This window comes from Actinomadura rugatobispora (genome assembly GCF_042656285.1).
Lineage (GTDB): Bacteria > Actinomycetota > Actinomycetes > Streptosporangiales > Streptosporangiaceae > Spirillospora > Spirillospora rugatobispora.
Genome location: NZ_JBHSON010000030.1, coordinates 57672 through 106986 on the forward strand (window position 1 = coordinate 57672; position 49315 = coordinate 106986).

Here is a 49315-nt window from a genome sequence, read left to right on the forward strand (position 1 = left end):
TCAGCTCCTCAGCGGACGAGTGCCGGATCCCCGGGCTCGTGCCCTGCCCTTCCAGCGTCTCCGTCCGCACGGTGGCGCTCTAGGGGCCAAGGTCCTTGGACGTGGCCTTTGGTCGCTCCACGTGCCGGGGCCGTGACCGCTGCCCGGCTCGGACTCGGAGGAAGCAGGCGAACGCGGGGTCGCTGGAGTCGCGGTGGCGTCCGAGCTCTCGCCGCCACCTTGTCCGTCGTCATGCCGCATCACAGGCCGTGCTCCGCGCCGGAGGAGATCCGACGGCATACTTGCAAGGCCACCATGCCAAACCGTCGAACTGTCCTGACCATGTCACGCTGAGCGAGTTCCTTGGGCGCATGGACCACCGCGGCCGGGCATTACGCATGGTGGAGCAGCGCGTAGCTCACCGATCCGAGCAGCAGCCCGCGGACGCCGCCGAGCCCGTGCAAGCCCGCCACCAGCAGGCGGACACCGGACGACGCCGCTCCCCGCGGTGCGGGTAGCACTCACGCCAGCGGGCCAAGAGCCGCTCCAGCCGTGCCTGCGCCGCCTCGCCGACGCCGTCCGGAGCGAACCGGCGGCGGCAGATCACCGTGGCGTGCCGATTCCCAGGAGACGGCCGCCACTCACGGGGCGCCGTGGGCGTCCGCCTCGGTGAAGGCGGTCTCGAGGGCGGCTCGAGAGGCCAGGGAGCCGTCCACGCCGCCAACCACGCGGCCCGGCTCCCGTTCGGGCGCGGGTTCGCTGCCGCCCCGTACGATCAACACGGAAACGGGGCGTGGCCGACCCCGCCCGGTGAATCCGCCCCAACCTCGCGAGGCTACGACGAGGAGGCCGACGGCGACCGCCGCTCCGATGAGCCTGGCTGCCACCGGCCCCCGTTCGAGCAGAGGGCTCATCCTCACGTCAAAAGCGGTCTCGTGGACGCGCGCGTCCACGAACCCCGGGACCGCCGCGCGCAGGTCCACAGCGGACACGGCAACCGATCCCCCGAAATACGGATCCCATACGCATACATGGACCACGGTGAGCAGCACTCTGCGAACGTCAGCATCGACGACGGCCGGGTCCAGGATCGCCTCGGCCGGGAGGGCCGAAGGTCCCGCTGGCCAAGGACGGACGGCCTCCACCTGGGCCGCGCCCGACCGCGCTGCAGCAAGCCCCGTGCCCGGTCGTCGTGGTTCCCGTGTGAGAGGGCGGGAAGCAATGAGCCCAGCGGGAACCGTCAGGACCTCCGGGGTGCCGGGGCGTCCCCCGGCCGGGGTCCGGCGGCTTCCAGGCGGTCGGCCAGTGCGATCCGCCGAATGTCGCCTATCACCTCATCGAGACGGCAGGTCATGCCGATGATCCGCTCGTTGGTCCAGTCACACTGGCCGGTCCGGAGCACCGCGTGCAATTCCAGACTCACCTCGAATAGGTGACGCACCACGGAGTCCAGGACATCTCCGATGGCCTGCGGTACCTCGCTCTGCGCAACCACGCGCCCACCGTCGGCGGGCGCTGCCGACTCATCGGACCACGGTGCCGCACTCAGCGCTTCTCACCTCATCCGGCCTCACTGGCGGCGAACCAGTACCGACAACCTCCGGGCAGGCGAAACAAAGACACGCATCCCTCCTGCATTGTTACTCGCAAGTACATATCTTGCATAAGGAACAATGCGACCTTTTCCTAAAACTTCGCAAAAGGGGTGGCGTATCGCCCGGGCCGGGACCGCCCCCGGGATGACCGCTCCCCTGACGAGACCTTCATCCGGCACTCCAGGACCTCCGCCCTCTGGTCCTACCGCCGCGGTTCGACGAACCTCGGTTACGAACGGCGGGCCGACGCCTGGAAGGGAGTGTCCGGATGAAGCGACCGACGGTCAGGACGGTCATGACATCGGATGTCGTGACGGTATCGCCCGAGGCCTCGTTCAAGGACGTGATCACGACCCTCGCAGAGCGTGAGATCAGCGGCGTGCCCGTCGTGGACGGCACGGGGCGTGTCCTCGGCGTGGTAACCGAGGCGGACCTGCTCCGCAAGGAGGCGGCCGCCGCCACGGCCGCGGAGCCGAGCCGAAAGCCGCGCACCAAGCGTGAACGGCTGGATCGGGCCAGGTCCGAGGCCGCGACGGCCGGGGACGCCATGAGCTCGCCCGCGGTCACGACCACCGCCGACGCCACCGTTGCCGAAGCGGCGCGGTCGCTGTGCCGCCACGGCTTCAAGCGGCTGCCGGTCGTGGACTCCGCCGGCCGGCCGGTCGGCGTCGTCAGCAGGACCGACCTGCTGCGCGTCTTCCTGAAACCGGACGCGCAGATCCACGACGAGGTGATCCACGAGATCGTCATCGGGAGTCTCTGGCTCGACCCCGCCGAGGTGGAGGCCGACGTGCGCGACGGCGTGGTCACCCTGCGCGGGCGGGTGCCGCTGGCCAGCCTCGTTCCGATCGCCGAACGCCTGACGGCCTCCGTCGACGGCGTCATCAGGGTGATCAACATGCTCGACTACGACGAGGACGACAGCGCACACACGCGCCGGCGCCACGCGGGCCGGCGGACGTCGCACTCCTGAAAGTGCCGTCAGACAGGTCCGCGATGGATCGGACCGGCCTCATGCCCATAGTGGACGATCCGGGCGTCCGGGCCGGGGAAGATCAGGCTTTCCCAGCCGGTGTCGAACCATCTGACCAGGTAGGGAGGTTTCCCATCCGGACTCGTCACCCGGATCGGTTCGTGCGGCCCGGCCCGGACGATGATGATGCGATCGCCGGCGCTCGCCCTCATGACGCCGCTTCATGCGCCACTCGCGCTCATCGCGGACGGCGGCGCCCGGCGAACCGTCGACCCCGCCCACGACCTCGCCGAACCGTGTGCCGGTGGGGGCGATGGCGCTCCAGCTCGCCGCTCGCCGCGCGGCCCGGTGGTCGTGGTGCGGCAGCTCATCGCGTTCGGGCGAACCGCGCACGATCATCTCGGCGTCCCCTGCCTCGGCCATCAGCGCCGCGTGCGCCGGGCCGTCCATCAGCCTCTTGCACCGGGCCGACGCGGATCCTTGATCGGCAGGCCCAGGATCCCTGCCGCTGCCCCTCCTCGCTGATCACGCGCAGCGCCCCGGGGGGCGGCCTCCGATGTTCCTCACGACTTCGTCCGGTCGGGCGTGGGCGGCGCCCTCCTCCGAGGACGACATCCAGATCGTCGGCGAGGCCGACACCGCCCAGCAGACCCTGGGCCCGCATGCCGGGCGCCCGCTCCCACGTCACCGTGCGCCGCGAAATCCGCTCCGCCATGCCCGGGATCGCCTGCCTCATGCTGACCTCCTTAAAGGATCACGGTCGCGTCGACCGGGATCCTTTCCCCGGGCCTGATCACGATCCGGTCTCCTACGGTCACGTCCTCGACCGGGATTCCGGCAGGTGGCCGGCGGCGGCATGTGGGGACTCGGGGACGGCCCTATCCGGTACTTGGCGGGTGCTCTCGAGTCCATCGTTCGTACGCCTGGACGGCGGTGGGCAGCGTGGGGAAGAGCCGGTCCGCGCCGATCCGGTCGGCGATCCCGAAGGCGCGCAGGTCGTCCATGAGGTCCTGTTTGACGCGGGCCAACGCGAACACGATGCCGCGCCGCTCCAGTTCCTCGCGGAGCGCTTCCATGGCGTCCAGGCCGGTGATGTCCACCTCGACGTTCGCCTCGACGTTCAGGACGAACCAGCGCGCCTCCCCGTCGGCGGCGTCGAGCGATGCAAGGGCCCGGCGCTTGAAGTCGACGGCGTTGGCGAAGAACAGCGGCGAGTCGTAGCGGTAGATCACCAGGCCGGGGATCACGGTCGCTTCTGGATAGTCGTCGATATCGTGCATCCCCGCCAGGCCGGGCACCCGTCCCAGGATCGCGTCGTGCGGCCGGGCCACCCGCGCCAGCAGGTCCAGCACCGACAAGCCGATCGCGACGAGCACGCCGTAAAGGATGCCGAAGGCGAGGACGCCGACCAGCGATGCCAGGGCCAGCAGCAGTTCGCTGCGGCGGAACGCCGCGAGCCTGCGGAACCCCGCCACGTCGACGAGGCGGGTCGCCGCGTAGATGACGATCGCCCCCAGCGTGGCCATCGGGAAGAGCGCCAGCAGCGGACCGAGGAACAGCAGGACGCACAGCACGGCCACCAGCGTGACCAGCGAATACACCTGGGTACGGGCCCCAGAGGCGACCGCGATGGCCGTGCGGCTCCCGCTGCTGCTCACGGGGAGGCCGTGCACGAGCCCCGCCCCGATGTTGGCCGGGCCCAGCGCCAGGAGCTCCCGGTTGCCGTCGACCTCCTCCCCCGGGGCGGCGAAGGCGCGTGCGGTCAGCACGTTGTCGGTGAACCCCACCAGCAGGACGCCGACGGCGGGCAGGAGCAGGTCGGGCAGCGCGTCCAGGGGAGGTACGACCGGTCGCGGCAGCCCGGCGGGAACCTCGCCCACGACCTTGATCCCGGCCTGGTCCAGGCCGAAGACGGCCACCGTGACGGTCGCCAGCAGGACGGCCAGCAGCGGCCCTGGAGCCCGCGGGAAGCGCCATTGGACGCCGAAGAGGAACAGCAGGCTCGCCAGCGAGAGGGCCAGCGTCCCCATCTGGACGTCGCCGAGGCCCCGTGCGAAGGACATCACCTCGTCGAGGAAGGTGTTCCCCTGCGTGGGGACGCCGCTGATCTTCTCCAGCTGTCCGGCCACCATGACCACGGCGACCCCGGCCATGTAGCCGACGAGGATCGGGCGGGAGAGCATGTCCGACGCGAATCCCAGGCGCAGGCACCACGCCCCCAGCGCCAGCAGCCCCACCATCACCGCGAGCCCCGCGGCCAAACCCGCGTACACGGCGGTGTCTCCCCCGGCCAGCGGAGCGACGACGGTGGCCGTCATGAGAGCGGTCGTGGACTCCGGCCCGACCGAGAGCCGGCGCGAGGAGCCCAGCGCCGCGTAGGCCACCAGCGCGGGGACCATCGCCCACAGGCCGGCCACCGGGGGCAGTCCCGCCAGCCCCGCGTACGCCATGACCTGCGGTACCAGATAGGCCGCGACCGTGATCCCGGCGAGCACGTCGCCGCGCCACCACGATCGCGGATAGTCGGGCCACCGCGGGCGTCCCGCGTGCCGGACCTTCCGCAAGAGTCCGATCATCGTCCCGGCGCGCCGGCCTTCGGACTCCCGCGTCACCTGGTTCGGGCCACGACGACCGGGCAGCGGGCGTGGTGGATCACGCCGTGGCTGACCGATCCGAGCCGGGGGAGGTCGAGCCGGCCGTGGCCATGGGCGCCGACGACCAGCAGATCGGCCTGGCGCGAGGCGTCCGACAGCGCGGCGACGGGATGCTCGCGCACGACCTCCTCCAGCACCTCGATGCCGGGGTGGGCCTTGCGCCAGGGAGCGTGCGCTTCAACGATCTCCCAGCGCAGCCTCTCTTTCACTTCCCGTTCATCGATCAGGTCGGCCTCGATCTCTCCCAGGCGCCAGGCATGCAGCACACGGACTCGGGCCCCGCGCGTCGCGGCGGCCTCGAAGGCGTATCCCAGCGCAGGGGCCGGGTCGGTGGCAAGGTCGATGCCGACGAGGATCTCGCCGTGGCCGGGTCCGGCGTCGCCGCGTACGATCACGACCGGGCCGGCGGCGTGCGTCGCCAGCCGCAGGCCGGTGGACCCGAGCATGAGGCCGGCGAATCCGCCCAGGCCGCGGTTCCCCACCACCACCTCGAAGGCCCGCCGGGACTGGTCCCGCAGTGCCGTGGCGGTGTTGTCGGTGACCAGTTCCGTGGTCACCTCGATTCCGGGACGCCCCTCGCGTGCCAGGTGCTCGGCCGCCTCGAGGATCCTCCTCCCGGCCGCGGTAACGCTGTCGGCCACGCGACTGGGCGCGAACAGCGGCAACTCGTACAGCCCCTTGTCGATCGAGTGCACGATGTGCAGTGGGCGCCCGCGCGACGCCGCCTCGTCGGCGGCCCACTCGACGGCGCGGTCGGCCCCGGCGGAGGCGTCGGTGCCCACGACGATGGGATCGGACATCTTCCTCAGCTCCTCCGGGGCTTCAGGCCACTTGCTCCGCCGCTCCGATGTCGATCTCGACTTGGGGCGGACTGAGCAGGGTGTTGTGGAGGGTGCACCGTTCGACGGCGGCCCGGAAGCGTCCTTCGTGCGCCTCCGGCAGGCGGACCGGTGGCCGAAGCGACAGGTCGATGCGCGCGATGCGGGCCGGGGAGGCCGCGTTCATGGTGAAGCGGGCACTGACCGCCAGCCCCTGCGCGGGCAGGCCGTGCGAGGCGAGGTAGCGGCGACCGTAGTGTGCCGCGCAGGCGGCCAGTCCCGCCACGAACACTTCGACGGGCGTCGGCCCGGCGTCCATGCCGCCCGCCGAGAACGGCTGATCGATGTGGATCACGTGGTCGCGGATCAAGATGGCGAACGCGTCATCCTCACGGTGGATCACACTGATGTCGTCCATGGCCGTCCCCTTCCACATCACGGAGTGCCCGATATCGGCGATGCCTGTCGACTACAGCGTCACCGCCGCAGCCGTCTCCGACTCAGGGGCGAAGGTCCCGATCGACGGGGCCGAGCGTCCACTGCGCCGGGACGATGCCCGGCCGACGCCAAGCCCTAACCGCGCTCGGCCGGGTGGGTGTACAGGTCGAGCAGGCGCATCCGGGTGGCCTGCAGCCGGTCGACGATGATCTCGCTGAACCGGCTGGACAGCTCGTAGGCCATCGCGGGGTCGATCGCGCACAGCGCGCGGACCAGGGGGCCGTCGAACTCCAGCGCGCGCACCGGCGCCCGCGCGACCGCTCCGAACCGCCACCGGTACGGGGCGTGCAGCCAGGACCAGCCCAGCACCGCGCCCGGCCCGAAGGTCTCGATGATGACCGAGCCCCGGCCGGGCACGTGCAGATCGAGTGCCACCATGCCCGCCTGCAGGATCCAGAACCGGTCCGCGGGGCCGCCCTCGTCGAAGATGCGCTGCCCGTCCGGGAACTCGACCTGCCGGGCCGTGCTCGCGAGCCGGTCCAGCGCCGCTCTGGGCATGCCGGCGAAGAACGCCTCCCGCGCGAGGGGTGCCTCATCGATCATGGCCATCCCCCGACGGGACGATCGCGACCGCGCAGGGAGCGTGCTGCAGCATGGCGCCGCTGGTCGCGCCCGGCAGCAGCGGGTCGAACCCACCGGTCCCCCGGGTCCCGACCACCACGAGATCGGCGTCGCGGGCCGCTTCGAACAGCGCTTCGCGCGGCGGGGTCAAGATCACGGACGCGGCGGCCCCGACTCCCGGACACCTGACCCGCCAGGGCTCCACGGCCTGCTCCAGCCGCGTCTCGGTCACCTGCCGCAACTTCTCCTCCTCCGAGAACAGCGCGAGATCATGCTCGGGCGCGGCGCTGGGCTCCCAGCAGCCGTGGACGGCGCGCAGCGACCATCCGCGCAGCGCCGCCAACTGGAACGCGAAGGCCAGGGCCGCCTCGCCCCCCGGCGAACCGTCGACGCCGGCGACGACCCGTCCATGATCGGTACCCGTCGAACGCACGACCACAACCGGGCGAGCGGAACGGGCGGGAAGGCGCAGCGCGGTGGATCCCAGCGACAGTTCCCCCTGCTCGTGCGAACCCACGACCGCCAGCTCGGCTCCCCGAGCCTCGCGCGTCAGCTCCGCCGCCCAGCGCAGGGCCTCCTCGCTCTCCTTGGACCCGTCATAACCGACGAGGACATATCTCCCCATGACCGGCCCTCCTCCCCGGTCCCCGACCGGTGCCCGTCGAACCGCACCGGCCTGCCACCATGGGACAACGGTCCAGGTCAGCCCCCCAGAGGCGAACGTCCCGAACCGGCGGGACCTGCGCCCACCGCAAGCCTGGGCCCAAAGATTTCTATGCCCCGGGCCCCTCGCCTCTGCAGCGGGTGACGCTCCGGTGGAGGGGCAGAGGTCGACGAAGGAGGTCTCCATGCGGTTGGCACCTGTTCAACGACGCATGAATCCCTGGCTGCCGCTCACTCAAGCCGAGCGACGCCTGGAAACGCCCCTGATCGACGGCCGACCAGCCGCCTGACGAACGCCTCCTGGTCCTAGGACCTTCGCCCCTCCTTCCCCGCCTCCCCACTGCCTAGCGTCGAAACCGGGACAAGGGAGGAATTCCATGCAACGCCGAACGGTCGAGCAGGTCATGACCACGCCGGTCATCGCGGTGGTCGAGGAGACCCCCTTCAGGGAGATCGCCGAGGCCCTGGCCGAGCACTCCATCAAGGCCGTACCGGTGATCGACCGGGACCGCCGCGTCGTCGGCATCGTCAGCGACGCCGACCTGCTCCACAAAGAGGAGTTCAAGGAGCCGGGCGGCGTGCAGCGGCGGCTGTTCGAGGGCCGGCGGCGCCGCTCGGCCCGCGCCAAGGCGGCCGCCGGCGACGCCGCCGGGCTGATGAGCACACCGGTGGTCACCCTGACCGACGACATGCCCGTGGCCAAGGCCGCCAGGACCCTGGCCGAGCACGGTTACAAGCAGGCCCCGGTCATCGACCGCGCCGGACGGCTGACCGGCATCGTGACCCGCTCCGACCTGCTCCGCCTCTTCCTGCGCTCGGACGAGGACATCCGCGACGAGATCATCCGTGAGGTCCTCATCCGCGGCCTGTGGCAGGATCCCGCGCGCATCCGCGTCCGCGTGCACGAGGGCGTCGTCGGCCTGTCCGGCCGTTTGGAGACCAGAAGCCTGGTCGCCGTCTGCGTACGGCTCACCGCCGCCACCGAAGGCGTCGTCGACGTGGTGGACGAACTCACCTTCGTCCACGATGACACCGCCATCCCGGCCTCCCCGGAGGTGTGACGCCGATGGGACCCGCGCCCCCGAGCGCCGCCGTCACCGAAAGCCACTGCGGTGTGGTGTTCTTCACCGGTGACCGCGCCTACAAGCTGAAGAAGCCGGTCGACCTGGGCTTCCTGGACTTCCGGGAGCGGCGGGCCCGCGAACGCGCCTGCCGTCGTGAGGTCGAGCTCAACCGCCGCTTCTCTCCGGACGTCTACCTCGGCGTCGCCGACGTCCACGGCCCCGACGGCACCGCCTGCGACCACCTGGTCGTCATGCGGCGGATGCCTGCCGACCGCCGGCTCTCCACCCTGGTGGCCGCGCGTGCCCCGGTCGACGGGGCGTTGCGCGCCACGGCCCGCACGCTGGCCTCCTGGCACGCCCGGGCCCCGCGCGGACCGGGGATCTCCGCGGCCGGGACACAGGACGCGCTGCTGGGCCGCTGGACCGACGGCTTCGACCAGGTCCGCCCCTTCCACGGCCGGGCCATCGACGCCGCCGAGGCCACCGAGATCGAGGCGCGCACACGCGATTTCCTCACCGGACGGGCCCCGCTGTTCGACGCCCGCATCGCCGACGGCCGTGTCGTCGACGGCCATGGGGACCTGCTGGCCGACGACGTGTTCTGTCTGGACGACGGCCCGCGGATCCTGGACTGCCTGGAGTTCGACGACCGGCTCCGCAGCCTGGACGGCCTCGACGACGCCGCCTTCCTGGCCATGGACCTGGAACGCCTCGCCGCCCCCGACCTGGCCGAGCGCTTCACGGACTGGTACTGCGAGTTCGCCGCCGACCCGGCCCCGCCCTCCCTCCGCCACCACTACGTTGCCTACCGCGCGTTCGTCCGCGCCAAGGTGGCCTGCCTCCGCCATGCCCAAGGCGACCCGCGGGCCGCGGCCGAGGCCGGAGCCCTCTCCGAGGTCGCCCTGCGCCACCTGCGCGCCGGCGCCGTCGGGCTCGTCCTCGTCGGCGGCCTTCCCGGCACGGGCAAGACCACCCTCGCCGGCGCGATCGCCGACCGGCTTGGCTGCACGCTGCTCAGCAGCGACCGGATCCGCAAGGAACTGGCCGGGCTCGCCCCCGACGCGCCGGCCGCCGCCGCGTACGGCGCGGGCATCTACACCCCCGAATGGAGCCGCCGCGCCTACGCCGAGCTGACCCGCCGAGCCTGCAGCCTGCTGGGCATGGGCGAGACCGTCGTCCTGGACGCCTCCTGGACCTTCGAGGACCACCGCGATGCCATCATCGCGCTCGCCCACCAGGAGGGCGCCGAACTGCACGCCCTGCGTTGTGAGGCGCCTTCGGCGGTCACCGTCGAACGCCTCCGTACGCGACGGCACCTCGTGTCCGACGCCGACAGGCACGTCGCCGAAGCCATGGCGGAGTCCGCCGCCCCATGGCCTGAGGCCGCCACCATCGACACCAGCGGCCCTGTGGACACATCGCTCGACCAGGCCCTGGCTGTCGTCCGCCCGCACGGTGCCGAAGACGTCTGGCACCGCTGCCCCACGATGGCCCCCGACTGAGCTCGAGGGGAGCCGGGGCCGCGACGGAACTCGGAGTAGAGACAGTGAGGAGAGCGACGATGACCGCGCTTGTGCCGTTGGAGGAGCGAACCGTGGCCGAGGTGATGACGATGGACCTGCTCACCGTCGCCGCCCAGGAGTCGGTGCTGATGGCATGGGAGCTGATGTGCCGGGCGGAGGTCCACCACCTGCCCGTGGTGGACGTCGAGGGCGGTTTCCTGGGTGTCGTGGACGCCGAGACGCTCACCGCCTCCTGGGACGCCATAGGGCCGCGCAGGGCGCGCAAGCCCGTCACCGCGTTGCTCGATGATCGCTCGAAGGCGTCCGTGCGCCCGGCCGCGCCCGTCCCGGAGGCGGCCCGGGCGATGATGGAATCGGGCCGCGACCACGTCGCCGTCACCGACTCCCACGGCGCCCTGGTCGGCCTGGTCACCGCGCATGATCTCATCGGCGAACTGGCGGGCGCGGAACTTCCCAGGAACGCCCAGCGATCGGGCATGCCGTCGCTAGGGTCGAACCCGTGCTGCCGGCCGACACGCCGGCGTCCCCGTCCCGGGCACGGCGACGCGTCCCGGACCCAACTGCGGCGCCGCGCACCGGCACCTCCCACCAGGGCCGGCCGGACGCGCGCGCGAGGCGTTCTGGAGACCTCGCGGCCGGCGATCACGAAGGGGGCGAGGCGGCGGACGACCGAGGCTCCCGCGCGAACCGGCCCGACGGGTGAACGCCCCCGGTCCCAGCGGGACCCCGGTTCCACACCGCTGCCGTCCGCGTCACGTCCCGGCGGCCCGTTCGTGGGCGTGGAAGATCGCCACCGGGCAGAGCGCGTGGTGGACCAAGGCGTGACCGACCGATCCGAGCAGCAGCCCGCGGACGCCGCCCAGGCCGCGCGAGCCCACCACGAGCAGGCGTGCCCCGGAGGACGCGCGCATCAGGACCTCCCGGGGCGCGCCCTCCACGACCTGCGTTCGGACGTCCACGGCAGGGTGGCGCTCGCGCCCGGGGATCAGAAGCTGCTCCAAGCGCGTCTCGGCGGCTTCGCGCAGCCCCTCGGCGTCCACCAGCGGCGGCAGGTCGTCCGGCCGCGCGTCCTCCCAGGCGACCAGAACGGTCAACGGAGCACCGTGCGCGTCGGCCTCGGTGAACGCCAGTGCCAGGGCGGCGCGGGAACCGGGAGAACCGTCCACGCCGACCACCACGCGCGCCGGCCCCTGCTCGGGCGCGGGCTCGGGCTCGGGCTCGCCGCGCACGACCACCACGGGGCACGGGGCGTGCGCGGCCAGGTGGGCGCCGACCGATCCGAGCATGAGCCCGGTGAATCCGCCCCAGCCGCGCGAGCCGACCACGATGAGGTCGGCGTGAGAGCCTGCCTCGATGAGCCTGGCCGCCGGTGTTCCCCGTTCGAGCACGGGCTTCACCTCGAGATCAGGTGCCGTTTCGCGGAGGTGCCCGACGCCGTTCTCCAGGGTCTCCTGGGCCACCGTGCGCAGGTCCACCACGGGCATGCCCATCGATGAGCCGACGTTGAGCTCCCACACGTGGACCACGGTGAGCGGGACCCCGCGGGCACCGGCCTCGGCGGCGGCCCAGTCCAGCGCCCGGACACCGGCGTCGGAACCGTCGTATCCGACGACCACGCCGTTGATCGTGTTCATGCTCCCCTCACTTCCCGGCCTCTGGCCCGAGCAGCGCTTCCTCGATGCGCCTGGCGACACCCGCGGCGGCCTCCTCGACCTGGGGCGTCAGCCCGGGCCCGAGACCGAAGTCGAGGCCCTCGATCGCGTGGACGCGCAGCCGGCGGGGCATGCGGTCGACCGCCCGCCCCAGTTCGACCGCGTGCTCCAGTCCGAGCGCGTGGCTGCTGGCCGCCGGGCCGCCGCCCTCCTGACCGAGCTTTTCTCCGCCCGTCGCTTCCATGTCCATCTCGTGGACGCGGCCAGGACGGGGCGGGTCGGCGCGCACGGCGTCGACGACGATGGCGAGGAGCGCCCCGCTCCATAGTTCGATGAGGCGGGCGGGTTCGCCGTCGGTCACCGCCAGGGTCGCCGGGACCTTGCCGCGCAACGCCTCGACCACCGCCGGGCCGGCGCCGTCGTCGCGGCGGAAGGTGTTGCCCACGCCGATGACGACGACGCCCTCCGCGATCATGTCCGCTCCACGGTCAGGTCGAGGAAGTGGGTGGAGCAGGAGATGCACGGGTCGTAGTTGCGGATGGCCTGTTCGCACTGGCGGGCCAGGCTGTCGTCGTCCAGGTGGAGGCGTCCTGCGACGAAGCGCGCCAGGTCGTCCTCGATCGCGCCCTGGTTCTGCGACGTGGGCGGGACGATGCGGGCCGAGGTGATCAGGCCGTCCCCGTCGAGCGCGTAGCGGTGGAACAGGACGCCGCGCGGCGCCTCGCTCACGCCGTGCCCGGTGCCCTCGCGCGGCGGCACCGGCACCGACGGCCGCTCGGGCGGTTCGTAGGAGCCGATCAGCCGGAGCGCCTCGTCGATCGCGTAGACGATCTCGACGGCGCGCACCAGGATGCTCTGGAACGGGTTCCGGCATTCGGCGCCCAGCCCCGCCCGCTCGGCGGCCTCCAGCGCCAGCGGTGACAACCGGTCGCGGTTGAGGGAGTAGCGTGCCGTCGGCCCGGTCAGGTACCGCCCGCCGTCGTCGGTGAAGCGGGCGTGCAGGGCCGTCGAGTGGGGCACCTGCTCCTCGGTGACGCGCTGTTCGAAGGCGTCGGCCGTGAAGGACCGCCCGGCGCTGCTGTGCAGGACCCCTCGTTCGATGGGGTACCGGTCGGCCGACAGCGCCAGATGCTCGTGATCATGGGTGAAGTCGGGGAAGTCGAACCCGGCCGCCCATTCGACGGTGTCCAGGGCGTCGTCGAGGGCCCGGCGCAGCGGCTCTGCGAGCGGCGCCAGGTCGCCGGGGGCGGGAGCCCGGTAGAAGCCGCCGACCCGGACGTTCACCGGGTGGATGGAGCGCCCCCCGATCGTTTCCATCAGGGCGTTTCCGGCCTTCTTCAGCCGCAGCCCCCGCTGGACGACGTCCCGGTGGTCGCGGGCCATCTCGACCGCGCCCGGATAGCCGAGGAAGTCGGGCGCGTGCAGCAGGTAGACGTGCAGCGCGTGGCTTTCGATCCACTCGCCGCAGTACAGCAGCCGCCGCAGCTCGTCCAGGCGCCCGTCCAGGGTGACGCCGCAGGCGGCCTCGACGGCCTGGCAGGCGCTCGTCTGGTAGGCGACCGGGCAGATCCCGCAGATCCGGGCGGTGATGTCGGGAGGCTCGGTGTGGGCCCGGCCCCGCAGGAACGCCTCGAAGAAGCGGGGCGGCTCGTAGATGTTCAGCCGCACCTCTTCGACGCGGGCGTCCCGGACCCGGACGTACATCGCCCCCTCGCCCTCGACCCGGGCCAGTGCCCCGACGGTGAGGCTGCGGTCATGCCGGTGGGTCATCCTCGTCGTCCTCGTGCTCGGCGCCGTCGTTGAACGCGGCGACGTTGAAGGTGGACAGCACCCGGTGGGTCTCGTCCTCGGTCATGTCGAGCCAGGGCAGCAGGCCGCGCGTGTTGGGGCGCTCCCCGCTCCAGTTCGGCGAGGGCCCGAAGCAGCCGTAGCAGCCGCGCCCGTAGGCCGGGCAGATCGCTCCGCAGCCGGCATGGGTCACAGGCCCCAGGCAGGGCGTTCCCCTGGCGACCATGACGCACACGGTGCCGCGGCGTTTGCACTCGAAGCAGACACTGTGCCCTGGAATATCGGGTTTGCGGCCGACCAGGAACGCGGTCAGGACCTCCAGCAGCTGCCGCCGGTCGATCGGGCACCCCTGCAACTCGAAGTCGACCTTCACGTGCGCGGCGATCGGCGTCGACCGGTCCAGCGTCGCGACGTACTCGGGCCGGGCGTACACGACCGAGGCGAACTCGCGCACGTCGGCGAAGTTGCGCAGCGCCTGGACGCCGCCGGCGGTCGCGCAGGCCCCGATGGTCACCAGCGTCCGGGAGATCTCCCTGACCTTCAGGATCCGTTCGCGATCCTCCGGCGTGGTGATCGATCCCTCCACCAGCGACACGTCGTAGGGACCGCCCGCCACGCCGCTGGAAGCCTCCAGGAAATGCGCGATCTCCACCTCACCGGCCAGCTCCAGCAGCTCGTCCTCGCAGTTCAGCAGGGTCAGCTGGCAACCGTCGCAGGACGCGAACTTCCACACGGCCAGCGTCGGTTTCTCCGCCTTCCTCATGGCTCCTCCCCCAGGGCCTCCGAACACCTAGAGCTCTCGTACCGCCATCAGCGGGACGGCGCTCTCGTACGGGACGACCGGCCCGTCACGGCACAGCAGCAGCGGGCCGAGCTGGCAGTGACCGCACCATGCGACGCCGCACTGCATGTTGCGCTCCAGCGAGACCCGCACGTCGGCGGCCGACACCCCCCGTGCGACCAGCGCCTCGGCCGTGAAACGCATCATGACCTCCGGGCCGCAGACGAACGCGGCGGCGCCCGCCGGGCCGATCTCGACCCGGTCGGCCAGCGCGGTGATCAGGCCGACATGCCCGGACCAGCGGAAGTCGGCGCGGTCCACGGTGACCTCGCCCCGGGCGCCGAGCGAGCGCCACCGGTCGAGTTCGGCCGTGTAGAGCAGGTCCTCGGGGGTGCGGGCGCCGATCATCACCGTGATCCGCCCGTAGGAGTCCCGGTCCGCGAGCGCGTGCAGCACGGCGGCCCGCAGCGGCGCCAGGCCGATGCCGCCCGCCGCGAACACCACGTCGCGCCCGCGCGCCTCCTCGATGCCCCACGCCGTGCCGAACGGACCGCGCAGACCGATCACCCCGCCCGTCTCCGTGGCGCACAGGGCCCGGGTGACCGCCCCGACCCCCCGGACCGTCTGCTCGATCCGGGGCAGAACGCCGCTCACGGAGATGGGCACCTCCCCGACCCCGAAGGCGTACATCATCGTGAACTGCCCGGGCCGGGGCCGCGCGATCGCTGCCGCGACGGGCTCCAGCCCCACGGTGACGGTGTCATCGGTGTCCGCCCGCCGGGCCGCCACCCGGTACGGCACAGGGGTCATCGCATCCATCACCGACGCCGATCGGGTACCACCGCCACCGGGCAGCGGGCGCGATGGAGCATCGCGTGGCCGACCGAGCCGAGCAGCAGGCCGGTGAAGCCTCCCCGTCCCCGCGTCCCCACGACCAGCAACTCGGCGCTGGCCGAAGCCTCGGCCAGGGCGGGGGCGGGGCGCGCGTGCACGACCTGCCGTCTGAACGGCACGTCAGGGTGCTCGGCCTCGCAGCCCGCCGCGAAATCCGCCAGGGCCGCATCACATTCCTCCGTCACCACCTCCGGTTCGAAGAACAGGGTTTGCCCGGCCCTCGGATCCTCGGCCAGGGGCTGGGTCCAGGCCAGCACCGCCCGCAGCGACGTCCCGCGCAGCGCCGCCTCCCCGAACGCGAACTCCAGGGCCGCCGCGCTGCCGGGTGAGCAGTCCACCCCGACGACGACCCCGGCGGCCGGGGCCTCGGCGGCCGGCTCCTGAGCCGCCGGTTCCCCGGCCTGCCCCACAGGCCGGCCGAGGTGCACCGCCACGGCCGGGCACGACGCGTGTGAGATCACCCGCAGCGCCACCGAGCCCGGCAGGAGCCCGGCCGGTCCGCCCGCACCGTGGCCGCCCACCACGACCATGGCCGCCCCGCCCGACTCCTTGATCAGGACGTCGGCGGGCCGGCCGCCGACCTGCCGGCCGGACACCTTCACCCGGGGAGCCGCGGCCACGGCTCGCCCCAGCGCCTGCTCCACGACCGCCTCGCCGTTGGCGTGCGTCCACTTCCGGATCGCCTCGCTCCGCGGGCCCGCCGGAAGGTCGAACAGCCGGGGAGCGATCGCGTACACGACGCGGAGGGGAGCGCCCCTGCGCGCGGCCTCCGTCGCCGCCCACTCGACCGCGACCAAGCCGTACTCGGAGTCGTCGACCCCCGCGACGATCTCGTCCATACCCACGACGCTAGCCTCCGTGGCAGCTCAGAGCCGGGGACCTTGGTCCTGGTCCGGCACTCCGATGGCCCCGCTCCGGGCCGGGAGAGGCCGGTCACGCGCCGCCCGTCCGCTCTCGTTCCGCGTGGAAGACGGCCGCCTCGGCGGTGATGTCGATGCCGACCGGGCACCACACGATGCAGCGGCCGCAGCCCACGCAGCCCGAGGAACCGAACTGGTCGTACCAGGTGCCGAGCTTGTGGGTCATCCACTGCCGGTACCGGCTGCCCGGCGAGGCCCGCACGCTCCCACCGGGCAGATGGGAGAAGTCGAGGTCGAAGCACGACTCCCACCGCTGCCACCGCTCGGCATGATCACCGGTCAGGTCGGTGACGTCCTCGGTCGTGGTGCAGAAGCACGTCGGGCACACCATCGTGCAGTTGCCGCACGACAGGCAGCGCCCCGCCACCTCCTCCCAGTGCGGGGAGCCGAGGGCGTCCTTCATCAGGTCGTGCAGATCGGCCGCGGGCATCTCCCGCCCCATGTGGTCGGCGGCCTCCGCGACCTCCGCGTCCGCCCGCGCACGGACGTCATCGCCCGCGGCCTCGCACGGGATGCTCTCCAGCAGCCGCTCCCCCGCCTCCGACCCGGTTTCGGCCAGGAACCGGGCGGAGCCGTCCCCGTCCACCAATTCGGTGAGCACCAGGTCATATCCGGGGCCGGCCCGCGGACCCGTGCCCATGGACGCGCAGAAGCAGGTCTCCCCCGGCTCGGTGCAGTTGACCGACACGACGAAGACCTGCTCGCGGCGCCTCCGGTAGGCGGTATCGGCGTGCTCGCCCCCCATGAGCACCCGGTCCTGGACCAGGATCGCCCGGAGATCGCACGGGCGTACGCCCAGGAACGCGTACCGGGGCGCCTCCTCGGGCCGGTCATCGATCGCGAAACCGCCCTCGGTCCGATCGGCCTGCCACAGTCGGACCCGGGGCTCGAGCAGATAGGGCTTCCACGACTGCGGGCCCGCCGAGTGCCCGAAGGCCGCACGATCATCCCGCCGCCGCACCCGGTAACCGCCCGGGGCGAGCGTGACGCCCCACCCGTACGGGAGATCGTCGGCCGACGACAGCTCGTCCAGCACGATCGCCTCGTCCCGGACGGTCGGCCCGACGACGGTGTACCCGGCCGCCCGCAGCGCGCCGAACAGCCCGCGCACGTCCGCCAGCAGCACCGGAGACATGATCGTCACCCCACCTTCCGCTCAGGCACTCTGGTTCCCAGCCAACGACCACCGACACTGCTTTGACCAGGGTCTTTGGGCCCGAGCCCCGCGCTCCGCCCGGTCACGACCGGAGCCCGTTCCCCGACCGCGACGAAGCAGACCCACGACCGGCCCCGGGACCTTGGCCCCTTCCAGGGCACATCCAAGGGCGGCGGTTCAGGCCCGGCCGACCGAAGGGGTGACCGCCACCGTGCAGGGTGAGTGCTGCAACAGCGCCGTGCTGGTCGCCCCCAGCACCAGGGACCTCACGGTGCCGGTGCCCCGGTCGCCCACGACGGCCAGATCGGCCCTCTCGGCGGCCCGCAGCAGGGCGGTCCGCGGGCCCTCCATGATCAGGGAGGTGTCGACCTCGACCCGCGGGTACTTGTGCCGCCACGCCGCGACGGCACGTTGCAGCAGCGCACCGCACGACCGTTCCAGCTCCTCGTGATCGGCGAACAACGCCAGGTCGGACCCGGCGACCGCGCCCGGCTCCCAGCATCCGTGGACCGCCTCCAACCGCCACCCCCTCAGCGCCGCCTCCTCGAAGGCGAACGCCAGCGCCGCGTCGCTGCCCGCCGAACCGTCGACGCCCACCATGACCCGGCCGTGCACGGGCTCGGCCGGGCGCACGGTCACCACGGGCACGTGCGCGCGCCCGGGCAGTTGCAGGACGGTCGACCCGATCAACGGCGATCCCTGTTCATGCGAGCCGATCACGACCAGTTCCGCCTCGTACGACTCGTGCATCAACGCCGCATAGGCCGGTCCGTCCGCCAGCCGCTTCTGGATGCGCAGCGATGGTGCCAACTCCCGCGCCTGGTGCACTCCGCGCTCCAACACGTGCAGGCCCATCCGCTTCACGGTCTCCTCAAGGTCCAAGTCGACATGGCCGATCGGATAGGGCCAGCGCCAGCAATGGCACACCACCAGCTGGCTGCGCCGAAGCCGGGCCTCCTCCACCGCCCAGCGCAGCGCCCGCTCGCCTTCCTTCGTCCCCTCATAACCGACCAGCACGCTCGGATACATGGCCCCTCCTCACGCGATGGCGACGGGCGTCGCCGTCGTTCGAACCCCTGAGTTCAGGCTCGGGCCATCGCTGCGCGGCAGGTAGAGGCGAAAGTCCCAGGCCATCGCTTCGCGAAGGGACCAAAGCCTCTTGGCCCGCGAACGTGCCCTGGACGAGGGTCGAAGGGGAGCCGGCCAGGAGACCGGCAGCCGCACCTCAGCGAGAACGGCAAGGAACGAGCACGATGACGGGTGGACTGATCACCGACCTGTACGAGCTCACCATGGCGGCGAACTACCTGCGCCGCGGGATGAACGGCCCGGCCACCTTCAGCCTGTTCGTCCGTGACCTGCCGCCCGATCGCGGGTACCTCGTCGCCTGCGGGCTGGAGGACTGCCTGGCGTTCGTGGAGGACTACGGCTTCACCGAGGAGGACCTGGACTACCTCCGCGAGGAACAGCACTTCGACACGGCGACGCTGCGGGCACTGGAGAAGCTGCGGTTCACCGGCGACGTCTGGGCCGTTCCGGAAGGCCGGGTGGTGTTCCCCGGAGAACCGCTGCTGGAGGTGACCGCCCCGATCGCCGAAGCACAACTGGTCGAGACGGTCGTGCTCAACCACCTCACCTTCCAGACCTCGATCGCCACCAAGGCCGCCCGGTGCGCGCGAGCGGCCGGTGCGGCACGGGTCATCGACTTCTCCTTCCGCCGCACCCAGGGCATCGACTCGGGGCTGGCCGTCGCCAGAGCCTCCTACATCGCCGGTTTCGCCGGCACCAGCAACGTGGAGGCGGCCCGCCGCCACGGCCTGCCCGCCGTGGGCACCATGGCCCACTCCTTCGTCGAGGCCTTCCCCGACGAACAGGCGGCCTTCGAGGCGTTCACCGCGGATTTCCCCGACCGGACGACCCTGCTGGTCGACACCTATGACACTCTCGACGGCGTCCGCGCCGCGATCCGCACCGCGCTCCGCGCCGGCGGGCCCGGCCTCCTCAGCGGGATCAGGCTCGACTCCGGAGATCTGGGCGCCCTCGCCGTTCAGGCCCGCCATCTGCTGGACCAAGCCGGCATGTCCGGTACCCGCATCGTGGCCAGCGGCGGGCTCGACGAGTTCAGCATCGCCGACCTCACCGCCGCCGCGGCGCCCATCGACGTCTACGGGGTCGGCACCAGGATGGGCGTATCAGCCGACGCGCCCTCCCTGGACAGCGCCTACAAACTGGTGGCCTTCGAGGGCCGGCCGGTCATGAAACTCTCCACGGGCAAGGCCACCGCCCCCGGCGCCAAGCAGGTGTATCGCAGGGCGGAACGCGACGTCATCACGCTGCGGGACGAGCCCGCACCGCACGGCACGCACCCCCTGCTCCTTCCGGTGATGCGCGGCGGCCGCCGGATCTCCCCAGCCGAGCCCCTCACCAGGGCCCGGGAACGATGCGAGGCAGACATCAATGCCCTGCCCGCTCCGATCACACGGCTGCGCCGTCCCGAAACCGCCACTGTGCGGCTCAGCCCACGGCTGGAGCAAACCCGCGACGACCTCCGCGCGGACCTGCTCTCCAGAGTTCGGCAGGCCCGCACACGCGAAATGATCGACGACGGCGCATGACGCGCTCAGCGCTGTCAGCAAACGCCGACCAACAAGGCAACCGGTCGCCTACCCCACTTCGGCCGAGATTGTTCGCGCCCCGCCTCGCGAAGCGAGGGCTTGGACCTCCGGCGTAGTCAAGAAATTCTCGAAGCAAGTTCGTGACATCATGCCCGATCGTGAGCAGGACAAAGGGAACGAATATCTTCTTTCGGTCTGATGGCGGTGGCGGTCCTCTGTTTGGGGGCATGCTCGGTCGGAGCCGAAGGCACCCCCTCAGGGGCCGGGCAAGGGGCCAATGCGGGGGCACAGCGTCCATCGCCTAGGCTCCCCCCTCGACGCGGTGAGCAGCGAACTTGAGCGCTCCTGGCCCGCCTACACCGCCGTCTACCGGGCTCTGACCGACGGCCACGTGTTCGACGGCGAGTCATACTCCGGCACCTGGCTGGTTTGTGTCCAGACCGAGGACGCCCGGGCCGAGAAAGTGGAACTCGGCTTCCTTCCCCCGCAGGTCCCCTGCCCGGCCGGCGGGCAGGTCGGCAACTGGCCCGCGGTGCCGAATTTCGTCGGCAAGAGCGGCACAGAGGCGAAAAGCACTGCCACACGGATCGGCTTTCCCAACGTCAGCAGCGAGCCCATCGTCCGCGAGGGCTGTGACGACCGCGAACACCTCGAACGCACCGTCTGCGGCCAGACCCCACCCGCCGGGCAGAGCATGCGTGAGCACTACGGATCAACACTCGCCCTACGGGTCGCCTACAGCAGAGGATCCTGCACGCCCTAGGACGTATTTCGGTAGAACGGCATCGGCCGAGCAAAAATCCGAGCCTCAGCATCTCACCTGTCGGCGTGGGACGGTGCGCTGCCCCACTCCCACGCCTCCATCAGGCCGACCTATTTCGCCAGGTGTTCACCGAGCTATCACTTGCCCTGCCCAAGCGCTTTGAGGGCGCGCTCGAACGCCCGTGCGTGCCCCGCCTCGTCGCGCGCATTGTGACGAAACAGCGCCGCCACCTTGACATCTCCGACCTTCTTCGCACGTCTGGCAAACGTCGGATATATCATGCGGGACTCGTACCACTCACCGGCGACGGCCTTGGTGAGGTTGGCGCGTGTCTTGCCGACGAACCCGCGAAGTCTTGCCTCCGCGGCAAAGTGCTCGCGCAGCTCCACGGCGGCGGCACCGCGGAACAGACGCGCCACCGCCCGGTTGCGGACGTGCCGCGCGAACCAGAGGTACTTGGCGTGGGCCATCGCCTCCCCGCGCATGGCCGTGTCCAGGTTGCGCAGTGTCCGCTTCGCCCGGACCTTTCGAGGGCCGGCGGGCACCTGCACCGCTTCGACCTTCGGCGGCGCCGGAACCTTTCCATGGCCGGTCTCCACCACACGCAGCGCGGCCCTGAAGGCGCGCAGATGCGTGCCCTCGTCACGGGCGATCTCAGCGAATCGTGCGGCGGCTTCGCGGTCGCCGTCGATCTTGGCCTCACGAGCGAACCGCGGATACATCGTGCCGTGTTCATAACTCTCGCCTGCGATGGCGTCGCGCAGGGCGGCCACGTCGCCGCGCGGCAGGCCACTCAGCTTGGCCTCTTCGGCGAAGTGCTCGCGCAACTCCACGGTGGCCGTCCGGTCGAAAAGGCGAGCGACCGTCTTCCGCCCCTCCCGCCGGGCCTGCACACCGTACAAGCGGTAGGACGCGTAGGCGAACGCCTCCCCTCCCATGGACTGCCGCAGGTCTGCCAGGGTCTGGGGCTTTGGTGTCCGGCCCGGCGGCGCACTGAACGATCCGGGCGTCGCGAAAGCAGCCCCCACGGGGGCGCACAGCATCAGCACGATTGCAGCCGTGGCGATACTTCGTGTGGGCAGATGCGCCATGAGACCCCCAAGTCCACGCGAAACCACTCTGAGGGGTTTCCTGACTACCCTCCGCGACCACGGGTAGTGGCGATCTGCCGAAACCTGATCGAGGCTTGACGGCAGACCCCGGCGCCCATTGCCCATCCCGTTCGTCAGCAATCAGTCACCCGTCCGAACTGAAAGACGGTTCAACTGCGTGGATTGCCGCCAAGTCTCCAAAACCACCCACATCGTTGATGGGAAATGTGTTGGCTGGTCAGTGCTGCCTACCGTTGAACCATCCAGCCCGTCGTAGGGTGCGAATGCCCCGGCAGGGGCGATATGACTCGCCGCCCGCCCTCCGCGTGACGACGAACGAGAAGTCCCCGCCTGGCACGGCCCGGTGGTCGACCGGGCCCGCCCCCTCGTCCACCGCCCCGGACGCCGCGGAGATCCCGACAGACAGGGCAGACCGGTCCGTTCGGTGAGCAAGTGGATCTTCGACCCAGGCACCCCGGTCGACAGGTTTCGAGCCCGTCAGCCCCCCTTTCGTGGCCCGAACGTTGACCGAGTCGATCGCGCACCGCGACCAGTTCAGCGCCCCCGCTGCGCCCAGTTCGTCCAGCATCACCCGGTGCAGCTTGGCCCACACCCGCGCATCGCTCCACTCGAGCAGCGGTAGATGGTCTGCCAGATGGCGCCAACCACCGGCGGGCCCTGCTGCCAGGTGCAGCCGGTGGTGGCCACGAACACGATCAGCACCCACCGCACCCTCCGGCACCGCCACGGCCGTGACCACCGGACCGGCCCGTCGACCTCGCAGGACCCGGCGCATCCAGCCCTGCCCGTCACGCCGACGGCACCCGCGTCCAGGGCCTGGAATGGCCGCAGCCGACGGGCGGATCGGCGCGGTCGAAGGCATAGCGGCAGCTACTTGACCGCGGCGTCCGGGTACTGGCTGTTCCACCACCTCACCGCGCTACGGCAGCGACGCGCGGTCCGCCGAGCGGGTCGTGACCGAGATCGAGGGGGCAGGCGGGCGCGCGTTCGCCGTCGGCGCCGCCCTGGGCGTTCCCGGTGACGTCGACACGCTTTTCGCGGGCCTTGAGGCCAGGCTCGACAAGCACCTCGGTGTCCCCCCGGAGGAGACCACGCCTGAGCGGTTCGACTAACTGGTGGCGGTCAACCTCAAGGCGCGTTCTCCATCATCCAGCGGGCGCTGAATTCTGGGCCTTCGCGCTCGCCGCCCAGCTCGTGGCGGTCGTGGCCGCCCTCACCGCCGCTTGGGGATGTCGCGCACGGGCCGGGCCCCGCGCGGGCGGCTTCGAGCCGCTCACAGAGAACGGTGCATCATGTGGAGCCCGACATAGCCCTTGTCGGGGTGCCGGAAGCCCTTTGGCACGGTGCCCAGCACCGTGAAGCCGAGGGACTCGTACAGCTTCACGGCCTGCACATTCGTCTCGACGACGGCGTTGAACACCATCGCGCTGAAGCCCGCGGCCTGTGCCCACGTCAGCGAGTCCTCGCACAGGGCCCGGCCGGCTCCACGGCCCTGGTGCGCCGGATCGACCATGTAGCTGGCACTGGCGATGTGTGAGCCGTTGCCCGCACGGTTGGCGTACATGTTCGCAGTGCCGACCACCGCTCCGGTGGTGTCGACGGCGACGACCACACGCCCTGGGTCCGGGACGAGCCACATGCCGCGGGCCTCTTCCTCGTCAACGTCGAGTGGGTAGGGGAATGTGGCCCCCGCCGCAACGATCTGGTGAAAGAACGGCCAGATGGCGGGCCAGTCCTCGGCCGTGGCTTTTCTGATCAGCATGCTCTGCGATCTCCGCAACGAGGAGAAGGACGCATGGCCGAGCGGGCGTGCACCGGCGATCGAGCCGGGCGGACGCCTCCGTGGATCCCGATATCGCCGCCCGGCTGTGCCTTGCGCATGTTCGCTCCTTTCTCAACGGCCTGGGCTTGCGGGCGTGCCATGATTCGCCGGTTGGCTCGCGGGCGGCGTCAGCATGGAACGCGGCACCCTGCGGCGCGTGGACTCGTGGCCGAACCATCACGCCACATGCGGGGCGGAATGTGCCGAACGAGGTCATGACGCCACCGGTGCTGGTGCGCGGATACCTTCGGCCGCTCTCTGGCGGCCACATCACCGGTCGACAGCAGGGTGCCCACACGGCAGCACGCCCGTGAGCCGACGGGCTGGGGATCGCTTACCTCATCAGGGCTGGACGGGCGGTGCGGGCGCCGGCCCGTGGGGCTGTGGTCGAGTCGGGTGCTGGTCGACCGCGGCCACCGGTTGGCGGGACGCGCGGCCCGCGTCCGCGGCGCCATCGGCCTTGACGCGTTGCCCGCCGTGGATCACCAGGGCCCAGGCAAGGCAGGCGAAGGCGGCGATGTTGGCCAGGGTGCGGACGATGTGCCAGGCCATCCACGTGCTCTCGAAGTCGGCGCGCACGGCGGCGAGATCCTTGATGCGCGCCGGGTCGCCGGCCTTGTCGATCCGCTCGTTGAGCGGGATGTTGGCGGCGAAGGTGATGACGAACGTCACCAGGTAGAGCGCCAATCCGGCGATGATCCACGGTAGGGCGTCCCGGCCGTGCCCGCGCCAAGCGAGATACGCCGCCAGCCCGCCGAACAGGATCGCGCCAAGGAAGCTGAGGAAGAACCAGCCGTTCTGGATGGCACGGTTGAGTTGCTGGACGGCCTCGACGAAGGTGCGGTCACTGCTGCGGCCCAGCCCGGGCAGGATTGTGTAGGCCCAGTCGGCCATCAGCCCGGCGACCATGCCGGTCGTGAGCGTCGCGGCGATCAGCGAGACCGTGGACAGGTACTTCATGATCATGCTCCGTTCCAGACTCCGGTGGCGGCAGTGCGCCGCGCGTGGTCGGCGAAGTCGGTGGGCGGGCGGCCGATGGCCCGCTGGACGCCGTCGGTCGGATGGGCGTTGCGGCCGTCCAGCACGGTGGTGAACAGGTAGGCCAGGAACTCGACCACGTCGCCCGGCAGTTCCTGGCGGGCCGCGACCGCGACGTCGGCGATGTCCTCGACAGGCTCGGGCACGTCGCCCGCCGGCAGCGCGACCTCACCGCCCCGCACCATGTCCAGCAGGTGGTCCTCGCTGAAGTTCTGCGCGAACCAGCTCGACCGCACCACCGTCAGGTCGGCCCCGGACGCTCGTACGCGTTCTTCGGCGGCCTGTGACTCCTGCCCACCGCGGCCCGACAGCAGCACCAGCCGCCGGGCGCCGGAGGCGACCGCCATGTCGGCGAACGCGCCGCCCGCGTCCGCCGCCCCCGGCGTCGCCAGATCCGGGTAGAACGCTTCGGTCTCCTGGACCCGAGGGGCGGGGTTCTCCCGGTCGAACGGCGGCTCGCCGGACCGCGAGCCGATACGGACGGCCATCCCGCGGTCCTGAAGCCGCCAGGCCACCCGACGGCCGGTCTTGCCGGTGCCGCCGAGCACGAGAGTGGTGTTCATGGACGGATCACTCCAATGAGCGGTTGCGGACCTGCTCAGGCCCGGCAGGGGGATGAACGTGCGGGGTTGCAGGAGTCGGTGGACCTGGTCTCGTTGGCGCCCCTCGGGCGGATCCGGCCCAGCCCGTGGGCAGACCGGTGCTTCTCGGGGACGCGTTCACCACGAGCGCGCCCGGGCGCCGCACTGCCGCCCGCTACTCCCCGTGGCGTAGCGGACGTGCCGCCCGACGGGTGACGACGCGGGCCGGGCGGGGGCCGCACCATCGCCGGTATCGCAAGCCCCTTCGTGAGCCAAGGAGCGCAGTCATGCACACGCCCCCTCTCAACCGGGCAACGCTGGTCACGGTGACCGGACTGGCCGCCGGCGCCGTCGGCCTGGTGATCCAGAAGGCGGCCGGGGTGGAGATGCCGCCCGTGCCACCCGGCCTGATCATCCTGACGCTGGTGGCCGCCCTGGTCGCCGTGACCCGCCGGCCCTGGACCCTCGTCCTGGCCGTCCTCGCAGCCCTGGCCGAGATACCCGGTTTCGTGGGCAGCGCGATCGACGCCGACACGGCCGGCGAACTCGGCGGGGCGCTGGTCCGCGGCGTCGGCGTCACCACCGCCCTCATCGCGGGTATCGCGGCCGCGGTCATGGCATACCGCTCCCCGCATCGGTCCCCGAAGTCGGCGGCTCGATGACCCTGCTCTCCGCTTGCCCGTCCCGGCCCCTCCTGGGACGGGCAGAGCACGGTTGCCATGCGGTCGAGATGATGCTCTCGCGGCCCCGCTTTCGGCGTGCCGCGGATTGCGGGTCGAAAAGGTCGCTGTTCGGCGTCCGGGCATCAGGTGTCACGTGGGGCTGAGGAAGTGGCCGTCGGTCCTGATGACTTCGCCGGTCGTGTTGGTATTGGCGGCGGAACAGAGGAATACGATCAGGCGGGCGACGTCATCGGAGCGGTTGATCGCCCGGGTCGCGGCGGCACGACCGGGCTTCTCGATGAGCTCGGGTGGCACGTGTTCGTCGCCGGGAGTGAAGCCGGGCATGACCAGGTTGGACAGGATGCCCGCGCAGGCCAGTTCGCGGGACATGGCGCGGGTGAGGCCGTGCAGTCCGGACTCGGCGGCGATGTAGGGGGTGCTGTCGGAAAAGCCGTCCTCCACCGGGCCGGTGGAGACATTGACGATCCGGCCCCACCGTTCCTCGCGCATGTCGGCCACAACGGCGCGAGCCAGCAGGTAAGGACCGATCAGGTTGGCGTTCACCGAAGCCGTGAACCGTTCGGCCGGTGCGGTTTCGAAGAGTTCACCGGGTATTGCCCGCCCGGGCCTGCGCACCGCGTTGTTGACGAGGACGCTGATCGGCCCGAGTTCCCAGCGGGCGTCCTCGACCGCCGCCTCCAGCTCCTCGGGCCGGGCGGGGTCGAGTCGAAAGGAGATCGCGTGGCCCCCTCGCTTCACTGCGAGGGCGGCGGTCTCCTCGGCCGCCTCACGGTCGGTGTGGTAACCGACGGCGACGCATGCCTTCTCCTCGACGAAGGCCAAGGCGGTGGCTCTGCCGATGCCCGAACCGGCGTCGGTCACGAGCACGGTCTTGTCCGTCAGTCCCAGCTCCATCCGTTCTCCTTCGGTGTTCGTTCACGGGTACTCACGGCCGCTCCGTGCACCCCTATCCGGGGACGGTTCGCCAGAATCGGCACGCGCCGCCTCGTGCCGTAGTCGGTGAGCAATCGTCGCCATGGCCAGGCTGGTGGTCGGGTGACGGGTGTGCGGCTACCGGTCGAGGACGGCCTTGGCGGGGCCGAACATGTCCCGCAGGATCCGCGGATAGGAGCCGGCGGTGACCGGCTGTCCGGTGCCGTCGTACTTGGCGGCGACCGCGGCCCGCCCTGGTGCCGCCGTTGAGCAGCGGGGCGTCGGTGACGATGCCGAGGCGCATCGCGGTCAGCGGCTGGCACGGCGGCGCCTGTGTGTCCGCGACGGGCAGCCACGGCATGTCGGCGACAGGGCGGTCGAGGGTGAACACCTTCTCCTGTCGATGCCGGTGAGCCGCTGGTGTCGTGTTCCCGGGTCCAACCCGTCCTCCCGTCGATCGGCATCGCCGTCGCCTGCCTGGTGCGTTCCCGTGGGCTTGCTCGCGGGGTGGTCAGGCCGGTGCCGTGATGGGTTCGAGGATGTCCGCCAGGGCGTAGTGCGGGCGTCCGCGTGGCGGCGGCATCGCGTGTACGGCGAATCGCGTCCGCCGCCTACGTCGAGATGGGGACGCCTGAGACCGGGGCCGCCGGTATCGTCGAGCCGGTGACCGGTGGGAAGCGCCGCTGGCGGAGATGGGCGGCAGAGGGCTGGATATGCCTTCCGTTCCTGGCGACCGTGCTGATCGCGACCGGGCCGGCCGCGGAATTCCAGCATGGCTCGGCTCGCTCACCTGACGCCGCGGGCTACGTGATCGTGACGGCGGCGGCGCTGGCGCTGGCGCTGCGGCGCTGGCCGGGCATCGCGCTGGCGGCCAACACGGCGTTCGTCGCGACCTATCTGGCGGCCGGTTATCCGTTCGGTCCGGTGATGCTCACGGTGCCCGTGGCCGTGTACGGGGTGGCCTCCCGTTGGCCGCTGCCGCGCGCCGCGCTGGCGGCCGCCGCCGATCTCGGGGTACTGATCGTCAGCCTGTTCGCCAAGCGGGTGCGTGACGCGGCGGGCGTGCCCGCGGGTTCGGGTTATTACCCGATGCCCAGGGACGCGATCGTGTGGGGATCGATCATCACGGCCGCGCTTGCGGCGGGCGCGCTGTCGCGGGCCCTCCGCCAGGCCGCCACCGGGGTGCACGCCGAGCAGGCCCGCCGCGTGGTCTCGGAGGAGCGGCTGCGCATGGCGCAGGACCTGCACGACTCGATCGGCCACGGGCTCGCGGCCATCGCGATGCAGGCGGGTGTGGCACTGCACGTTCTCGACCGCGATCCCGAGGAGGCCAGGCAGTCCATGAAGGCGGTGCGGGCCACCAGCCGCGAGGCGCTGGAGAACCTGCGGGCCCAGCTCGACGGGCTTCGGGACATGGGGGCGGCCGCCAGGGCTCCCGCTCCCGGCCTGAGCGACCTCGGCCGGCTGACCGAACGCGTCAGGGCCGGAGGGGTGACCGTGCACGCCGACATCGCACCGGACCTGACCAGCCTGCCCACCGCCGTCGACGCGGTCGCCTACCGCATCGTGCAGGAGTCCCTGACCAACGTCCTGCGGCACGCCGGCGCAGTGCCGGTACGGATCCGGATCCGGCGGGAGGGCGACGCGCTGCTGCTGGAGGTCACCAACACCGGCGGTGCCGCCGGGCCCGCCCCACCCGGAAACGGCCTGGGCATTCTCGGCCTGCGCAGCCAGGCCGAGGTGCTCGGCGGCACGCTCACCGCCGGGCCGGACCCGGACGGCGGGTTCGGTGTCCGGGCCCGCCTGCCGCTGGAAGGGGACGGGAGGTGAGCGCCACGATCCGCGTCATCGTCATCGACGACCAGGCGCTGATCCGGGTCGGCGTACGGACGCTGCTGCGTGGCGAGCCCGGCGCCGAACTCGTCGGCGAGGCCGCCGACGGGCGCACCGGTCTGCAGGTCGTCCGCGCCCACAGACCGGACGTGGTGCTGATGGACATCCGGATGCCCGGCCTGGACGGCCTGGCCGCGCTGCGTGAGATCACCGCCGATCCCGCGCTGGCCGCGGTCAGGGTCGTCATGCTCACGACCTTCGGCCTTGAGGAGTACGTGTTCGAGGCACTGCGGCACGGCGCAAGCGGGTTCGTCCTCAAGGACGCCGAGCCCGACGAGTTGCTGCGCGCGATACGGGTCGTCACCGAGGGCGGTTCGCTGCTGTCGCCCTCGATCACCCGCAGCGTCATCGCCCAGTTCGCCCGGCAGAGGCCCGGCATGGCGCCTCACTCCGGCATCAAGCAGCTGACCGAGCGGGAACGCGAGGTGGTCTCCTGGGTGACCACCGGAATGTCCAACGACGAGATCGCGGTCCAGCTGACCATCAGCACCGAGACCGTGCGCACGCACGTCGGCCGGGCCCTGCTCAAACTCGGCGCCCGCGATCGCGCCCAACTGGTCGTCTTCGCGATGCTGTCTGGTCTCACCCCTCCGGTAGACCCTCCAGGTATGTGAGGTGCCCCGCCCCCGTGGACGGAGGCACCGTCACCCGGAAAGCATCGCCGTGGTCGTCGCCCAGCGCCGGCAACGGCCATCTTGGGGGCCACCAGCCAGGCGCCGTCAGCGGGATGGGCAGTGCGGGGCCGGCCGACGGCGGGCGTCCATGTTGGCTGCCGTGAACAATCAGGGGAGAACGGCCGCGCCGGCGGACAGGCTCGGGTGGAGGTCCGGTCAAGGCGAATCGTGCGCGGTAGTGCTGTGAGGGAATTGCGGGCACGGATGGGTGCTGCTCCGCCGGAGAGCGGAGTCATGTCACCCGGTCGGGGCGTAGATCTGGTTGTTCACGCCGGTGGTGAAGGTCTCGGATGTGTCAAGGCGCAGTTTGATGGTGTCGAGGCCGTCGAACCAGCGGGCTCCTTTGCCGACGATGATGGGATGGACGAAGAGCTGCAACCGGTCGAGCAACTGCGCCTTGAGCAGTGACCGTACGAGGGTGAGGCTGCCGGTCACCGCGATGTCCTTGCCCTCGGACGCCTTGAGCGCCCGGATCCCGGCGGGTATGTCACCGCTGATGATCTCGGTGTTGTTCCAGGTGGCTTCGGTCAGGGTGGTGGTGACGACGTACTTCTTCTGGCCGTTCATGAAGTCGGCGAACTCGTCGTCGCTCGACGGCCAGTAGGCGGCGGACTGCTGGTACTGGACGCGGCCCAGCAGCATCGCGTCGGAGGCGGCCATCGCGGCGCCGACGGCTTCGCCCATCTCGTCGTTGAAGTAGGGGAAATGCCAGGTGTCGGGGTCTTCGGCGACGCCGTCCAGCGAGACGAACAGACTTGCGGCGATCTTGCGCATCGGATGCTCCTCGGACTGGTTGATCCCGCGCGGGGATCGGTGGAACGAGCCGGTCGCCCAGCTCGCGTCTGGGGGGTGAACCGTACCGTACGGTACTAGAGGGTGAACCGTACGGTACTGTACGACCATGGGGGTGTCAATCAGTCGCCCCGGGCGCGAACCAGGAGGGCCGAGAATGCCGACAGCCGACACCTCCCACACGGGAGCCCGCGCGGGCGGCGAGGACGGTGCCGCCGCGCAGACCCGGCGCCGGATCATGGACGCGGCGTTGGAGGTGTTCCTGCGCGACGGCTACGTGGGCGCCAAGACCGACGAGATCGCCTCGACCGCGGGGGCGTCGAAGCAGACGATCTACAAGCACTTCGGCCGCAAGGAGAATCTGTTCGAGCAGATCGTGCTCGACCGCCTCAGCGACATCGGGGAGATCTTCCAGACCGCGATGAGCGAACTGGCGGCCACCAGCGACGTCGAGGCCACTCTGCGGGCGGTCGCGCGGGAGTTCGTGCACACCCTCACGCAGCCGTCGTCCCTGCGGGTGCGCCGCCTCGTCATCGCCGAAGCCAGCCGCTTCCCCAAGCTCGGCCGCGCCTACTTCGAGGCGGGCCCCGAACGCGTGCACGCCGCGCTCTCGTCGTGCTTTGAGGTACTGACCGGCCGCGGGCTGCTGCGGACCGCTGAACCCGTCCTCGCGGCCAACCACTTCACCTGGCTCGTCATCTCCGTCCCGGTCAACAAGGTGATGTTCTGCGGCGACGACATCCGCTTCCGCCCGGAGGAACTCGATCACTACGCCGACGAGGCCGTCCGGGTCTTCCTCGCCGCCTACCGCGCACCCGAATAGCCACCGAGCAAGGAAGAGAACCAAGGAGCCGGAGGTACCGGTCGACGGCACGGACGGCCGGGTGTCCGAACCGCACGGTGCGCTCCTTGTTTCCCTTCCCTCGTACGAGGACCTCGCGGCGGAGCGGGTCAGGCCAGTTCGAAAAGCCCGAGCCCGGTGGCCTTGAGCAACCTGGCAAGCTCCTCCTCGTGGGACCACCACGTGAAGAACTGCTGCAGCGCTCGGTACTGATTGCCGGCTAACCGTCGGAGAAGTTCTCCAACAACCACACCGTTCGCGCACGGATGTCGTCGGCGGTCACTTCGTCCCAGTCCGTGTGCACTGAACGGGCCGGATCCGGGTTCCTCGACGGTGGTGTTCACATTGGCTGAAAGTTTTCCTCTGTTCGAGCGGTGTGAACCTGCGGCCATCACGTCGTTGTCCGTGTTCTCGCTGGTCAGAGGAGGTGGAGCCTTCGGCCGGGGTCGAACCGGCGACCTTCCGCTTACGAGGCGGGTGCTCTGGCCTGCTGAGCTACGAAGGCGTGGCTCCTCGAGGAATCGAACCTCGGCCTCCTGGGTTTCGACCAGGCGCTCTTTCACTGAGCTAAAGGGCCGCTGAGGAACCAGGATTCGAACCTGGATCGCCGCGTCCAGAGCGCGGTGTGCTGCCGTTGCACCATTCCCCACCGATCACTCACCACTGTGCCGTGTGGGCTTTAATCTGGGCAACGCATTATTTTCCGGGTACCGGTCCGGCGAGGGCGAAGCTCAACTTCGATGTCGAATTCGGTAGACTGGGCCCGTGAGCACCGGGGGGCCGAGGGGTCGGGACGCGCAGCGCGGCGGTAATTCTTCTTGGGAGAGGGCCATCCATGTCTGAAACGAGCAACCGCAGGACCGCGCTGTCGAACGCCAGTCGAGGGCGGCGCGGCGGGGAGGGGAAGGAGAAGCGCCGCGGCACCGGCCGCACCAGCCGCGGCCGCCAGACCAGGGCCCAGCTCGTCGAGGCGGCCAAGGCGGTGTTCGAGCGGGACGGCTTCCTGCATGCGCGGATCGCCGACATCTGCGACGCGGCGGGGGTCTCCCACGGCTCCTTCTACACCTACTTCGTGTCCAAGGAGGAGATCTTCAAGGAGGTCGCCGACGCGGTCGAGCTCGATCTCCTCACGCTCGAGCCGGCTCCCGCCGACGCGGACCCCCTCCAGCGCATCCGCGCGGCGAACGAGCACTACCTGCGGGTGTACCGTGCCAACGCCAAGATCATGAAGGTGATCCACCAGGTGGCGACGATCGACGCCGAGGTGCGCGAGACGCGCCTGCAGCGCCAGGACGCCTTCGCGCGGGCCATCGAGCGCCGCATCCGCCAGCTGCAGGACGCCGAGCTCGCCGATCCGGAGGTGGACGCCGGGTACGCCGCCCACGCGCTCGGCGGCATGGTCGCGCACTTCGCCGATCATCTCTTCAACACCGGCAACACCGCCGGGTTCGACCTCGCCACCGCGACCGACCAGCTCACGCGCATCTGGACCAACGCGGTCGGCATCCGGGACGACGTAACTCGAAATTGACGTCAATATTGCGCGGCACTTATCGTGTCGGCATGCCATCACCGAAGCTCGGGCTGAGCCTCACGGGGTTCCAGAAGACGGGGCGTTCGCTCACGGCCACGGCCCAGCGGGCCGAGCAGCTGGGGTACGACTCGGTCTGGTCCGCCGAGGCATGGGGACACGACGCGTTCACGCCGCTGGCCCATGTCGCCGCCGTCACCAGCCGGCTGCGGCTCGGAACCGGCATCGCCCAGATGGCGGCGCGGACGCCGGCCGCGACGGCGATGACCGCGCTGACACTTCAGGAGCTGTCGGAAGGGCGCTTCACCCTCGGGCTGGGGGTGTCGGGGCCGCAGGTCATCGAAGGATGGCACGGGGTGCCGTACCACCCGCCCGTGCGGATGACGCGCGAGTACCTGACCGTGCTGCGCAAGGCGCTGGCCGGGTCCGAGCGGCTCGAGTTCTCCGGCTCGTTCTTCGAGATCCCCTACAGCGGGCCCGGCTCGACGGGGCAGGGGCGCCCGTTGCGGACGACCGTCCGGCCCGAGGCGGACACGCCCATCCTGGTGGCCGCCATGGGGCCCAAGAACGTGGCCATGGCGGTCGAGGAGGCCGACGGCCTGCTCCCCTACCTGTGGAGCCCCACCCGGTGGCAGGACACCTGGGGAGAGGCGCTCAAGAAGGCGCCCGAGGGATTCCAGGTGGCCCCCACCGTGCTCGCCTGCGTCGGGGACGACATCGCGGCCTGCCGGGACCGGGTGCGTCCCCGGATCGCGCTGCACATCGGCGGGATGGGCTCGCGGTCGAAGAACTTCTACGCCTCGCTGGTCTCGCGCTACGGCTACACCGAGGAGGTGCGGCGCATCCAGGACCTCTTCCTGGGCGGCGAGCGCGCCAAGGCCAGTGCCGCCGTTCCCGACGAGCTGGTGGACGATCTGGCGCTGGTGGGCCCGCCCGCCCGGATCAGGGACCAGCTCGCCGTGTGGCGGGAGGGTCCGGTCACCACGCTGATCGTCGAGCCCGCCGAGCCCGGGATGCTGGAGTCCGTCGCGAGCGTGTGGTGAGGCCGCGGGAACGGAGACCTGACTCATGACGACGCTCGGCGCCCCCGAGCTCCTCGCCGGCGGGTTCGTGTTCGCGGAGGGCCCTCGGTGGCGCGCCGGGGAGCTCTGGTTCTCGGACATGCACGGCGAGGCGGTCTACTCGACGACGTCGCGCGGCGAGACCACGCTCAGGCTGGAGATGCCGGGCGAGAAGCCGTCGGGCCTCGGTTTTCTCCCGGACGGTTCGGCGCTGATCGTGTCCATGGCGGAAAGGGCGCTGCTCCGGCTCGCCCCGGACGGGTCGCGCTCGGTCCACGCACGTCTGGGCGAGCTGGTCGCGGACGAACTGAACGACATGGTGGTGGCCGCCGACGGAACCGCGTACGTCGGCAGCTATCCGACCGAGCCCGACGCGGGGGTCCTCGTCCGGGTCGCCCCGGACGGTTCCGCGTCCATCGCGGCCGAGCGCCTGGACTTCCCGAACGGTTCGGCGCTCTCCCCGGACGGGCGGACCCTGATCGTGGCCGAGTCCAAGGGCAGGCGCTTCACCGCCTATGACGTCGACGGCCGCGACGGCCTCGTCCGGCGCCGCGTCGTGGCGACCACTCCGGACGCGGCGCCGGACGGCATGGCGCTCGACGCGGAGGGCGCCATCTGGGCCGCGTTCCCGCTCGCCCACGAGTTCCGGCGGATCCTGCCCGGCGGCGACGTCACCGACCGCGTCCACGTCGGCGACAGGATGGCCATCGCCTGCGTTCTGGGGGGCGATGACCGGCGGACGCTGTTCCTGCTGTCCGCGTCCGACTGGAACGCCGGGAACCTGGCGGGAGCGCGGACCTCCGTCATCGAGACGGTGCGCGTGAGCGTGGCCGGCGCCGGAGTGCCCTGACATGCTAGTATTCAAGCACTGTTGCATGAAACCATAGCAATGTGCCCTCGGCCAGGTCAGGGGCGCCCCAGGGGGCTGAAGCGTGCCCATCAACCCGTCGCCAGCCGTTCTCCGCGCGAGCCAGTTGCTGTGGCACCTGGCCCGGCGGCCGGCGGAGTCGTACTCGGTCTCCGAGCTCGCCAGGATCTCCGACATTCCGCGCGCGACGTGCGACTCCATCCTGCAGGCCCTCGCCGAGAGCGGCCTCGTCGTGCGCCGGGAGCCCGAACTCCGGTACGGGCTGGGCGGCTTCTGCATCGCGCTGGGCGACGCCGCCCGGCAGGCCAATCCGATCCTCAACGCCGCGAGTGAGGAGGCGGAAGAGCTGGCGCGCAGGCTGAACGCGTGCGTGGCGGTGTCGGCGCCGGTGGCCAACGAGACCCGCGTGATGGCGGTGTCGGACTGGGGCCCGCCGCTGGGGCTCCGCCCGCGTCCCGGCCAGTCCATGCCGCTCGTCCCGCCGTTCGGCGCCGTGTTCGTCGCGTGGGACGACGCCGACGCCGCCGCCTGGCTGGCCCACGCCGGCGAGAACCGGCCCGACGAGCATCCGGAACGGTGGCGGAAGGCGCTGGAGGCCATCCGCCGCCGGGGCTACAGCGTCTCGCTGACCCGTGACCGGGCCTCCGGCCCCGCGCCGGACTTCGACACGCTGCTCACCATGACGGACGCCGGGGACGCCCGGCGCCGCCGGGACGAGCTCGTCGGGCTGATGCAGCACACCGAGTACTTCGCCACGGCGATCGACGACGCGGCGACCGTCCGCCTGACGCAGATCTCGGCGCCGGTCTTCGACGCCACCGGGCGCGCTGCCGCGTCGCTGATGCTGCTGGGCCCCCAGCACGAGATCACCGGCGGGGAGCTGGAGGCCCTCGGCCGGCAGGTCCTCGAAGCCTCCCGGCGTGCCACCAAGGCCGCCGGCGGCGGCAGCGGCGCCTGACCCCGCGCCTAGGCCGACAGCAGGTCCAGCGTTCCGAGCTCGCGGATCGCGGCGCACGTGTGGGCGGCCATGGACAGGAACATGCGGTCGGAGTCGGCGGTGCGGGGGCCGCTCGCGCTGATGCAGCCGATCACGGTGATGAGCGGCCCCTGCAGCATCCCGCGCCGGTAGTCGTCGAAGCAGAGCTCGGCGGGGTAGTCCGCGACACCGTGGTGGACGAGCCGCTCGTGGTACGCGCCGACGAGCACCTCCTCGTGCGGCCGCCGGATCTCCGGGGGGAGCGCCGTGGAGAGGAAGTAGGCGAGGTCCCGGGCGGGGAATCCGGCCTCCAGGGTCTGCCAGTCGACCGCCAGCACGTCGTCCTCCGGGCCGAACATGAGGTTGTCGAGCCGGTAGTCGCCGTGGATCAGGGTGCGCCGGGTGAAGGTGTGCCGTCCCCAGTCGGCGACCGCGCCGGCCGTGCGGTGCAGCGTGTCGACGTCCTCCGGCGAGAGCTCGGCCCGGTACCGGTCGACGAAGGCGGCGGTGGCCTTGGCCAGCATCTTCGCCATGATCGCCATGCCGGACGCGTCGAGGCTCCGGAGCCAGGACGAGCCGTGGTCGAGGCGCTCGTCGTTCCAGAACGAGGCGTGCAGCCCGGCGAGGTTCCGGACGGCCGCGGTGGCCTGCGCCAGGGTGCACCCCTCCGTCTGGCGGCCCGGCAGCGCCGGGTGGGCGTCCTCAAGCACGAGGGTGAAGCTGCGGGCGTCGGGGCTCATCTCGGCGCTCCAGCAGCGGGGAACCCGGATCGCGGCGCTGGAGGCGAACGTCCTGTAGAAGCCGACCTCGCTCCGGTAGCCGGGCGCCAGCCGCTTCCTGACCTTCTCGGGCCCGGCGGCCATCTTGAGCACGACGGTCCGGGGGACGCGCGCGTCCGCTCCTCCGCGCTCGGGCCGGACGTCCAGGTGGAAGCGGTAGCTGGCGCCGGTCTGGCCGGTGCCGATCGGCTCGAACCGCAGCCGGGCGACCTCGACGTCGGCGCCACCCGCCCGCAGGACCTCGGTGAGCCAGGCGGGGGTCACCTCCGCCGGGTCGTCGACGAACGCCGTCATCGCATCCTGCCCGGGTTGGCCGGCAGCCTCTTCAGCGCGGCCGGGCGGATCTTCCCGTACTCGGCGACCACGCCGCCCAGTTCGTCCGGGGTGGCCCCGTGCATGATCACGCCGGTCACTCCGAGGTCGAACTGCCGCACCACCTCCTCGGCGCACCGGCGGGCGGTGCCGGTCGCGCTGGTCTCGAACCACTCCGGCGGGATCAGCGACGCGATGTGCTCGAGTTCCGCGGTGGTGGCCTTGGCGTCGATGGCGCCCCGGAACCCGCTGATCAGCGGGTCCGCCCGGAACCGTGCCAGTGCCGCGGGATCCCAGTCGTTGACGCGGACCATGAGGTCGCCGTAGCCCTGCAGGTAGGAGGCGAGCCGGCCGACCGTCTTCTTCAGCCGGCGCTCCTCCGGGATCTCGTCGGACACGGTCGCCAGGACCGACCAGACCCGGACCTCGGCGGGGTCGCGTCCCACGGAGGCGGCGCCGCGGGCGACGGCGGCCAGCGCCTTGGTCACGGCGGCGTCGGAGTAGAACGTGTGCAGGACGACCCCGTCCATGCACCGTCCGGCGAGTTCGAGCGAGCGCGGGCCGAGCGCGGCGAGCATCACCGGCACGTCCTCGTCGAAGTCGGGGTCCTGGTGAAGGTAGGGGTACGTGCCCGCCGGGCCGTCGTGCCGAAGCACCGCGTCGCCGCGCCAGAGCCTGCGCATCACCCCGACGAAGTCCTCGATCTGGTCGCTCGTGATGGGGTCGAGGCCGACCGCGCGGAAGAAGCGGTCGAAGCCGCGGCCGAGGCCGAGGGCGAACCGGCCGCCGGTGAGGCGGTGCATGGTGGTGGCGAACGTCGCGGTGACGATCGGGTGCCGGGTGTTGTGGTTGGTCGCGCCCGTGGCGATGCCGATCGACTCGCTGACCGCGCCGGCGGCGCCGGACAGGGTGGCGGCCTCTTTGGTGGCGAAGCGCTCGGAGATGAAGGTGGCGCCGATGCCCAGGCGCTCGGCGCGGCGCACTTCGCCGATGAGGTCGCGCGGGGTGTCGCTGTGGCCGGCCAGCGTGTAGAAGCCCAGTTCGGCGTACTGCTCGGCCGGCGGCGGGGCCTGGTCGTCGGGCATTGGCTGCATCTCCCGGTTCGGTGGCTACGGGCGGCGGGTGACGGCCCGGTGTTCGAGGGCGCCGCGTCCGCGGCTCATCGCGCGCCGCCGGGCGGCTCGGGCGAGGGCCGGGGGGCGCCCGGCGACGGCGCGGCCATCCGGTCCAGGTAGTCCTGGCGCAGGGGAAGCTTGTAGAGCTTGCCGGTGGGCAGCCGCGGGAGCTCCGCCCGGAAGTCGATGACCCGGGGCACCTTCGGCCCGGCCAGGCGTTGCCTGGCATAGGCCCGCAACTCCTCGGCCAGCCCGGGTGTCGGCTCCACCCCGTCGGCCGGCTGCACCACCGCGTGCACGTACTCGCCCATCTCGGCGTCCGGAAGGCCGAAGACCGCGACGTCGACCACGTCCGGATGCCCGACCAGGCACGACTCGACCTCGGCGGGGTAGACGTTCACCCCGCCGGTGATGATCGTGAACGCCCGCCGGTCGGTGAGGAAGAGGAAGCCGTCGTCGTCGACGTAGCCCAGGTCTCCCAGCGACGACCAGTTCTCGTGCGCGGGGTGGCGCGCGGACCGCGTCTTCTCGGGGTCGTTGTGGTAGTCGAAGACCGGCCTGTCCTGCTCGAAGTAGACCAGGCCGGTCGATCCGGCGGGCAGTTCGGCGCCGTCGGCCGCGCAGACGCGGATCCTGCCGGAGACCGCCCGGCCGACCGATCCGGGGCGCTCCAGCCACTGCGCGGAGTCGATCACGGTCATGCCGGCGCCCTCGGTGCCCGAATAGTATTCGGTGACGATGGGCCCGAGCCATTCGATGACCTGCCGCTTCACCTCGACCGGGCACGGGGCGCCCGCGTGCACGACGCGCCGCAGGCTGGACAGGTCGCAGGACCGCCGGACGTGCTCGGGAAGCTTGAGCAGCCGCACGAGCATGGTCGGGACGGCCTGCAGGTGCGTGACCCGCTCCCGTTCGATCAGTTCGAGCATCTCGCGGGCGTCGAACTTCTCCATGACGACGAGCGTGGCGCCCAGTTCGTGGACGCCCCTCGCCCAGCCGAGCGGGGCGGCGTGGTAGAGGGGCGCGGGGCAGAGGTACACCGACGTCTCGTCCATGCCCGCGACCTGGCGGCACATGGCGGCGCTGCGCGCTCCCGCGGGGTCGTCCACGTCGACCCCGGGCAGCGGGCGTTTGATGCCCTTGGGCCGGCCGGTGGTCCCCGAGGAGTAGAGCATGATGTCGCCGCGCGTCCGGTGGGGCGGGCTCCCCGCTGGCACGGTCTCCAGCGCGCTCTCGTACGACTCGAATCCCGCGGCCTCGCCGCCGATCACCAGCCGCGTCCCGCAGGCCGCGCCGCCGTCGCCGCGGACGGCCGCCGCCGCGGTCTCGGCGAGTTCGGCCGTCGTCACCAGCGCCGAAGCGCGCGAGTCGCGCAGCATGTAGGCGACCTCGTCCACGGTCGCGTAGCGGTTGATCGCCGTCAGGTACAGGCCCGAGCGCATGGCCGCCCACAGCACCTCGCAGTAGCGCGGGTGGTTCTCGGCCAGCACCGCGACGACGTCGCCGGTGCGCAGCCCGCGCGCGTGGAGCAGGCTCGCCAGCCGGGACGACCGGTCGTCCAGTTCCCGGTAGGTCACCCGCCGCCGGCCGCGGCCCATGACCACGGCCGGCTTGTCGGGGACGGTCAGCGCGTGGGTGCCGGGATGCACATGCCCTCCAGCCTCGGCGGTCGCTCTTCGGCGTGCGGACCGCGGTGGACGCACGAAGCGTATGTTGATGTCGATGTCGATATCAAGGGTAGGGATTCAGGCGTTCCGGGATTGACCGGGACGAGCGGTTCCAATAATTTCGACGTCGATATTGCTTTTCTTACCGTGGAGGGTGCGCGAATGGGGCCGACCGAGTCGGATGAGCTCCTGGTCACGCTCGACGCCGGGGTGCTGACCCTGGTGCTCGACAGGCCCGCGTCGCGCAACGCCCTGTCGCTCCGCATGCTCGACGCCCTGGCGGCGGCGCTCGACGACGGGCTGGAGCGCGAGGACGTCCGGGTGATCGTCCTGACCGGCGCCGGCAGCGCCTTCTGCGCGGGCGGCGACGTGGCGACGTTCGCCCGGGGCGAGAGCATCTTCGGCCCGATGGACGAGCCCGGACAGCGGCTGAAGCGGCAGACCGAGAGCCAGCGCGCGACCGTGGTGCGGCTGTGGGAGTCCCCCAAGCCCACCATCGCGCTCCTCAACGGGCCCGTCGTCGGCGCGGGCCTGGGTCTCGCCCTCGCGTGCGACCTCCGTATCGCGGCCGCGTCCGCGGTGCTGCGCACCGGCTTCGTCCGCGTCGGCCTCGCCGGGGACTTCGGCTGCTCCTGGCTGCTGACCCAGGCGGTCGGCGCGGCCAAGGCCAAGGAGCTGCTGTACCTCTCCGAGACCGTTCCGGCGGAGAGCGCGCGCGAGTTGGGCCTGGTCAACGAGGTCGTCGCGGACGAGCGGCTCACCGAGCGGGGCATGGCGATCGCCCGGCGGCTGGCGGAGGGTCCCGGAGAAGCGCTGGCGGCCGTGAAGGCGAACGTCGCGAACGCCCTGCGGAACGGCCTCGCCGAGTGCGCCGACGACGAGGTGCGCGCGCATGTCCGGCTGCTCGGATCGCGGTATCACCGCGACGCCGTCGCCGCGATGGCGCGGCGGCGCTCCACCTGACCCACGCGGCGCCCCGCCTGAAGGCACACGGCGCTCCACCTGAAGCCACGCGGCGTTCCAGCCGAAATCGTGCGGTTTCCCAGCCGGAGCCGTACGGCGTTCCGGCGTTCGCGCACGCTGCGCGCCCGCGGGCCGTCCCCCCGGAGACGAGCGGGCGCCCAGAGCCCCTTCGCCGTCTTGACTCGGCTTCAGCACTCCAGCATTATTTGATGTCGACGTCAAAATTGATCCCCGGACGGGCTCGGCCCGGCGGCCGGAAGGAGCGTGCGGCGGCCTCTGCTGGACGACACCTCGCGCCTGCCCGACCATCGCCTCTCACTCAGGAAACGACGCCATGGTTGCCCGCCCCCTCCGCTTCGTAGACCGGTGCGCGCACGGAGCGCACCGCCCCTCCGGTGCCCCGGCCGACGAACCGCTCCGCGACACGTTGAAGCAGCGGCTGGCGGTGGTCGCGCCGAACACCGCAGAGGCGGTGCGGTTCGTCGGCGGCTGGCTGTTCGACCAGGTGATGGAGGGGTGGGACGCCACCGTCTTCCGTGCGGACGAGGACGACGAACGCCCCCTGCAGATCATCGGGGCCCGCGGGGGCGCCCTGGAGCAGGCGATGGCCGCGCCGCCCCGCGGCGCGCGGCGACAGGCCATCGCGGTCCACACCGAGCTCTACCATCACGACCCGCGCATCCGGCGCATGGTGCTCGACGCCCTGGACCAGCGGTCCGCCGCCGTGAGCCTCTGGGGAGACCTGCGCACGGCGGGCGGCGCCGAGCCGCCCTGCTCGGTGCGCTACCGGCTGAGCGCGGCGGCCCGCGCGTTCAAGGCGCAGGCGCTGGCGGCCGCGGCCGTCGCCGTGGGCGCGGAGGACCCGGTCGAACGGTTCGTCCACATCGAGCCGCTGCGCTTCAACCCCATCTGAGGGGCCGGCGGGCCGCCGGGTCAGCGGGGCAGGCCGAGTCCCCGCTCGGCGATCACGTTCCGCTGGATCTCGTCGGTGCCCCCGCCGAGCCGCAGCCCCGGGGCGAACAGCAGCCGCTCGATCCACGGCGCCGCGTCGGGGTCGTCGGCCACCGTCGCCGCCGTGCCCAGGATCTCGGTGGCCGCACCGGCGGTGAGCCGGGCGTGCTCGGAGTAGAGCAGCTTGGTCACCGGCCCGGCCGCGGCGACCTGGTGGCCCGCCGCGATCCTCGACCGCAGCAGGTCCAGCACCCGCTCGCGGATCACGGCGGCGGCCAGCAGGTCCTGGACGGCGGTGTCGTCCGACCGCCCGAGCCGCCTGGCCAGCCCGACGAGCTGGGTGGCCGACCGCGCGCTCGTCCCGCCGCCGATGGCCGCCCGCTCGCTGGCGAGCATCGTCTTCAGCACGGCCCACCCCTCCCCCAGGCCGCCGATCAGCCCGCTCTCGGGCACGAAGGCGTCGTCGAGGAAGACCTCGTTGAAGTGGTAGCCGCCGGACATCTGGCGCAGCGGGCGGACGTCGACCCCGGGCTGCGCCATGTCGAGCACGAAGCACGACAGCCCGGCGCTGCGCTCCTCCCTGGTCCCGGTCCGGGCGATGAGGAGCGCGAACTGCGCGCTGCCCGCGTGGGAGGTCCACACCTTCTGCCCCGTGACCGACCAGCCGCCGTCCACCGCGCTCGCCCTGGTCTGCGCGCCGCCCAGGTCCGAGCCCGCCCCCGGCTCGGAGAGCAGCTGGCACCAGCCGTGCTCGCCCCGGAGGATGGGCGGGAGATGGGTGACCCGCTGCTCGTGCGTGCCGTGCGCGAACAGGACGGCCGGGACCATCTCCAGCGCGACGGCGAACATCTTGGTCGACACGCCCCACCTGGCCTGCTCTTCGGCGACGACCTCGTCCTGCCACGCGGGCGCTCCGCGGCCGCCGCACCCGGCCGGCCACGACCGGCCGGCCAGGCCGGCGTCGAACAGCCGGCGCTGCCATCGGCGCGTCACGGTCAGGGCGTGCCGCTCCTGCTCGTGGTACTCCTCCAGGGTGCGCGCGTTGACGACGTGCACGGCGGAGAAGTCCTCCGGCGACCCCTTCCGCGGCGCGTTGGCCTCGAACCAGGCGCGCACGTGGGCCTGGAACCCCTCCCGGTCGAGAGCGCTCTCGGGATCCGGAACCTGTGAGTCCGACATCGGGTCTTCGCCTCCATAGTTCTCGGCGCCCGCCATCGACGGCCTCCGGGCCGCCCGTGCGCGGGCAACATGCTAACTTCGATGTCAACTTCGATATTGCGATCCGACGCGGCGCGGACCCGCGCGGCGGATGGGAGGGCTTGATGGAGTTCGGTGTGCATCTGGGCGCGGTGAACCCGCGGCTGTGGGTGGAGGTGGCCGAGGAGGCGGATCGCCTGGGGTTCGAATCGCTGTGGGTCCCCGAGCACCTGGTCGTGCCGATCGCGTCGGCGGGGAGCCCGCACGAGGGCGCGGACCACCCGCCCATCCCGTCGGACATCCCGGTCTTCGACGCGATGGCGGTGCTGTGCCACCTGGCGGCGCGCACCACGCGGATCCGCCTGGGCACCTGCGTGTACAACATCGGCCTGCGGCACCCGTTCGTGACGGCCCGCGCGGCGGCCACGGTGGACGTGTTCTCCGGCGGGCGGCTGGCCTTCGGCATCGGCGCCAGCTGGCTGCGCGCCGAGTGGGAGGCGGCGGGACTGGACTTCGACCGCCGCGGCCCTCGGGTGGACGAGGCCATCGACGTCTGCCGCCGCCTGTGGAGCGACGAGAAGGTCATCGAGCACCACGGCGAGTTCTTCGACTTCGGCCCCACCGCGTTCGAGCCCAAGCCCGTCCAGCGGCCCGGCCCCGCGCTGCACATCGGCGGCGACGGAGCAGCCGCCCTGCGCAGGGCGGCCACCGTCGGCGCCGGCTGGATGCCGATGAACCACTCCCTGGAGGAACTCCCCCGTTCCCTGGACCGGCTGAAGGAACTCGCGCAGCGCGAAGGACGCACCACCCCGATCGAGGTCACGCTGCCCGGCCTGCCCGGCGCGACGCTCAACCACCAGGAAGACCTCGAGCCCTATACCAAGGCCGGCGTCACGCGCCTCATCGTCGCGCCCTGGACCCGTTCCCGCGAAGCGCTGGACGGGCTGCGCCGCTTCGCCGGCGAGTTCCTCGAGCCCGCCCAGGTCTCCGGCTGAGGCGGGACCGGAACCGGAGCGGGCTCCTCGCGACGCCGGAGCCCCGGTGGCCGCCAGAGCGGCCGCCGGGGCGCGGCGGGTGCCCGGTGTCACTCGGCGTCACGCGTCCGGGCGGGCGAGCAGCCGCTGGACGAGTCGCCGCCGGTGGTCGGCCGCGTGCCCGAAGAGCACCTGCGAGCTGTGCGCGCGCTTGAGGTAGAGATGCGCCGGGTGCTCCCAGGTGACCCCGATCCCGCCGTGGATGTGGACGTTCTCGGCCGCAGCGCCGACGAAGGCGTCACCGCAGCAGGACTTGGCCAGGTCCGCCGCCTCCGGGAGGTCGGGCGGGCTCCCGGCCGCGGCCCACATGCCGTGGTAGGCGGCCGAGCGCGCGGACTCGACGCCGATGTGCATGTCGGCGAGCTTGTGCTTGACGGCCTGGAAGGAGCCGATGGGCCGGCCGAACTGCACGCGGGTCTTGGCGTACTCGACGGCCATCTCGAGCACCCGCGCCGCCCCGCCGGCCTGTTCGGCGGCCACGGCCACGGCGGCGAGGTCGAGGACGCGCTCCAGTACCGGCCAGGCCCTTCCCTCCTCGCCGACCAGGCGGGCCGGGGTCGAGTCGAAGGTAATGGCGGCCTGCTTGCGCGTCTGGTCGAGGGTGGCCTGCGGCTCGCGGCGCACGCCGGGCGCTTCGCCGTCGACCGCGAACACGCTGATCCCCGCGTCCGTCCGGGCGGCGACGAGGAGGAGCGAGGCCGTGCCGCCGTCGAGCACGAAGCTCTTCGTGCCGTCCAGCGTCCATCCCCGCGTGCCCCGGACGGCGGTCGCGGTGACGCCGCCGGCGTCCCAGCGGCCGGACGGCTCGGTCAGCGCGAGCGTGGCGACGGTCGAGCCGGCGGCGATGCCCGGCAGGTACTCGCGGCACGCCTCCTCGTCGTCCAGGCCGAGCAGGGTCGACGCCGCCAGGACGACGGTCGACAGGACGGGCGCGCACAGCAGCGCGCGCCCCGCCTCCTCCAGGAGGATCCCCACTTCGACAAACCCGCAGCCGGCGCCGCCGTACTCCTCCGGCACGGCCAGCCCGGCGAGTCCGAGCTCGCCGGCGAGCCGCCGCCAGACGTCGGGGTCGAAGCCCTCCTCGGTGTCCATGAGCCGCCTGACCTCGGCCTCGGGCGAGGTCTTGTCGAAAAAGTCGCGCACCGTCCGGCGGAGCTCGTCCTGCTCCTGCGTGAACGCGAGATTCACGGGGTCTCCCGCCCGCCCGCGGCCCCGGCCCCGTCCAGGCCGAGCACCCGGAGGGCGTTGTTCCGCAGGAAGTTCGGCCACACGTGGTCCTTCAGGGGCACCTGGGCGAGTTCCGTCATGATGCGGTCCAGGGTCAGGCCCATCGGGAAGTAGCCGCCGTAGATGATCTTGTCCGCGCCGCGGGTGTTGGCGTAGTCGATGATCTCCGCGGGGTAGTAGCGCGGCGCGAAGGCGCTGGTGGAGTAGTACAGGTTCGGCCACTTGAGCATGAGCTTGACGGCCAGGTCGGTCCAGGGCTCCGCGCCGTGGCGCATGACGAACACCAGTTCCGGGAAGTCGTACATGACCTGGTCGATGAGCTCGACGCGCTGGACCATGGAGGGCACCCGCGGACCCGCGATGCCGACCGTCACGAAGACGGGGATGCCCAGCTCGACGCACTTGGCATAGACGGGGTACATCTGCGGCGCGTCGATGGCGAGCTGCGGCAGCAGACCGTGCGGGTAGAGCGACGCCGCCCGCACACCCCACTTCTCGTGGGCGCGCACCAGGTCGCGGATGCCGTCCATGCCCCGGTTGGGGTCGCAGCTCCAGGAGCCGACGAACCGGTCCGGGTGCTCGGCGAGCGCGCGCCCGGCCAGCTCCTCGTTCGCGCTCACGCTGACCAGGCCGACGTCGACGCCGTGCCGGTCCATCTCGCCGAGGACCAGCGCGACCGGGTCCACGTCGCCGTCGGCGTGACCGGCGGGGATGTCGTGGAACATGTACTGCGCCGGCATCTCGAACTCGTCGCGGGACTGCCGGTCGCGGAGCACCGTCCGGATCTGCCGGTACAGCGCCGCGGGGTCCTGGGGGAAGCCGATCATCGTGTCGACCACCCCGACCCCGAACGGCCGGGGCCGGTCGGACGCGGCGGGCGGGTCCGTCGGGAACTGTGAGGCCACCTCAACGCCTTTCGTGGTACCGCTGCACTGACACCGCACCTCCGGCCGGAACGGAGGGTGACGTCCGCGCCGCCGCCGGGGGTGGTCGCCGGCCGGACGGCTACGACGATAGCCCCGGGAGGCGATCGATGTCGACATCGATATTGACGATGCGCCGGATTCCACGGACACTGGAGCCCGCCGGCTGGGGCTCGCCCCTCATCCGGACCAGGATGCTGAGCGGGTGCTCCTGGGCGCGCGAAAGGCGAGGCGGCCTTCCAGGCATCTCCTCCGCGTTCTATGACACTCGAATCCCACCCCCCGAAGAGGTGTCATGTCTTCACCGAACGAGCAACTCCTCCCGGTCCCCCGCACCATGGACGACCTCCTGTCGCCGGCGTGGCTCAACCGGGCGCTCGCCGGCCGGTTCCCCGGCATCGACATCACCCGGGTCACGCCCGGCCCCGTGGTGAGCCGGGTGTCGACCAACGCCCGCTTCCACATCGAGAGCGCGAACGGCCTCCCTCCGGGCCTGTCGCCGAACCTGTGCGGCAAGGGCTACTTCTCCGACGCCGGCTGGTCGGCCCGCCAGGCGGGGGTCTTCGAGGTGTCCTTCTACCGGCACCTGGCGGAGGCCAGCGGCGTCCGCACCCTGCGCAGCGTGTACGCCGACATCGACGCGGAGACCCAGCACGGCGTGGTCATCACCGAGGACGTCGTGGCCCAGGGCGCCACGTTCCTCGACGCCACCAGCGAGTACACGCCGGAACTGGCGGCGGAGAGCCTCGCCGAACTCGCCCGGCTGCACTCCGCGACGTGGGGCGACCCGGCCGTCGCCGAGGCCGGGTGGCTGGAGTCGCGGCTGGACTCCTACATGGGGCAGCGGGGCCTCAAGGAGATCCGCGGCAACTTCGAGAGCGAGATCGGCGCGGGCGTCCCGGAGGAGGTCCGCGACGCCGAGCGGCTCGTCGCGGCCTACAAGGCGCTGGCCGAGCAGACCCGCGGCGCGTCGCCCTGGTCGGTGATCCACGGCGACGCCCATGTCGGCAACCTCTACCTCGACGGCGACGGGCGGCCGTCCTTCCTGGACTGGCAGCTGGTGCAGCGCGGGCCGTGGTACATCGACGTCGGCTACCACCTCGCCTCCGCGCTCACCGTGGAGGACCGCCGCGCGAACGAGAAGGACCTGGTGCGCCACTACCTCGACCGGCTCACCGCGGGCGGCGTCGAGGCCCCGTCCTGGGACGAGGCGTGGCTGGGCATCCGCCGCGGCATCGTCCACGGCTTCTACCTGTGGGGCATCACCCTGAAGGTCGCCCCGGAGGTGACGAGCGTGCTCCAGCACCGGCTCGGAACCGCCGCCGCCGACCACGACGCCTTCGCCGCGGTGGGGGCGTGAGATCCCCCGCCTCTGGCGTACGGCCGGCGGCGGCGCGGCCGGCCCGCGGCGGGTCTTGACACCCCGCCGGGCTCTGCCAGAGCATCGAACTCGACATCGAACTTGATAATCTTCACGAAGAAAGAGGGCCATGACGACGGTCGGTGAACTGCTGCGGGAGCGGGCGGAGGGCGACGGCGACGCGCTGCTGATCGGCGACGACCGGTGGACCTACCGGCAGCTGCTGGAGGAGTCGGCCCGGCGGGCGGCGCTGTTCGAGGAGATGCGCGAGCAGGGGCGGCCGCCGCACATCGGCGTCCTCCTGGACAACGTGCCCGACTACGTGTTCTGGCTGGGCGCGGCGGCGCTCTCGGGCGGCGTGGTCGTCGGCGTCAACGCGACCTACCGGGGCGACCAGCTCGCGCAGCTGGTGCGGCACACCGACTGCGGGCTGATCGTCACCTCCTCCGGCCACCGGCCGCTGCTCGACGGCGCCGACACCGGACTGGGCGCCGACTGCGTCCTCCTCGTCGACGACCCCGAGTACGCCGCGCGGATCGCCGGCCACTCCCCCGAGCCGCCCGACCGGCGGGTCCGGGACGACGACCTGCTCCTGCTGATCTTCACCTCCGGCTCGACCGGGCTGCCCAAGGCGGTGCGCTGCACCCAGGGCCGGCTCGCCCGCACCGGCGCCCACGTCGCCAAGATCGCCGAGCTCGGCGCGGAGGACACCGTCTACTCCCCGCTGCCGCTCTTCCACTCCAGCTCGCTGTTCACCGGCTGGTCGTCCACGCTGAACGCGGGGATCCCGTTCGCGACCCGGCCCAGGTTCTCCGCGTCCAACACCCTGCCGGACCTGCGCCGCCACGGCGCGACCATGCTCACCTACACCGGCAAGGTCCTGAACTACATCCTCGCCACCCCCGAGCGGCCCGACGACGCCGACAGCCGGCTGCGGCTGGCCGTCGGGAACGAGGCCTCGGCCCGCGACATCCGCGAGTTCGCCCGCCGGTTCGGCTGCAACGTCCGCGACAGCTACGGCTCCACCGAGGGCATCATCATCGTCCGGCGCGACCCCACGATGCCCGAGGGCGCCCTCGGCACCGCCGACCCGACGGTCAAGGTGCTCGACCCGGGGACCGGAAAGGAGTGCCCGCCGGCGCGGTTCGGCCCCGACGGGCGCCCCCGCAACCTCGACGAGGCCGTCGGCGAGATCGTGGAGACCGCGCCCGGCGCCGGCTTCGAGGGCTACTACAAGAACGAGGAGGCGACGCGGAGCCGGTTCCGCGACGGCGCCTACTGGTCCGGGGACCTCGCCTACCGCGACGCCGACGGCTGGCTCTACTTCGCCGGACGGTCGAACGAATGGCTGCGCGTCGACGGCGAGAACTTCGCGGCCGCGCCCGTCGAGGCCATCATCGCCCGCCATCCCGACGTCCGCTCCGTCGCCGTCTACGCCGTCCCCGACGACCCGGTCGGCGACCGGGTCATGGTGGCCCTGGAACTGCGCGGCGACGCCGGGTTCGAGCCGGAGGCGTTCGACGCGTTCCTCGCCGGGCAGCCCGACCTCGGCACCAAGTGGCTGCCGGCCTTCGTCCGCGTCACCGCCGAGCTCCCCAAGCTCGCCAGCATGAAGATCGACAAGATGCGGTTGCGGCGCGAGGCCTGGCGCTCGGACGGAGTCGTCTGGCGCCCGGCGAAGGGGCAGCCCCTGCGGCCGCTGTCCGACGCCGACCGGGACAGGCTCGCCCCCCTCCTCCCCTGAGCGGAGACGCCAACGGGCAGGAAGCCGTCATGGTCCGGCTTCCTGCCCGTTCGGCTTGCGCGTGTCAGACGGAGAGGATGGAGACTCCGGCGGTGCCGGGTGCTCCGTAGAGCTGTGCGTAGCCGACCCGGGGCTGGCCCGGGACTTGGCGTTCTCCGGCCTGGCCTCGGAGTTGGAGTACCAGTTCGTGGACCTGGCGCAGGCCGGAGGCGCCGATGGGTTCGCCGTTGGCGATGAGGCCGCCGTCGGTGTTGACCGGCAGCCGCCCGCCGATCTCGGTGGCGCCCTCGGCCAGCAGCCGCTCCTGCTCGCCATCGGCGCACAGGCCGTTCTCGGCCATGTGGATGATCTCCGCGCCCGCG

50 protein-coding genes, 3 tRNA genes and 2 pseudogenes (1 of these 55 running past the window's edge) are annotated in these 49315 nt (G+C 71.7%); 20 read left to right on the top strand and 35 right to left on the bottom strand.

What is annotated here, in order from left to right; genetic code table 11:
* From ACFPZN_RS21880 to ACFPZN_RS21890, 3 genes are all read right to left on the bottom strand, one after another.
* Positions 1–70, bottom strand: partial view of a universal stress protein gene (locus ACFPZN_RS21880; protein ID WP_378283938.1) — the start only. Its footprint begins 860 nt before the window's first position; the window shows 70 of its 930 coding nt (coding positions 1–70); it begins with the start codon at positions 68–70; its stop codon lies beyond the left edge, outside the window.
* A gap of 301 nt (positions 71–371) precedes the next feature.
* The gene (locus ACFPZN_RS21885; protein WP_378283939.1) at positions 372–500 is read right to left on the bottom strand and encodes a universal stress protein; all 129 of its coding nucleotides are present in this window, start codon (positions 498–500) and stop codon (positions 372–374) included.
* A gap of 719 nt (positions 501–1219) precedes the next feature.
* On the bottom strand, positions 1220–1474 hold the full coding sequence (locus tag ACFPZN_RS21890; protein WP_378283940.1) for a hypothetical protein: 255 nt from the start codon (positions 1472–1474) through the stop codon (positions 1220–1222).
* A 368-nt stretch (positions 1475–1842) separates the two neighbouring features.
* Between ACFPZN_RS21890 and ACFPZN_RS21895 the strand changes: the two genes are divergently transcribed.
* Entirely contained in the window at positions 1843–2547 is a 705-nt protein-coding gene (locus ACFPZN_RS21895) for a CBS domain-containing protein (RefSeq protein ID WP_378283941.1), read from the top strand.
* An 8-nt stretch (positions 2548–2555) separates the two neighbouring features.
* On the opposite strand, the gene ACFPZN_RS21900 is transcribed toward ACFPZN_RS21895, so the two are convergent.
* The 7 genes from ACFPZN_RS21900 to ACFPZN_RS21930 form a co-directional block, all read right to left on the bottom strand.
* Positions 2556–2759, bottom strand: a complete 204-nt coding sequence (locus ACFPZN_RS21900) for a DUF1918 domain-containing protein (protein ID WP_378283942.1) — start codon at positions 2757–2759, stop codon at positions 2556–2558.
* Between the two features lie 534 nt (positions 2760–3293).
* Positions 3294–3380: a P-type ATPase actuator domain-containing protein gene (locus ACFPZN_RS21905; protein WP_378283989.1), complete on the bottom strand. Its 87-nt coding sequence runs from the start codon at positions 3378–3380 to the stop codon at positions 3294–3296.
* A gap of 45 nt (positions 3381–3425) precedes the next feature.
* Entirely contained in the window at positions 3426–5111 is a 1686-nt protein-coding gene (locus tag ACFPZN_RS21910; RefSeq protein ID WP_378283943.1) for a SulP family inorganic anion transporter, read from the bottom strand.
* Between the two features lie 44 nt (positions 5112–5155).
* Entirely contained in the window at positions 5156–6001 is an 846-nt protein-coding gene (locus ACFPZN_RS21915; RefSeq protein WP_378283944.1) for a universal stress protein, read from the bottom strand.
* A gap of 22 nt (positions 6002–6023) precedes the next feature.
* Positions 6024–6437, bottom strand: coding sequence for an OsmC family protein (locus tag ACFPZN_RS21920; RefSeq protein ID WP_378283945.1), 414 nt, complete (start codon positions 6435–6437; stop codon positions 6024–6026).
* A 155-nt stretch (positions 6438–6592) separates the two neighbouring features.
* Positions 6593–7060 carry a Crp/Fnr family transcriptional regulator gene (locus ACFPZN_RS21925; RefSeq protein WP_378283947.1) on the bottom strand — a complete coding sequence of 156 codons (468 nt, stop codon included), beginning with the start codon at positions 7058–7060 and terminating at the stop codon, positions 6593–6595.
* Positions 7050–7703 (bottom strand): universal stress protein, encoded by a 654-nt coding sequence (locus ACFPZN_RS21930; protein WP_378283949.1) that lies wholly within the window; start codon positions 7701–7703, stop codon positions 7050–7052. The genes ACFPZN_RS21925 and ACFPZN_RS21930 overlap by 11 nt, the downstream gene beginning before the upstream one ends.
* 415 nt (positions 7704–8118) lie before the next feature.
* On the opposite strand from ACFPZN_RS21930, the gene ACFPZN_RS21935 reads away from it, so the two are divergent.
* The 3 genes and pseudogenes from ACFPZN_RS21935 to ACFPZN_RS21945 form a co-directional block, all read left to right on the top strand.
* Positions 8119–8802: a CBS domain-containing protein gene (locus ACFPZN_RS21935; protein ID WP_378283950.1), complete on the top strand. Its 684-nt coding sequence runs from the start codon at positions 8119–8121 to the stop codon at positions 8800–8802.
* 5 nt (positions 8803–8807) lie between these two features.
* On the top strand, positions 8808–10307 hold the full coding sequence (locus ACFPZN_RS21940; RefSeq protein ID WP_378283951.1) for a bifunctional aminoglycoside phosphotransferase/ATP-binding protein: 1500 nt from the start codon (positions 8808–8810) through the stop codon (positions 10305–10307).
* Positions 10308–10411: 104 nt separating this feature from the next.
* A pseudogene (locus ACFPZN_RS21945) lies at positions 10412–10756 on the top strand (CBS domain-containing protein); the annotation flags it as partial.
* A gap of 324 nt (positions 10757–11080) precedes the next feature.
* Here the strand turns inward: ACFPZN_RS21945 and ACFPZN_RS21950 are convergent.
* The 8 genes from ACFPZN_RS21950 to ACFPZN_RS21985 all read right to left on the bottom strand — a co-directional run bounded on the left by ACFPZN_RS21950 (position 11081) and on the right by ACFPZN_RS21985 (position 18548).
* Positions 11081–11962, bottom strand: coding sequence for a universal stress protein (locus ACFPZN_RS21950; protein WP_378283952.1), 882 nt, complete (start codon positions 11960–11962; stop codon positions 11081–11083).
* Positions 11963–11969: 7 nt separating this feature from the next.
* Positions 11970–12455: a hydrogenase maturation protease gene (locus ACFPZN_RS21955; RefSeq protein WP_378283953.1), complete on the bottom strand. Its 486-nt coding sequence runs from the start codon at positions 12453–12455 to the stop codon at positions 11970–11972.
* On the bottom strand, positions 12452–13750 hold the full coding sequence (locus tag ACFPZN_RS21960; protein ID WP_378283954.1) for a Ni/Fe hydrogenase subunit alpha: 1299 nt from the start codon (positions 13748–13750) through the stop codon (positions 12452–12454). Before ACFPZN_RS21960 ends, ACFPZN_RS21955 begins: the two co-directional genes overlap by 4 nt.
* The gene (locus tag ACFPZN_RS21965) at positions 13734–14531 is read right to left on the bottom strand and encodes an NADH-quinone oxidoreductase subunit B family protein (RefSeq protein ID WP_378283955.1); all 798 of its coding nucleotides are present in this window, start codon (positions 14529–14531) and stop codon (positions 13734–13736) included. Before ACFPZN_RS21965 ends, ACFPZN_RS21960 begins: the two co-directional genes overlap by 17 nt.
* A gap of 27 nt (positions 14532–14558) precedes the next feature.
* Positions 14559–15359 (bottom strand): FAD/NAD(P)-binding protein, encoded by an 801-nt coding sequence (locus ACFPZN_RS21970; protein ID WP_378283956.1) that lies wholly within the window; start codon positions 15357–15359, stop codon positions 14559–14561.
* 8 nt (positions 15360–15367) lie between these two features.
* Positions 15368–16282, bottom strand: coding sequence for a universal stress protein (locus ACFPZN_RS21975; RefSeq protein WP_378283957.1), 915 nt, complete (start codon positions 16280–16282; stop codon positions 15368–15370).
* A gap of 94 nt (positions 16283–16376) precedes the next feature.
* On the bottom strand, positions 16377–17498 hold the full coding sequence (locus tag ACFPZN_RS21980) for a 4Fe-4S dicluster domain-containing protein (RefSeq protein WP_378283990.1): 1122 nt from the start codon (positions 17496–17498) through the stop codon (positions 16377–16379).
* Positions 17499–17696: 198 nt separating this feature from the next.
* The gene (locus ACFPZN_RS21985; protein WP_378283958.1) at positions 17697–18548 is read right to left on the bottom strand and encodes a universal stress protein; all 852 of its coding nucleotides are present in this window, start codon (positions 18546–18548) and stop codon (positions 17697–17699) included.
* Between the two features lie 224 nt (positions 18549–18772).
* On the opposite strand from ACFPZN_RS21985, the gene ACFPZN_RS21990 reads away from it, so the two are divergent.
* Both ACFPZN_RS21990 and ACFPZN_RS21995 read left to right on the top strand, forming a co-directional pair.
* On the top strand, positions 18773–20134 hold the full coding sequence (locus ACFPZN_RS21990) for a nicotinate phosphoribosyltransferase (RefSeq protein WP_378283959.1): 1362 nt from the start codon (positions 18773–18775) through the stop codon (positions 20132–20134).
* A 322-nt stretch (positions 20135–20456) separates the two neighbouring features.
* The gene (locus tag ACFPZN_RS21995) at positions 20457–20897 is read left to right on the top strand and encodes a PASTA domain-containing protein (RefSeq protein WP_378283960.1); all 441 of its coding nucleotides are present in this window, start codon (positions 20457–20459) and stop codon (positions 20895–20897) included.
* Positions 20898–21034: 137 nt separating this feature from the next.
* On the opposite strand, the gene ACFPZN_RS22000 is transcribed toward ACFPZN_RS21995, so the two are convergent.
* Both ACFPZN_RS22000 and ACFPZN_RS22005 read right to left on the bottom strand, forming a co-directional pair.
* A complete protein-coding gene (locus ACFPZN_RS22000) occupies positions 21035–21988 on the bottom strand; it encodes a ferritin family protein (RefSeq protein WP_378283961.1) in 954 nt (317 codons plus the stop codon).
* 400 nt (positions 21989–22388) lie between these two features.
* Positions 22389–22779 (bottom strand): annotated as a pseudogene (locus tag ACFPZN_RS22005) (transposase family protein); the annotation flags it as partial.
* 183 nt (positions 22780–22962) lie between these two features.
* On the opposite strand from ACFPZN_RS22005, the gene ACFPZN_RS22010 reads away from it, so the two are divergent.
* Entirely contained in the window at positions 22963–23121 is a 159-nt protein-coding gene (locus ACFPZN_RS22010; protein WP_378283962.1) for a Rossmann-fold NAD(P)-binding domain-containing protein, read from the top strand.
* Between the two features lie 161 nt (positions 23122–23282).
* Here the strand turns inward: ACFPZN_RS22010 and ACFPZN_RS22015 are convergent, their stop codons facing one another.
* From ACFPZN_RS22015 to ACFPZN_RS22025, 3 genes are all read right to left on the bottom strand, one after another.
* Positions 23283–23771, bottom strand: a complete 489-nt coding sequence (locus ACFPZN_RS22015) for a GNAT family N-acetyltransferase (protein ID WP_378283963.1) — start codon at positions 23769–23771, stop codon at positions 23283–23285.
* Between the two features lie 402 nt (positions 23772–24173).
* Positions 24174–24791, bottom strand: a complete 618-nt coding sequence (locus ACFPZN_RS22020; RefSeq protein ID WP_378283964.1) for an anthrone oxygenase family protein — start codon at positions 24789–24791, stop codon at positions 24174–24176.
* 2 nt (positions 24792–24793) lie between these two features.
* The gene (locus ACFPZN_RS22025; protein ID WP_378283966.1) at positions 24794–25432 is read right to left on the bottom strand and encodes an SDR family oxidoreductase; all 639 of its coding nucleotides are present in this window, start codon (positions 25430–25432) and stop codon (positions 24794–24796) included.
* Between the two features lie 305 nt (positions 25433–25737).
* Here ACFPZN_RS22025 and ACFPZN_RS22030 point away from each other — a divergent pair, with 305 nt between their 5' ends.
* Positions 25738–26112 carry a hypothetical protein gene (locus tag ACFPZN_RS22030; RefSeq protein ID WP_378283967.1) on the top strand — a complete coding sequence of 125 codons (375 nt, stop codon included), beginning with the start codon at positions 25738–25740 and terminating at the stop codon, positions 26110–26112.
* Positions 26113–26262: 150 nt separating this feature from the next.
* Here the strand turns inward: ACFPZN_RS22030 and ACFPZN_RS22035 are convergent, their stop codons facing one another.
* A complete protein-coding gene (locus ACFPZN_RS22035; protein WP_378283968.1) occupies positions 26263–27027 on the bottom strand; it encodes an SDR family NAD(P)-dependent oxidoreductase in 765 nt (254 codons plus the stop codon).
* A 681-nt stretch (positions 27028–27708) separates the two neighbouring features.
* Between ACFPZN_RS22035 and ACFPZN_RS22040 the strand changes: the two genes are divergently transcribed.
* Positions 27709–28875: a sensor histidine kinase gene (locus ACFPZN_RS22040; RefSeq protein WP_378283970.1), complete on the top strand. Its 1167-nt coding sequence runs from the start codon at positions 27709–27711 to the stop codon at positions 28873–28875.
* Complete coding sequence (locus ACFPZN_RS22045) at positions 28872–29552, top strand: response regulator (protein ID WP_378283971.1); 681 nt, start codon at positions 28872–28874, stop codon at positions 29550–29552. Before ACFPZN_RS22040 ends, ACFPZN_RS22045 begins: the two co-directional genes overlap by 4 nt.
* Positions 29553–29849: 297 nt before the next feature.
* On the opposite strand, the gene ACFPZN_RS22050 is transcribed toward ACFPZN_RS22045, so the two are convergent.
* Positions 29850–30386, bottom strand: a complete 537-nt coding sequence (locus tag ACFPZN_RS22050; RefSeq protein ID WP_378283972.1) for a dihydrofolate reductase family protein — start codon at positions 30384–30386, stop codon at positions 29850–29852.
* Between the two features lie 175 nt (positions 30387–30561).
* On the opposite strand from ACFPZN_RS22050, the gene ACFPZN_RS22055 reads away from it, so the two are divergent.
* The gene (locus tag ACFPZN_RS22055; protein WP_378283973.1) at positions 30562–31227 is read left to right on the top strand and encodes a TetR/AcrR family transcriptional regulator; all 666 of its coding nucleotides are present in this window, start codon (positions 30562–30564) and stop codon (positions 31225–31227) included.
* A gap of 446 nt (positions 31228–31673) precedes the next feature.
* Here the strand turns inward: ACFPZN_RS22055 and ACFPZN_RS22060 are convergent.
* The 3 genes from ACFPZN_RS22060 to ACFPZN_RS22070 all read right to left on the bottom strand — a co-directional run bounded on the left by ACFPZN_RS22060 (position 31674) and on the right by ACFPZN_RS22070 (position 31894).
* Positions 31674–31750: transfer RNA gene (locus ACFPZN_RS22060), tRNA-Thr, on the bottom strand.
* Between the two features lies 1 nt (position 31751).
* Positions 31752–31822: transfer RNA gene (locus tag ACFPZN_RS22065), tRNA-Phe, on the bottom strand.
* 1 nt (position 31823) lies between these two features.
* Positions 31824–31894, bottom strand: a tRNA-Gln gene (locus tag ACFPZN_RS22070).
* 186 nt (positions 31895–32080) lie between these two features.
* On the opposite strand from ACFPZN_RS22070, the gene ACFPZN_RS22075 reads away from it, so the two are divergent.
* The 4 genes from ACFPZN_RS22075 (at position 32081) to ACFPZN_RS22090 (ending at position 35663) form a co-directional block, all read left to right on the top strand.
* A complete protein-coding gene (locus ACFPZN_RS22075; protein WP_378283974.1) occupies positions 32081–32776 on the top strand; it encodes a TetR/AcrR family transcriptional regulator in 696 nt (231 codons plus the stop codon).
* 32 nt (positions 32777–32808) lie between these two features.
* A complete protein-coding gene (locus ACFPZN_RS22080) occupies positions 32809–33819 on the top strand; it encodes an LLM class F420-dependent oxidoreductase (protein ID WP_378283975.1) in 1011 nt (336 codons plus the stop codon).
* 25 nt (positions 33820–33844) lie between these two features.
* Positions 33845–34687 carry an SMP-30/gluconolactonase/LRE family protein gene (locus ACFPZN_RS22085; RefSeq protein WP_378283976.1) on the top strand — a complete coding sequence of 281 codons (843 nt, stop codon included), beginning with the start codon at positions 33845–33847 and terminating at the stop codon, positions 34685–34687.
* 82 nt (positions 34688–34769) lie between these two features.
* A complete protein-coding gene (locus ACFPZN_RS22090) occupies positions 34770–35663 on the top strand; it encodes a helix-turn-helix domain-containing protein (RefSeq protein ID WP_378283977.1) in 894 nt (297 codons plus the stop codon).
* Between the two features lie 8 nt (positions 35664–35671).
* On the opposite strand, the gene ACFPZN_RS22095 is transcribed toward ACFPZN_RS22090, so the two are convergent.
* The 3 genes from ACFPZN_RS22095 to ACFPZN_RS22105 form a co-directional block, all read right to left on the bottom strand.
* Positions 35672–36754: a phosphotransferase gene (locus ACFPZN_RS22095; RefSeq protein WP_378283978.1), complete on the bottom strand. Its 1083-nt coding sequence runs from the start codon at positions 36752–36754 to the stop codon at positions 35672–35674.
* On the bottom strand, positions 36751–37857 hold the full coding sequence (locus ACFPZN_RS22100) for a TIGR03857 family LLM class F420-dependent oxidoreductase (protein ID WP_378283979.1): 1107 nt from the start codon (positions 37855–37857) through the stop codon (positions 36751–36753). The genes ACFPZN_RS22095 and ACFPZN_RS22100 overlap by 4 nt, the downstream gene beginning before the upstream one ends.
* Positions 37858–37931: 74 nt before the next feature.
* Positions 37932–39536, bottom strand: a complete 1605-nt coding sequence (locus ACFPZN_RS22105) for an acyl-CoA synthetase (RefSeq protein WP_378283980.1) — start codon at positions 39534–39536, stop codon at positions 37932–37934.
* Between the two features lie 180 nt (positions 39537–39716).
* Between ACFPZN_RS22105 and ACFPZN_RS22110 the strand changes: the two genes are divergently transcribed.
* Positions 39717–40517: an enoyl-CoA hydratase/isomerase family protein gene (locus ACFPZN_RS22110; protein WP_378283981.1), complete on the top strand. Its 801-nt coding sequence runs from the start codon at positions 39717–39719 to the stop codon at positions 40515–40517.
* Positions 40518–40851: 334 nt separating this feature from the next.
* Positions 40852–41430 (top strand): hypothetical protein, encoded by a 579-nt coding sequence (locus ACFPZN_RS22115; RefSeq protein WP_378283982.1) that lies wholly within the window; start codon positions 40852–40854, stop codon positions 41428–41430.
* 20 nt (positions 41431–41450) lie between these two features.
* Here the strand turns inward: ACFPZN_RS22115 and ACFPZN_RS22120 are convergent, their stop codons facing one another.
* A complete protein-coding gene (locus ACFPZN_RS22120; RefSeq protein WP_378283983.1) occupies positions 41451–42647 on the bottom strand; it encodes an acyl-CoA dehydrogenase family protein in 1197 nt (398 codons plus the stop codon).
* A 143-nt stretch (positions 42648–42790) separates the two neighbouring features.
* Here ACFPZN_RS22120 and ACFPZN_RS22125 point away from each other — a divergent pair, with 143 nt between their 5' ends.
* A complete protein-coding gene (locus ACFPZN_RS22125) occupies positions 42791–43660 on the top strand; it encodes an LLM class F420-dependent oxidoreductase (RefSeq protein ID WP_378283984.1) in 870 nt (289 codons plus the stop codon).
* 99 nt (positions 43661–43759) lie between these two features.
* On the opposite strand, the gene ACFPZN_RS22130 is transcribed toward ACFPZN_RS22125, so the two are convergent.
* Together ACFPZN_RS22130 and ACFPZN_RS22135 are read right to left on the bottom strand one after the other, a co-directional pair.
* Entirely contained in the window at positions 43760–44887 is a 1128-nt protein-coding gene (locus ACFPZN_RS22130) for an acyl-CoA dehydrogenase family protein (RefSeq protein WP_378283985.1), read from the bottom strand.
* Positions 44884–45831 (bottom strand): amidohydrolase family protein, encoded by a 948-nt coding sequence (locus ACFPZN_RS22135; protein WP_378283986.1) that lies wholly within the window; start codon positions 45829–45831, stop codon positions 44884–44886. Before ACFPZN_RS22135 ends, ACFPZN_RS22130 begins: the two co-directional genes overlap by 4 nt.
* A 313-nt stretch (positions 45832–46144) precedes the next feature.
* Between ACFPZN_RS22135 and ACFPZN_RS22140 the strand changes: the two genes are divergently transcribed.
* Positions 46145–47209, top strand: a complete 1065-nt coding sequence (locus tag ACFPZN_RS22140) for an aminoglycoside phosphotransferase family protein (RefSeq protein WP_378283987.1) — start codon at positions 46145–46147, stop codon at positions 47207–47209.
* Between the two features lie 130 nt (positions 47210–47339).
* Positions 47340–48953: an AMP-binding protein gene (locus tag ACFPZN_RS22145; protein ID WP_378283988.1), complete on the top strand. Its 1614-nt coding sequence runs from the start codon at positions 47340–47342 to the stop codon at positions 48951–48953.
* Positions 48954–49017: 64 nt separating this feature from the next.
* Here ACFPZN_RS22145 and ACFPZN_RS22150 read toward each other — a convergent pair.
* Positions 49018–49315: thiolase C-terminal domain-containing protein (locus ACFPZN_RS22150; RefSeq protein ID WP_417281727.1), on the bottom strand; the 298-nt coding region annotated here is incomplete at its 5' end.

Bases quoted from the DNA above. Each gene is read 5' to 3' on its own strand.
- ACFPZN_RS21925 (WP_378283947.1), bottom strand. From the start codon at position 7,060: ATGATCGATGAGGCACCCCTCGCGCGGGAGGCGTTCTTCGCCGGCATG.
- ACFPZN_RS21985 (WP_378283958.1), bottom strand. From the start codon at position 18,548: ATGTATCCGAGCGTGCTGGTCGGTTATGAGGGGACGAAGGAAGGCGAG.
- ACFPZN_RS22115 (WP_378283982.1), top strand. From the start codon at position 40,852: ATGGTTGCCCGCCCCCTCCGCTTCGTAGACCGGTGCGCGCACGGAGCG.
- ACFPZN_RS22095 (WP_378283978.1), bottom strand. From the start codon at position 36,754: ATGACGGCGTTCGTCGACGACCCGGCGGAGGTGACCCCCGCCTGGCTC.
- ACFPZN_RS21900 (WP_378283942.1), bottom strand. From the start codon at position 2,759: ATGAGGGCGAGCGCCGGCGATCGCATCATCATCGTCCGGGCCGGGCCG.
- ACFPZN_RS21920 (WP_378283945.1), bottom strand. From the start codon at position 6,437: ATGGACGACATCAGTGTGATCCACCGTGAGGATGACGCGTTCGCCATC.
- ACFPZN_RS21930 (WP_378283949.1), bottom strand. From the start codon at position 7,703: ATGGGGAGATATGTCCTCGTCGGTTATGACGGGTCCAAGGAGAGCGAG.
- ACFPZN_RS21980 (WP_378283990.1), bottom strand. From the start codon at position 17,498: ATGTCTCCGGTGCTGCTGGCGGACGTGCGCGGGCTGTTCGGCGCGCTG.
- ACFPZN_RS22110 (WP_378283981.1), top strand. From the start codon at position 39,717: ATGGGGCCGACCGAGTCGGATGAGCTCCTGGTCACGCTCGACGCCGGG.
- ACFPZN_RS22055 (WP_378283973.1), top strand. From the start codon at position 30,562: ATGCCGACAGCCGACACCTCCCACACGGGAGCCCGCGCGGGCGGCGAG.
- ACFPZN_RS22015 (WP_378283963.1), bottom strand. From the start codon at position 23,771: ATGCTGATCAGAAAAGCCACGGCCGAGGACTGGCCCGCCATCTGGCCG.
- ACFPZN_RS21940 (WP_378283951.1), top strand. From the start codon at position 8,808: ATGGGACCCGCGCCCCCGAGCGCCGCCGTCACCGAAAGCCACTGCGGT.
- ACFPZN_RS22080 (WP_378283975.1), top strand. From the start codon at position 32,809: ATGCCATCACCGAAGCTCGGGCTGAGCCTCACGGGGTTCCAGAAGACG.
- ACFPZN_RS22075 (WP_378283974.1), top strand. From the start codon at position 32,081: ATGTCTGAAACGAGCAACCGCAGGACCGCGCTGTCGAACGCCAGTCGA.
- ACFPZN_RS22025 (WP_378283966.1), bottom strand. From the start codon at position 25,432: ATGAACACCACTCTCGTGCTCGGCGGCACCGGCAAGACCGGCCGTCGG.
- ACFPZN_RS21935 (WP_378283950.1), top strand. From the start codon at position 8,119: ATGCAACGCCGAACGGTCGAGCAGGTCATGACCACGCCGGTCATCGCG.
- ACFPZN_RS21915 (WP_378283944.1), bottom strand. From the start codon at position 6,001: ATGTCCGATCCCATCGTCGTGGGCACCGACGCCTCCGCCGGGGCCGAC.
- ACFPZN_RS22140 (WP_378283987.1), top strand. From the start codon at position 46,145: ATGTCTTCACCGAACGAGCAACTCCTCCCGGTCCCCCGCACCATGGAC.
- ACFPZN_RS22000 (WP_378283961.1), bottom strand. From the start codon at position 21,988: ATGGCGCATCTGCCCACACGAAGTATCGCCACGGCTGCAATCGTGCTG.
- ACFPZN_RS21975 (WP_378283957.1), bottom strand. From the start codon at position 16,282: ATGGACGAGATCGTCGCGGGGGTCGACGACTCCGAGTACGGCTTGGTC.
- ACFPZN_RS22100 (WP_378283979.1), bottom strand. From the start codon at position 37,857: ATGCCCGACGACCAGGCCCCGCCGCCGGCCGAGCAGTACGCCGAACTG.
- ACFPZN_RS22035 (WP_378283968.1), bottom strand. From the start codon at position 27,027: ATGGAGCTGGGACTGACGGACAAGACCGTGCTCGTGACCGACGCCGGT.
- ACFPZN_RS21960 (WP_378283954.1), bottom strand. From the start codon at position 13,750: ATGACCCACCGGCATGACCGCAGCCTCACCGTCGGGGCACTGGCCCGG.
- ACFPZN_RS22125 (WP_378283984.1), top strand. From the start codon at position 42,791: ATGGAGTTCGGTGTGCATCTGGGCGCGGTGAACCCGCGGCTGTGGGTG.
- ACFPZN_RS21990 (WP_378283959.1), top strand. From the start codon at position 18,773: ATGACGGGTGGACTGATCACCGACCTGTACGAGCTCACCATGGCGGCG.
- ACFPZN_RS22085 (WP_378283976.1), top strand. From the start codon at position 33,845: ATGACGACGCTCGGCGCCCCCGAGCTCCTCGCCGGCGGGTTCGTGTTC.
- ACFPZN_RS22020 (WP_378283964.1), bottom strand. From the start codon at position 24,791: ATGAAGTACCTGTCCACGGTCTCGCTGATCGCCGCGACGCTCACGACC.
- ACFPZN_RS22030 (WP_378283967.1), top strand. From the start codon at position 25,738: ATGCACACGCCCCCTCTCAACCGGGCAACGCTGGTCACGGTGACCGGA.
- ACFPZN_RS21955 (WP_378283953.1), bottom strand. From the start codon at position 12,455: ATGATCGCGGAGGGCGTCGTCGTCATCGGCGTGGGCAACACCTTCCGC.
- ACFPZN_RS22145 (WP_378283988.1), top strand. From the start codon at position 47,340: ATGACGACGGTCGGTGAACTGCTGCGGGAGCGGGCGGAGGGCGACGGC.
- ACFPZN_RS21970 (WP_378283956.1), bottom strand. From the start codon at position 15,359: ATGACCCCTGTGCCGTACCGGGTGGCGGCCCGGCGGGCGGACACCGAT.
- ACFPZN_RS21965 (WP_378283955.1), bottom strand. From the start codon at position 14,531: ATGAGGAAGGCGGAGAAACCGACGCTGGCCGTGTGGAAGTTCGCGTCC.
- ACFPZN_RS22050 (WP_378283972.1), bottom strand. From the start codon at position 30,386: ATGCGCAAGATCGCCGCAAGTCTGTTCGTCTCGCTGGACGGCGTCGCC.
- ACFPZN_RS22120 (WP_378283983.1), bottom strand. From the start codon at position 42,647: ATGTCGGACTCACAGGTTCCGGATCCCGAGAGCGCTCTCGACCGGGAG.
- ACFPZN_RS21950 (WP_378283952.1), bottom strand. From the start codon at position 11,962: ATGAACACGATCAACGGCGTGGTCGTCGGATACGACGGTTCCGACGCC.
- ACFPZN_RS21895 (WP_378283941.1), top strand. From the start codon at position 1,843: ATGAAGCGACCGACGGTCAGGACGGTCATGACATCGGATGTCGTGACG.